41 protein-coding genes and 5 pseudogenes (1 of these 46 cut by a window edge) are annotated in these 47,916 nt (G+C 65.0%); 27 read left to right on the top strand and 19 right to left on the bottom strand.

The features are described 5' to 3' along the window. Nucleotides 1–61: 61 nt before the first annotated feature. Nucleotides 62–1,306, bottom strand: coding sequence for a tyrosine-type recombinase/integrase (locus F6X42_RS16975; RefSeq protein ID WP_187635326.1), 1,245 nt, complete (start codon nucleotides 1,304–1,306; stop codon nucleotides 62–64). Between the two features lie 548 nt (nucleotides 1,307–1,854). Here F6X42_RS16975 and katG point away from each other — a divergent pair. Beyond that, a complete protein-coding gene (gene katG, locus F6X42_RS16970; RefSeq protein WP_187635325.1) occupies nucleotides 1,855–4,119 on the top strand; it encodes a catalase/peroxidase HPI in 2,265 nt (754 codons plus the stop codon). Nucleotides 4,120–4,224: 105 nt separating this feature from the next. On the opposite strand, the gene F6X42_RS16965 is transcribed toward katG, so the two are convergent. Then, the gene (locus F6X42_RS16965) at nucleotides 4,225–5,241 is read right to left on the bottom strand and encodes an alcohol dehydrogenase (RefSeq protein ID WP_187635324.1); all 1,017 of its coding nucleotides are present in this window, start codon (nucleotides 5,239–5,241) and stop codon (nucleotides 4,225–4,227) included. 205 nt (nucleotides 5,242–5,446) lie between these two features. On the opposite strand from F6X42_RS16965, the gene F6X42_RS16960 reads away from it, so the two are divergent. The 8 genes from F6X42_RS16960 to chrA all read left to right on the top strand — a co-directional run bounded on the left by F6X42_RS16960 (nucleotide 5,447) and on the right by chrA (nucleotide 11,875). Continuing rightward, nucleotides 5,447–6,016: a carboxymuconolactone decarboxylase family protein gene (locus F6X42_RS16960; protein WP_187635323.1), complete on the top strand. Its 570-nt coding sequence runs from the start codon at nucleotides 5,447–5,449 to the stop codon at nucleotides 6,014–6,016. Between the two features lie 38 nt (nucleotides 6,017–6,054). Beyond that, complete coding sequence (locus tag F6X42_RS16955; protein ID WP_187635322.1) at nucleotides 6,055–6,912, top strand: helix-turn-helix domain-containing protein; 858 nt, start codon at nucleotides 6,055–6,057, stop codon at nucleotides 6,910–6,912. Nucleotides 6,913–7,006: 94 nt separating this feature from the next. Further along, nucleotides 7,007–8,212, top strand: coding sequence for a succinylglutamate desuccinylase/aspartoacylase family protein (locus F6X42_RS16950; RefSeq protein ID WP_187635321.1), 1,206 nt, complete (start codon nucleotides 7,007–7,009; stop codon nucleotides 8,210–8,212). 145 nt (nucleotides 8,213–8,357) lie between these two features. After that, nucleotides 8,358–8,798, top strand: a complete 441-nt coding sequence (locus F6X42_RS16945; RefSeq protein ID WP_187635333.1) for an MFS transporter — start codon at nucleotides 8,358–8,360, stop codon at nucleotides 8,796–8,798. A 29-nt stretch (nucleotides 8,799–8,827) separates the two neighbouring features. Continuing rightward, nucleotides 8,828–9,316: an Xre family toxin-antitoxin system antitoxin gene (locus F6X42_RS16940; protein WP_187635320.1), complete on the top strand. Its 489-nt coding sequence runs from the start codon at nucleotides 8,828–8,830 to the stop codon at nucleotides 9,314–9,316. Then, nucleotides 9,313–9,804 (top strand): RES family NAD+ phosphorylase, encoded by a 492-nt coding sequence (locus F6X42_RS16935; protein WP_187635319.1) that lies wholly within the window; start codon nucleotides 9,313–9,315, stop codon nucleotides 9,802–9,804. Before F6X42_RS16940 ends, F6X42_RS16935 begins: the two co-directional genes overlap by 4 nt. A 7-nt stretch (nucleotides 9,805–9,811) precedes the next feature. Next, nucleotides 9,812–10,465, top strand: a complete 654-nt coding sequence (locus F6X42_RS16930; RefSeq protein ID WP_187635318.1) for a zinc-binding dehydrogenase — start codon at nucleotides 9,812–9,814, stop codon at nucleotides 10,463–10,465. Nucleotides 10,466–10,633: 168 nt separating this feature from the next. Continuing rightward, nucleotides 10,634–11,875 carry a chromate efflux transporter gene (chrA, locus tag F6X42_RS16925; RefSeq protein WP_187635317.1) on the top strand — a complete coding sequence of 414 codons (1,242 nt, stop codon included), beginning with the start codon at nucleotides 10,634–10,636 and terminating at the stop codon, nucleotides 11,873–11,875. Between the two features lie 82 nt (nucleotides 11,876–11,957). On the opposite strand, the gene F6X42_RS16920 is transcribed toward chrA, so the two are convergent. Both F6X42_RS16920 and F6X42_RS44010 read right to left on the bottom strand, forming a co-directional pair. Next, nucleotides 11,958–12,374, bottom strand: coding sequence for a cytochrome b (locus tag F6X42_RS16920; RefSeq protein ID WP_246530111.1), 417 nt, complete (start codon nucleotides 12,372–12,374; stop codon nucleotides 11,958–11,960). Beyond that, complete coding sequence (locus tag F6X42_RS44010; protein WP_246530110.1) at nucleotides 12,374–12,553, bottom strand: hypothetical protein; 180 nt, start codon at nucleotides 12,551–12,553, stop codon at nucleotides 12,374–12,376. The genes F6X42_RS16920 and F6X42_RS44010 overlap by 1 nt, the downstream gene beginning before the upstream one ends. A gap of 178 nt (nucleotides 12,554–12,731) precedes the next feature. Between F6X42_RS44010 and F6X42_RS16915 the strand changes: the two genes are divergently transcribed. The 6 genes and pseudogenes from F6X42_RS16915 to F6X42_RS16890 all read left to right on the top strand — a co-directional run. After that, nucleotides 12,732–13,658 (top strand): LysR family transcriptional regulator, encoded by a 927-nt coding sequence (locus tag F6X42_RS16915; RefSeq protein ID WP_187635316.1) that lies wholly within the window; start codon nucleotides 12,732–12,734, stop codon nucleotides 13,656–13,658. Nucleotides 13,659–13,784: 126 nt separating this feature from the next. After that, entirely contained in the window at nucleotides 13,785–14,993 is a 1,209-nt protein-coding gene (locus F6X42_RS16910; RefSeq protein WP_187635315.1) for a YbfB/YjiJ family MFS transporter, read from the top strand. A 12-nt stretch (nucleotides 14,994–15,005) separates the two neighbouring features. Then, nucleotides 15,006–15,227: pseudogene (locus F6X42_RS16905) on the top strand (MFS transporter); the annotation flags it as partial. A 106-nt stretch (nucleotides 15,228–15,333) separates the two neighbouring features. After that, the gene (locus F6X42_RS16900; RefSeq protein WP_187635314.1) at nucleotides 15,334–16,449 is read left to right on the top strand and encodes an NAD(P)H-dependent flavin oxidoreductase; all 1,116 of its coding nucleotides are present in this window, start codon (nucleotides 15,334–15,336) and stop codon (nucleotides 16,447–16,449) included. Between the two features lie 12 nt (nucleotides 16,450–16,461). Continuing rightward, on the top strand, nucleotides 16,462–17,424 hold the full coding sequence (locus F6X42_RS16895; RefSeq protein ID WP_187635313.1) for a LysR family transcriptional regulator: 963 nt from the start codon (nucleotides 16,462–16,464) through the stop codon (nucleotides 17,422–17,424). Further along, nucleotides 17,409–17,762: pseudogene (locus tag F6X42_RS16890) on the top strand (TolC family protein); the annotation flags it as partial. The gene F6X42_RS16895 and the pseudogene F6X42_RS16890, both read left to right, overlap by 16 nt. Nucleotides 17,763–17,897: 135 nt before the next feature. On the opposite strand, the gene F6X42_RS16885 reads toward F6X42_RS16890, so the two are convergent. Next, nucleotides 17,898–18,605, bottom strand: coding sequence for an SDR family NAD(P)-dependent oxidoreductase (locus F6X42_RS16885; protein ID WP_187635312.1), 708 nt, complete (start codon nucleotides 18,603–18,605; stop codon nucleotides 17,898–17,900). A gap of 159 nt (nucleotides 18,606–18,764) precedes the next feature. Then, nucleotides 18,765–19,463, bottom strand: a complete 699-nt coding sequence (locus tag F6X42_RS16880) for an NnrU family protein (RefSeq protein WP_187635311.1) — start codon at nucleotides 19,461–19,463, stop codon at nucleotides 18,765–18,767. A gap of 267 nt (nucleotides 19,464–19,730) precedes the next feature. On the opposite strand from F6X42_RS16880, the gene F6X42_RS16875 reads away from it, so the two are divergent. The 4 genes and pseudogenes from F6X42_RS16875 to F6X42_RS16860 all read left to right on the top strand — a co-directional run. Further along, nucleotides 19,731–20,177, top strand: a complete 447-nt coding sequence (locus F6X42_RS16875; protein ID WP_187635310.1) for a dihydroneopterin aldolase — start codon at nucleotides 19,731–19,733, stop codon at nucleotides 20,175–20,177. A 234-nt stretch (nucleotides 20,178–20,411) separates the two neighbouring features. Continuing rightward, a complete protein-coding gene (locus F6X42_RS16870; RefSeq protein ID WP_187635309.1) occupies nucleotides 20,412–21,482 on the top strand; it encodes a DNA-binding protein in 1,071 nt (356 codons plus the stop codon). 134 nt (nucleotides 21,483–21,616) lie between these two features. Beyond that, nucleotides 21,617–21,793 (top strand): annotated as a pseudogene (locus F6X42_RS16865) (NAD(P)H dehydrogenase); the annotation flags it as partial. Between the two features lie 230 nt (nucleotides 21,794–22,023). Continuing rightward, nucleotides 22,024–22,227: pseudogene (locus F6X42_RS16860) on the top strand (cupin domain-containing protein); the annotation flags it as partial. A 71-nt stretch (nucleotides 22,228–22,298) separates the two neighbouring features. Here the strand turns inward: F6X42_RS16860 and F6X42_RS16855 are convergent. Then, complete coding sequence (locus F6X42_RS16855; protein ID WP_187635307.1) at nucleotides 22,299–22,706, bottom strand: hypothetical protein; 408 nt, start codon at nucleotides 22,704–22,706, stop codon at nucleotides 22,299–22,301. Between the two features lie 298 nt (nucleotides 22,707–23,004). On the opposite strand from F6X42_RS16855, the gene F6X42_RS16850 reads away from it, so the two are divergent. Then, nucleotides 23,005–24,357 (top strand): MFS transporter, encoded by a 1,353-nt coding sequence (locus F6X42_RS16850; RefSeq protein WP_187635306.1) that lies wholly within the window; start codon nucleotides 23,005–23,007, stop codon nucleotides 24,355–24,357. 55 nt (nucleotides 24,358–24,412) lie between these two features. On the opposite strand, the gene F6X42_RS16845 is transcribed toward F6X42_RS16850, so the two are convergent. Beyond that, nucleotides 24,413–26,941 carry a penicillin-binding protein 1A gene (locus F6X42_RS16845; protein WP_187635305.1) on the bottom strand — a complete coding sequence of 843 codons (2,529 nt, stop codon included), beginning with the start codon at nucleotides 26,939–26,941 and terminating at the stop codon, nucleotides 24,413–24,415. A 134-nt stretch (nucleotides 26,942–27,075) separates the two neighbouring features. On the opposite strand from F6X42_RS16845, the gene fabV reads away from it, so the two are divergent. Continuing rightward, a complete protein-coding gene (gene fabV, locus F6X42_RS16840) occupies nucleotides 27,076–28,272 on the top strand; it encodes an enoyl-ACP reductase FabV (protein ID WP_187635304.1) in 1,197 nt (398 codons plus the stop codon). Nucleotides 28,273–28,278: 6 nt separating this feature from the next. Here fabV and F6X42_RS16835 read toward each other — a convergent pair whose 3' ends face one another. Together F6X42_RS16835 and F6X42_RS16830 are read right to left on the bottom strand one after the other, a co-directional pair. Beyond that, nucleotides 28,279–28,623 (bottom strand): Rap1a family protein, encoded by a 345-nt coding sequence (locus F6X42_RS16835; protein WP_187635303.1) that lies wholly within the window; start codon nucleotides 28,621–28,623, stop codon nucleotides 28,279–28,281. A gap of 159 nt (nucleotides 28,624–28,782) precedes the next feature. Next, a pseudogene (locus F6X42_RS16830) lies at nucleotides 28,783–29,408 on the bottom strand (glutathione S-transferase family protein). 155 nt (nucleotides 29,409–29,563) lie between these two features. On the opposite strand from F6X42_RS16830, the gene tam reads away from it, so the two are divergent. Both tam and F6X42_RS16820 read left to right on the top strand, forming a co-directional pair. Beyond that, a complete protein-coding gene (gene tam / locus F6X42_RS16825; protein ID WP_187635302.1) occupies nucleotides 29,564–30,361 on the top strand; it encodes a trans-aconitate 2-methyltransferase in 798 nt (265 codons plus the stop codon). A gap of 247 nt (nucleotides 30,362–30,608) precedes the next feature. Next, entirely contained in the window at nucleotides 30,609–30,974 is a 366-nt protein-coding gene (locus F6X42_RS16820) for a hypothetical protein (RefSeq protein WP_187635301.1), read from the top strand. 205 nt (nucleotides 30,975–31,179) lie between these two features. On the opposite strand, the gene F6X42_RS16815 is transcribed toward F6X42_RS16820, so the two are convergent. From F6X42_RS16815 to nirB, 6 genes are all read right to left on the bottom strand, one after another. Beyond that, nucleotides 31,180–31,545, bottom strand: a complete 366-nt coding sequence (locus tag F6X42_RS16815) for an ArsR/SmtB family transcription factor (protein WP_187635300.1) — start codon at nucleotides 31,543–31,545, stop codon at nucleotides 31,180–31,182. Further along, nucleotides 31,529–31,990: an SRPBCC family protein gene (locus F6X42_RS16810; protein WP_187635299.1), complete on the bottom strand. Its 462-nt coding sequence runs from the start codon at nucleotides 31,988–31,990 to the stop codon at nucleotides 31,529–31,531. Before F6X42_RS16810 ends, F6X42_RS16815 begins: the two co-directional genes overlap by 17 nt. Nucleotides 31,991–32,109: 119 nt before the next feature. After that, a complete protein-coding gene (locus tag F6X42_RS16805; protein ID WP_187635298.1) occupies nucleotides 32,110–33,477 on the bottom strand; it encodes an MFS transporter in 1,368 nt (455 codons plus the stop codon). 170 nt (nucleotides 33,478–33,647) lie between these two features. Continuing rightward, nucleotides 33,648–37,832: a bifunctional nitrate reductase/sulfite reductase flavoprotein subunit alpha gene (locus tag F6X42_RS16800; RefSeq protein ID WP_187635297.1), complete on the bottom strand. Its 4,185-nt coding sequence runs from the start codon at nucleotides 37,830–37,832 to the stop codon at nucleotides 33,648–33,650. A gap of 50 nt (nucleotides 37,833–37,882) precedes the next feature. Further along, nucleotides 37,883–38,248: a nitrite reductase small subunit NirD gene (gene nirD / locus F6X42_RS16795; protein WP_187635296.1), complete on the bottom strand. Its 366-nt coding sequence runs from the start codon at nucleotides 38,246–38,248 to the stop codon at nucleotides 37,883–37,885. Nucleotides 38,249–38,297: 49 nt separating this feature from the next. After that, complete coding sequence (nirB, locus tag F6X42_RS16790; RefSeq protein ID WP_187635295.1) at nucleotides 38,298–40,838, bottom strand: nitrite reductase large subunit NirB; 2,541 nt, start codon at nucleotides 40,836–40,838, stop codon at nucleotides 38,298–38,300. Nucleotides 40,839–41,431: 593 nt separating this feature from the next. Here nirB and cobA point away from each other — a divergent pair. Then, nucleotides 41,432–42,232: a uroporphyrinogen-III C-methyltransferase gene (gene cobA, locus F6X42_RS16785; protein WP_187635294.1), complete on the top strand. Its 801-nt coding sequence runs from the start codon at nucleotides 41,432–41,434 to the stop codon at nucleotides 42,230–42,232. Between the two features lie 5 nt (nucleotides 42,233–42,237). Here the strand turns inward: cobA and F6X42_RS16780 are convergent, their stop codons facing one another. Next, complete coding sequence (locus F6X42_RS16780) at nucleotides 42,238–43,119, bottom strand: MOSC domain-containing protein (RefSeq protein WP_187635293.1); 882 nt, start codon at nucleotides 43,117–43,119, stop codon at nucleotides 42,238–42,240. Between the two features lie 238 nt (nucleotides 43,120–43,357). Here F6X42_RS16780 and F6X42_RS16775 point away from each other — a divergent pair, with 238 nt between their 5' ends. Together F6X42_RS16775 and F6X42_RS16770 are read left to right on the top strand one after the other, a co-directional pair. Then, nucleotides 43,358–43,762, top strand: coding sequence for a heme-binding protein (locus F6X42_RS16775; protein WP_187635292.1), 405 nt, complete (start codon nucleotides 43,358–43,360; stop codon nucleotides 43,760–43,762). A gap of 80 nt (nucleotides 43,763–43,842) precedes the next feature. Next, nucleotides 43,843–46,017, top strand: a complete 2,175-nt coding sequence (locus F6X42_RS16770; protein WP_187635291.1) for a malate synthase G — start codon at nucleotides 43,843–43,845, stop codon at nucleotides 46,015–46,017. A 74-nt stretch (nucleotides 46,018–46,091) separates the two neighbouring features. Here the strand turns inward: F6X42_RS16770 and galU are convergent, their stop codons facing one another. Both galU and F6X42_RS16760 read right to left on the bottom strand, forming a co-directional pair. Further along, nucleotides 46,092–47,009 carry a UTP--glucose-1-phosphate uridylyltransferase GalU gene (gene galU / locus F6X42_RS16765; RefSeq protein WP_187635290.1) on the bottom strand — a complete coding sequence of 306 codons (918 nt, stop codon included), beginning with the start codon at nucleotides 47,007–47,009 and terminating at the stop codon, nucleotides 46,092–46,094. A 285-nt stretch (nucleotides 47,010–47,294) separates the two neighbouring features. Then, entirely contained in the window at nucleotides 47,295–47,438 is a 144-nt protein-coding gene (locus tag F6X42_RS16760; RefSeq protein WP_008921966.1) for a hypothetical protein, read from the bottom strand. A 259-nt stretch (nucleotides 47,439–47,697) separates the two neighbouring features. Here F6X42_RS16760 and F6X42_RS16755 point away from each other — a divergent pair, with 259 nt between their 5' ends. Next, nucleotides 47,698–47,916, top strand: the 5' end (the start) of a protein-coding gene (locus tag F6X42_RS16755) for an acyltransferase family protein (RefSeq protein WP_187635289.1). The gene runs 1,029 nt beyond the window's last position; 219 of the gene's 1,248 nt are visible here — the first part of the coding sequence; the start codon lies at nucleotides 47,698–47,700; its stop codon lies off the right edge, out of view.

Below are 47,916 nucleotides of genomic sequence, written 5' to 3'. Positions count from 1 at the left end.
GAGTTGGGGGAGCGGGCGGTGTGGGGAGGCGCTTTGGGCGCTTCACGCGCCCGATCCGTGCTTAATTGCCGCCCGCATTGCCTTCTTCGGACTTCGCGTCGTCCCAGTTCATCCGGTGCCGATTAACGGTCTCGGTATGTCGCGCGTCGTCCTCGGTGTGCAGGTAAAGGCTGGTCGTATTCAGCGAGACGTGGCCGAGATTGTCGCGGATCGTGCGCAGATCGACGCCGCCGTCCGCCTGATGCGAACCGGCCGTATGCCGCAGCCAGTGAGCCGAAGCGCGCTCGAGTTCGTCGGCGCGATCGCCGAATTCCGGACCGCGCGCGCGCAACCACGTGGCCGCGCCCGCGAAGATGCCCTTGATCGCGTCGTGAATCGCCGAGCGCGACAAGCAGCGGTTGCGGCCCTTGAACGGCAGCACGAGCGGCGTCTCTTCGGCGCGGGTCGGTAGCGCGGCCAGCCCGTTCAGCGTCCGGTAGCTGCGCAGTTCCTGAACCAGTTCGGCCGACACCGGCACGATCCGCTCCTTATCGCCCTTGCCGAGCGTTTCGAGCCACCACTGGTCCTGACCATCGGCGCCGAGCCTTCTGAAAAACTGACCCATCTGCCCGCCGGCGACTTCGGAAATGCGCATGCCTTGCAGGTAGAACAGCGTGGTCAGCCAGCGGCAGCGCGCGTAATACGCGCGTTGCGCATCGGTGTCTTGCGGCAGTTGCTCGACGAACAGCTTCACTTCGTCCCATAGCGACGTCGACAGATAGCGCGTGACACGCGGCGCCGAGCGCTTCGCGCGCTGCCGCAGCAGCGCCATCGGATTGCCGCGCAGATAGCCGGCGTTGACGAGCCACGTGAACATCGCGTTCAGGATGATCAGCGCCTGGCGTTGGCTGGCCGGCGACAACGGCCCGTTGAACGGCCGCCAGCGTGCGTCGCCGCGCGCGTACTTGCCGCCGTTCGCCGACACCCAGCGAGCGGCCGGCTGCGGATCGGCGATGAATGACTTGAACCGCAGCAGATCCTCGTGGGTCAGCGACGACAGCGGCTTACCGAGCTGCACGACGGCCCACAGCAGCAGACGCTCCGCTTCCTTGCGGTAGTTGTCGAACGTGGTCTTGGTGTCCGCGTAATTGGAGAGCCACGCGCGCACCGCGTCGAGATCGTTGCGCGCCGATAGCTGCGAGTTCTCCACCGCGCCGCGATTGGTGCCGTCGCGGCCATCGAGCAGTTCCGGCACGACGAGCGATTCGACGGGCTGGACGGTGGCGAGTTCAGCGTTCGGGGCAGCTTTCGGCACGGCTTTGGACACGGTTCGGGACACTCCTCGGGCGCACGCCGGTTGGCGTCATTCTGCTCCGCTCAGACGCCATCAACGACGCTTGCCTGAAAAGAAAGCAGTGCCCACACTGTTGCGGACGAAACGCGAAACCCTAGCACACAGTCGGCGGCGCCTGGCGCAAAATAGGCGAGCGCGCTCAAGCTTCGACGCACAAGACGATCAATCGGCATACAGTAACGCAGCAGGTCGCGCGGGTCGCTGTCCGCTATAGCCGCCCTCTATTACCGGCATTGCCGTAATCGAATTCTATTGAACTTTGCCCTCGCCTATATTCGAATAGCAGTGGCGCGCCGATCGGAGTCATCCGTCAGAGACGCTGGGCAGGTTGGCGTCGACCTTGGATTTCATCAGTGCACTGCCGAGTCATTCGGCTGGCTGGCAGGTTTTCGGATCGTCAAATTGCCACGGAAGCCTGACACCATGACAAACGCATAACAAGTACCTTGCATGGGATTGGAGCCAGTGCCAACGCACCGACTCCGATCGACAACGGAGACATCCTCCAAAGGAGAGAACGCATGTCAAGCGAAGCAAAGTGCCCGTTCATCCATACCGCCGGTGGCGGGACGACCAATCGAGACTGGTGGCCGAAGCAATTGCGCCTCGACCTGCTGAACCAGCATTCGGATCGCTCGAATCCGCTGGACAAGGACTTCAACTATGCCGAGGCATTCAAGAGCCTCGACTACGCCGCGATCAAGCAAGACCTCGCCGCGCTGATGACCGATTCGCAGCCCTGGTGGCCCGCGGACTTCGGCCATTACGGTCCGCTGTTCATACGTATGGCATGGCATAGCGCCGGCACCTATCGCATCGGCGACGGCCGCGGCGGCGCGGGGCGCGGGCAGCAGCGTTTCGCGCCGATCAATAGCTGGCCGGACAACGTGAGCCTCGACAAGGCGCGCCGGCTGCTGTGGCCGATCAAGCAGAAATACGGCCAGAAAATTTCGTGGGCCGACCTGCTGATCCTGACCGGCAACGTCGCGCTCGAAACGATGGGCTTCAAGACTTTCGGTTTCGGCGGCGGCCGCGAGGACACGTGGGAACCGGATCTGGACGTCTACTGGGGCAATGAAAAGACCTGGCTCGGCGGCGACGTGCGCTACGGCAAGGGCGCGGCTGGCAGGGAAGACGACGAGGGCGTGCTCGTCGCCGACGAGGACCTGCACGGCACGGAGAAGAGCCGCACCGATCCGCCCGGGCGCAACCTCGAAAACCCGCTCGGCGCGGTGCAGATGGGCCTGATCTACGTGAACCCGGAAGGCCCGGACGGCAATCCCGATCCGCTCGCCGCGGCGGTCGACATCCGCGAAACGTTCGGGCGCATGGCGATGAACGACGAGGAAACCGTCGCGCTGATCGCCGGCGGCCACACCTTCGGCAAGACGCACGGCGCGGGCCCCTCCGATAACGTCGGTCCGGAGCCGGAAAGTGCCGGCCTCGAAGAGCGGGGGCTTGGCTGGCGCAACAGCTACGGCACGGGCAAGGGCGCCGACACGATCACGAGCGGTCTCGAAGTCACGTGGACCGAGACGCCGACGCAGTGGGACATGAGCTATTTTCAGAACCTGTTCGGTCACGACTGGGAGCTGACGAAGAGCCCGGCGGGCGCCAATCAGTGGGTCGCGAAGAACGCGGATGCCACGATCCCGCACGCGCACGACCCGTCGAAAAAGCTGCCGCCGACGATGCTGACGACCGACCTGTCGCTACGCCTCGATCCGATCTACGAAAAGATCTCGCGGCGCTTCATGGACAATCCCGACGAGTTCGCCGACGCGTTCGCGCGCGCGTGGTTCAAGCTGACGCACCGCGACATGGGTCCGCGCGCCCGTTATCTGGGCCCGGAAGTGCCGTCCGAGGAACTGCTGTGGCAGGACCCGATTCCGGCCGTCGATCATCCGCTCGTCGACGACAAGGATGTCGCGGCGCTGAAGCAGAAGATCCTCGCGTCGGGGCTGTCGGTGTCGCAGCTGGTCACGACCGCGTGGGCGTCGGCCTCGACATTCCGCGGCTCGGACAAGCGCGGCGGTGCCAACGGCGCGCGCATCCGGCTCGCGCCGCAGAAGGATTGGGACGTCAACCAGCCCGCTGAGTTGGCGAAGGTGCTGAAGGTGCTCGAAGGCATCCAGAGCGAGTTCAATGGTGCGCAGTCCGGCGGCAAGAAGATTTCGCTCGCCGATCTGATCGTGCTGGCGGGCAACGCCGGCGTCGAGCAGGCCGCGAAGAACGCCGGGCATCAGGTGAGCGTGCCGTTCTCGCCGGGTCGCATGGATGCGTCGCAGGAGCAGACCGACGTCGTAGCGATCGCGGTGCTCGAACCGGTTCACGACGGCTTCCGCAACTATCTGAAGGGCAAATTCCCGGTGGCGGCCGAGAAGCTGCTGATCGACAAGGCGCAACTGCTGACGTTGACGGCGCCCGAGATGACCGTGCTGATCGGCGGCCTGCGCGTGCTGAAGGTGGGCGCTGGCAGCGAATCGCACGGTGTCTTCACGAACCGGCCGGAAACGCTGACCAACGACTTCTTCCGCAATGTGCTCGACATGGGTACGGAATGGACGCCGCTGTCGTCCGCCGCGGAAACGTTCGAAGGCTGCGACGCGAAGACCGGCGAGGTCAAGTGGACGGGTACGCGCGTCGATCTCGTGTTCGGCTCGAACTCGGTGCTGCGTGCATTGGGTGAGGTGTATGCGAGCGAGGACGGCCAGGACAAGTTCGTGCGCGATTTCGTGGCCGCGTGGGCCAAGATGATGGATCTGGACCGTTTCGATCTGGCTTGATCCAGCCGTTGTGGCAAATGGTTGAAAGTGGTTAGACGAAGTCGTGACGCGCGATTGCCGGGATGCCGGCAATCGCGTTTTTTGTTCGCCTCATCACTGATCGACTCAGCCCATCTTCAGCACCACCCTGAAACGCGCATGTCCGCTCATCATCCGGTCGAAGGCCCGCGCCGCCTCGGCGAGCGGATACTGCTCGATCATCGGCTTGACGCCGCTTAGCGCGCTGAACGCGAGCGTGTCCTGTGAATCGGCCGACGTGCCCGAGGGCCAGCCTTGCACCGAGTTGCGTCCCATGATGAATTGCGCGATCGGCACTTCGACCGGCTCTTCGGAGACGCCGACCATCAACAGCTTGCCGTTCAGACCGAGACCGCCGAGCGCGGCGCTCATCGCCTTGCCGCTCGTCACCGTGGCGAGTATCAGCTTCGCGCCGCCCAGGGCCTGCAGCGCCTCGGCGACGTTCTCCGTTTTGCTGTCGATGTAGTGATGCGCACCCAGTTGCTGCGCGAGCGGGGCCTTGTCCTGACCGCGCGCGATCGCCACGGTGCGAAAGCCCATCTTGCGCGCGAACTGCACGCCGAGATGACCGAGGCCGCCGACGCCGAGAATCGCGACGACGTCACCGGCGCGCGCGCCGCTATTGCGTATCGCGTTGAAGGTCGTGATGCCCGCGCACAGCAGCGGAGCGGCATCGACATCGGACAGGTCGTCGGGAATGCGCGCGAGCGCTTCGACCGGCGCCACCATGTATTCGGCGTAACCGCCGTCGTAGCTGATGCCGGGAATCAGCGCGTACTGGCACAGCACGAAATCGCCCTGGCGGCAGCGTTCGCATGTGCCGCAATGCCCGCCGTGCCAGCCGACCCCGACACGCTGGCCGACCTGCCAGCCCTCGACACTCGCACCGACCGAATCGATCACGCCCGCGATCTCGTGCCCGGGTACGCGCGGATAGCTCAGCCCCGGCCACAGGCCTTCCTTGGTCATCACATCGCTATGACAGATGCCGCAAGCATGAATCCTGATGCGCACGTGACCCGACCCCGGCTCGGGCACATCGCGCTCGACCATTTCGAGCGGGCCGCCGGCCTGTTTCACTTCGACTGCTTTCATCGAGGGCATGATGTTCTTCCTTTCCAGTGACGAACGGGGCAAGAGGGGAACGAACCCAATCATGATAGGCCGCGTCCACACGGCTCGCCACAAAGAAGCCGTCGCCGCATAGCGTATGGCGATGACATGCGATGTAATTGGCGCGCCGCGTGGCTGCCTCTACTCTTCGACTACCGCGCCGTCGATCCGATGGCGCACACGTCAAGGAGATACCATGTCCAGCTATCCCGTTCACACGATCGAGTCCGCTCCCGCGCAGTCGAAACCCGTGCTCCAGAAGCTGCAGCAGGCGTTCGGCCTGATTCCGAACATCGCGGCTACGATGGCGGCTTCGCCGGTGCTGATCAACGGCTTCATCGGCCTGTTCGAGCGCGTGCATGCGAGCAGTCTGACGGAGCCGGAGATCCAGACGGTGCTGCTCACCAACGCCGTCACGAACGCCAGCGAATGGGCGGTCGCGTTTCATACCGCGCTCGGCTTGAATGCGGGACTGCGCCGCGCCGATGTCGAGGCGATCCGCCACGGCGGCTTGCCCGACGACGCGAGGCTCGCGGCGCTGTCGACGCTCGCGCGCTCGCTGATCGACAAGCGCGGCCGCCTCAACGACGAGGACCGGCAACGCTTCATCGCGGCAGGCTTCAGCGCTGAGCAGATTCTCGAGGTGATTGCGGTGGTCGCCGCATCGACGATCACGAACTACACCGGCAGCGTGACCGAGCCGCCGCTCGAAACGCAGTTCGGGGAATTTGCGTGGCATGCGCCCACGCGCACACCGATGCGCTAAAGCAGTCCTGATCGGGCACCAAGAGGAGGGAAAACACGATGAACGTCACGAGTCACGATCCGAAAGTGCAGTCGGGCGATCTCGGCAGTCTGTTGCGCTATTGGCGTGACGTGCGCGGCGTGAGTCAGCTCGATCTGTCGCTCGAGGCTGGTATCTCGCAGCGGCAGATCAGCTTCATCGAAAGCGGGCGCAGCGTGCCGGGCCGCGACACGCTGCTGACGCTCGCACAGACCCTGGACGTGCCGCTGCGCGAGCGCAATGCGCTGCTGCTCGCCGCCGGTTACGCGCCGATCTATTCGGAAACACCCTGGAATGCGCAGGAAATGCACAGCGTGGTTCGCGCGCTCGAACGGGTCGTGCGTCAGCATGAGCCGTATCCGGCGCTCGTGATGGACCGCGACTGGAACGTGCTGATGACCAACGACGCGGCGCCGCGCTTCTTCAACTGTTTCATCGACATGGCCGCGCGTGAAGGCCCGCGCAACATGCTGCATCTGATGTTCGATCCGCGCGGGATGCGTCCGTTCGTCGCCGATTGGGAGGAGGTCGCGCGAAGCCTGCTGCAACGGGTGTATCGCGAGTCGGTCGGTCGTGTGGTCGGCGACAACACGAAGCGCCTGCTCGATGAACTGCTCGCGTATCCCGACGTGCCGCGCGACTGGAAAACGCATCATGGCTCTGCCACGACGCACGCGACGATGCCGATGATTCCACTAGGCTTTGTCAGCGGGGGCGCGGTGCTGCGCTACTTCTCGATGGTCACGACCGTGGGTGCGCCGCAAAACGTGGCCGCCCAGGAGCTGCGCATCGAATGCATGTTCCCCGCCGACGATGCCACCGAAGCGCGTCATCAGCATCTGCTTGCGACGCATGCGTCCCGGGTCGATTTTTCGTGAATGGCGTTGAACCGCGTGTCTCGCATGCTATTTTCGTAGGGTTCGATGCAGTCAGAGCAGGCAATGCAAGCGAACAACATCAGGAGCCCTCATCATGCGCAATCAACCGAAAGACGGTGTCGATCGACGCGACTTCATGAAAACGGCAATGGCGCTGGTCGGGGCATCGACCGCGCTCGTCACGCAGGTCGGCCCTGCCCATGCGCAGGGCGCGAATGCGCCTGCCGCCGGCGCGGCAACCGGCGCGCGTCAGCGAACGCTCTACACGGGCGACGTGATCGACGGCAAGAAGGTGATCAATGCGCTCGACGTCGACGACCTGCCGCGCGGCGCGAAGCACATGTTCTATTTTCAGGGCGTGCAGATGCCGACGGGGCAGCATTGGTACGTGTCGGTGATCGTCGTGCGCGGCGCGAAGCCGGGCAAGCGCGTCGCGCTGATCAGCGGCGTACATGGCGACGAGATCAGCCCCGTGCATACGATACAAACCGTCGTCAGCCAGCTCGATCCGGCCCGGATGTCGGGCACGGTGCTCGCGGTGCTCGACGTATCGCGTCCCGCGCTCGAAGCGATGGAACGCCGATGGCCGAACTCGGGCCGAGGTATCGACCTGATCGACATCAATCGCGAATGGCCGGGCAACGAGAATGGCCCGAGCGCGCCGAGCCGACACGCGGGACTGCTATTCAACCGGCTGCTGCGGCCGAACGCGGACTACGCGATCGACTTCCATACCGGCACGACCGGTATGGACCTGACCTCGTTCAATCTCGCGCGGATGGAATTGCCGGAAGCGCGTGCGATGGCGGAGCTGTATCCGATCGCGCAGATCTTCGACAACCCCGCGTATCCGACGCTGCTCGCGAATGCGCTGATCAACGTCGGGATTCCCGCGATCACGCCGGAGATCGGCGTCGCGCGCGTCCTCGATCTCGAGATGATTCCGCTGTTCGTCGAAGGCACGATGAACGTGCTCAAGCGCTACGGCGTCGTGCCCGGTCCGATGGGGCGCACCGGGCGCGACGTGGGGATCTTCGTCGGCAATAGCGGACACACCATTCTCACCACGCATGGCGGCTTCGTCGAACTGCTGGTCAAGCTGAACGACAAGGTCGCGGCGGGGCAGAAAGTGGCGGTCCAACGCAATACGTTTGGCGAGGTGGTCGCGCAATACACGAGCTCAGTCACGGGCGAAGTGACAGGGCGCCGTACCGATGCGACGGCGGAGCCCGGCATTCCTATCGTGATGATTCTTTATCAGAGTGCCAGCCGGGAGAACCCGGAGGATTACTCCGAGTAGCCACGATCGGTGTCGCGAGCGGCGGGGTTTCAGTCGCGAGGCAGGATTCAGGCACGCTCGATGCTCCGGGGATATAAGCAGCGATCTCTTTGCACGATATCCCGACGCCTGATCGGTTTGATTCGATCGATCGCGACGGTCGACACTGGAAGAACACAACACGAAACCGACCACCCCCTTACTGGCAGTCAGCTTCTTCGCGGCCGATGTGCAGGCAGGCGCGGGTCCCCTTCTTGGCATCTATCTGCAAGCGCACGGATGGAGCCCCGGCTCGATCGGCACCGTGCTGACGCTGGGGGCCATCGTCAGCGTGCTCGGGACGGCTCCGGCCGGTGCACTGGTCGATGCGATTTCTCATCGGCGCGTGGTGGTCGTTGTGGCGAGCGCCATGACGGTCGCTGCCGCGTGTGTGATCGGGCCGTGTGGGTCACCCAGGGCGCGACGATCAGGCGGGCCTGCGATACGCGCCGCGACGAGTTGGAGAAAATGGCCGACATCGACGCGTCGGCGTTGTTTTCGTAGCGTGTCCGGCGGGGCGCGCATTCAGCGAGCGCAGACGCCGCATCGCCATGGTCCATCCATTTGAGGTAATATAGTTCCTCAAGTGGAGGGCTTATGAGTGACACGGTGAAAGTACGGGTTTTTCTAGGTTATGGCGGCAGTGCCCATGTCGATCCGGCTGCGTTTACCAGCATCTTCCGGGTGGATCCGACCTTCCGGATCGCTATCATCAAGTCAGGTGTAAAGCCCGAAACATTCGGTGTCATCGCGAGGCAGATGGACCGTAGCCGCGAGCAGCTCGGCAAGACGCTCGGGTTATCGGTGACGACCATCGACCGCAAGCAGAAGGCCGGCGAAAATCTGTCGTCAGAGCAGAGCGAGCGAGTCGTGGCGATGGCGAGACTCATTGGTCAGGTGCAGGCTATGGTCGAGGAGTCGGGCGATCCCGAGGGGTTCGACGCCGCGCACTGGCTGGGACGTTGGCTCGATGAGCCATTACCGGCGCTGGGCGGTCAGCGGCCGGCGGAATTCATGGACACCGCGGAAGGACGGGAATTGGTTTCGCGGCTTCTCGCCATGGCGCAAAGCGGAGCCTACGCTTGACGGGCGGCGCGACGCTGTGGCGTATTGGAACCGACACACCCGGCTATACGGCCGACGACATGTCAGGGGTGGGGGCGAAGATCACGGGCGGTCGATGGAACCGTCCGGGAACGCCTTTGCTCTATACGGCCGGCAGCATCGCACTTGCCTGCCTCGAGACGCTGGTCCATCTGAAGTTCGGTGATCTGCCGTTGAACCGTTACCTGATCTCGATTGCCGTGCCGCCGGCTGTCTGGCGCAAAACGGTGTCGCTGGTGGACCCGAGCACACACGTGGGCTGGGACGCGTTGCCGGCAGGCATGGTCAGCCTCGATGTTGGGGAGCAGTGGGTTCGATCGAAGGCGAGCGCGCTGGCCGTCGTTCCGTCGGTGATCGTTCCCCGTGAACTGAACGTGCTGGTGAATCCCGGGCATCCGGACATCTCGAAGCTGAAAGTCACGAAGCACGAAAAGTGGTCATACGATCACCGGCTCATGAAAAGAGCCTGATCCGTCGATGTTTGACCCAGATCAAGCCGCCGAACTCACGGCGACCACCGATGCAATCGTCAAAGTCACACGCACGACGATCTGCGGGATCGGTCTTCACATTCTCAAAGGCGACGTGCCGACCTGCGAGCCGGACCGCATTCTCGGCCACGAAGGCGTCGGTGTCGTGCATCAGACCGGCGACGCGGTGAGCGGGCTCGCGGCGCTATTGACCCCGCAGTTCTACTTGCCGGCGCAGATCATCATGATCGACCTCGACGCGAACCGGCTCGAGGTCGCGCAGCGCTTCGGCGCGACCGCGTGCATCGACAACGCGCATGCGGATGCGGTCGCGCAAGTGCTGAAGCTGATGAAATCGGTAGGCGCCGACTGCGTGATCGAAGCGGTCAGCAGTCCGGCGACGTTCGAACTCTGTCAGCAGCTGGTCGCAAGTGCAATCTTCACCTGGACAAGCTGTGGGGACCGCAACATCGCGATCACGACGCCTCTCGTCGATACCGTCAGTACACCGATGCTGATGAAGACGGTCAAGGAGGGCCGGATCGAACCCACGCTTCTGATCACGCATCGATTCCGGCTCGACGATATCCTTTCGGCTTACGAAACATTTTCAAGCGCCGCCAGCACGCGCGCGTTGAAGGTGTTGATCGAGGCGTCATAAAGCTTCGCAGGCGGCCATGCCGTCGATGGCAGTGTCTGCCAGAAGCAGCGGGGCGGCTGCGCGCATGACTCGTATAGGGCTCTGGATGTCACGCGCCGCGGACCTCTATACTGTGCGTCGTCAAACACGAGGCCTGCCGAAGTCGACATCGCTGGAACCCGCGCATCCATGGATACTGATTTGTCGTCGTCGCCCCGCTCACGGCTCGCGCGCGTTATCGAGGTGTTCATCGTATTTCTGAAACTCGGGCTGACCAGCTTCGGCGGCCCGATCGCTCACATCGGCTACTTCCGGCGCGAGTTCGTCGAGCGTCGGCACTGGCTCGACGACGAAGCCTTCACCGATCTGGTCGGCCTGTGCCAATTTCTGCCTGGACCCGCGAGCAGCCAGACGGGATTTTCGATCGGGCTGCTGCGGGCGGGGTGGGCCGGGGGCCTTGCCGCGTGGTGCGGCTTTACGCTGCCGTCGGTACTCGTGATGCTGGCCTTTGCCGCAATCGCCCCCGATCTGCGCGGAGCGCTCGGCACGGGCGTGATTCATGGCCTGAAACTCGTCGCGGTGGCCGTCGTGGCGCAGGCTGTCTGGGACATGGCGCGCCGTCTGTGTCCGGACCGCCGCCGCGCGGCGATCGCGCTCGCGTCGCTCGGATTGCTGAGTCTGCTGGCCACCGCCTACGCGCAACTGATCGCGATCGCCGCCGGCGCCGTGCTCGGTGTCGCGCTGTGCCGGACGACGCCAGCGCAAGCGCCACGCCCCGCTGCGCGACGGGCCGGCGACTTTCAGGTGTCGCGCACGGCCGGCACCGCCGCGCTGATGGTCTTTTGCGCGCTGCTTTTTGCGTTGCCGCTGTGGGCGGCAAGCGGTGCCTCGCAAGGCATCCGCCTGTTCGATGCGTTCTATCGCTCCGGTGCGCTCGTGTTCGGAGGCGGGCATGTGGTGCTGCCGTTGTTGCAACGTGAAACCGTCGCGACAGGATGGGTCGCGCCCAACGACTTCCTCGCCGGCTATGGCGCGGCCCAGGCCGTGCCGGGACCGCTGTTTGCGTTCGCGGCGTTTCTCGGCTGGACGATGGCACTCCCGCCGAGACACTGGAGTGGCGCACTGCTGGCGATACTGGGCATTTTTCTGCCGGGTCTGCTGCTCGTCGTCGCCGCGTTGCCGTGGTGGCAAACGCTGCGCGCGCGTGCGGCGATGTCGGCGGCGCTTGCCGGCGTCAATGCGGCCGTGGTCGGCCTGTTGGCCGCCGCGCTTTATTCCCCGGTGTGGACGAGCGCGGTCTTGTCGCCGACGGATTTCGCCGTAGCGTGCATCGGCTTTTTGCTGTTGATGCGCTGGAAAGCGCCGCCGCTTGCGCTCGTCGTGCTGTGTGTCGCCGCCGGCGTGGCGCAAACGGTGCTGCACCACGTCTGACAGGCGAATCGCGCGCGCCCTTCAAAAGCACCGATGTGCATCGTCTGTCGATCGGCTGAGCGCGGGCCGGCCAATGAGCGGCTTACGCGTCGCCCGGTTTCCCGGGCAGCATGCGCTTGAGCACGTCATCGCCCAGCACGTAGTGATGAAACAGCGCGGCGGCGGCATGTCCCGCCGCGATGACGATGATGGCCCAGCCGACGAAGTCATGAGCCTCGCCAATCGCATGATGGGTCGCCTTACTGGTCGGCGCGAACGGAGAGGGGATCTCCAGGCCGAAAAAGCTCATCGATTCGTTGCCGGACCATCGCAGTGCGAAACCCAGTACCGCTTCGCCGATCAGCAGTGCATACAGAAGATAGTGGACGCCTTTCGCGGCCAGCTCGATCCACCCCGCGCCAACCGCGGGACTTTGACGTCCGGGTACCAGACGCCACGCAATGCGCACGATCAACACCGCCGACAGCAATATTCCAAACGACATGTGGCCGACGATCATCAGTGGCGCGTGGGCTTTGGCGCAAATCCCCAGGTGTGGGCCAGACCGAATTGTGCCAACACCAGAATCACCGTGATCCAATGCAGCAGGATCGAGAAAGAGTCGTATTGCGTGCGGTCATCGCCGGCGGCGATTCGCGTTGCCGTCGCGGTCACGGATGAATGTTTGAGCTTGGTCATCGGGTCGATCGAACAGAATGAGCGCCAATGGAGCGTACCGGGATCTGGTGAATCATTGCCTAAGGGTAGGACAAGCCTGGCGCCATCGCCACGTCAAGTCTCACGATTGCGTGGCCCGGTATCCGCTAAGATCGTCGCGGGATCCACCGACCAGAAAGATTTCAAAACGAAACGCGCAATGGACCGTATCGACGCCATGAAGGTATTCGTCGCCACGCTCGACGAGGGAAGTCTCGCGGGTGCAGGCCGCCGGCTGGGCCGTTCACCGGCGGCGGTGAGCCGGGCCATCGCGTTTCTGGAGACGCACACCGGCACGCCGCTCCTGTACCGCACCACGCGCACGATCCGGCTAAGCGACGCGGGCGAGCGCTACGCGCTGGCGTGCCGGCGCATCCTCGCGGATCTCGAGGAGGCGGACCTGCTCGCAGCCGACGAACGCTCCGCGCCGCGCGGCCTGCTCGGCGTGACGGCGGCGGTGGCGGTGGGCGAGCAGGTGCTGCGCCCGATCGTCGATTCGTTTCTCGATCGCCACCCTCAGGCGTCGATCCGCCTGCATCTGCTTGACCGGCCCGTCAGCCTGATCGACGAGGGCATCGACGTAGCGTTGCGCATCGCCCATCTGCAGGACTCGACGCTCGTCGCCGTTCCGGTGGGCGAGGTGAGGCGGGTGGTGGTCGCTTCGCCCGACTATCTCGCCACGCATCCGCCCATCGTGGCGCCCACCGATCTCGCCAGCCATCCGGTCATTTCGATGACGCATTTCGGGCTCGACTCGTGGAGCTTTCCGGCGGCGCGTCAAACGGCGCTGCCGCAGGTCGTGCGGTTCACGCCGCGCTTCATCGTCAATACGATCCGCGCGGCGCTGGCTTCCGCCGTGGCCGGGCATGGCGTCACGCGGCTTTTCTCTTATCACGTGGCCGAGCAGGTCAAGGCCGGTGCGCTGAAAATCGTGCTGCGCGACAGCGAGCATGCGCCGCTGCCCGTCAACCTGGTGATGCCGCACGGGCGCCTTTCAGTGCCGAAGGTGCGCAGTTTCGTCGATTTCGCCACGCCGCTGCTGCGCGACTATTTCGAGCGAACCCAGCACATCACCGACGCCGACTGACGCTGATTCGTCCGCCGCGCGGAAGAATGACTTACGCAGCGCGGCGATTCTCCCGGGCTGCGACTCGAGCTAGACTGGCTCCCATATTCATCAGGTGCTTAACAGCCTTGGTAGAGGGGAGTCATCATGCAGCAAGCCGTCTCGAATCCGACCGCTCCGGCCGGCTACAACGTCTGGCGGGGCACGCTCGCCGGGGCCAGCGCGAGTCTCATCGGCATCGGTCTCGCGCGTTTTGCCTATACGCCGCTGTTGCCGGCCATCATCGGCGCGCACTGGTTTCCCGCCACGAGCGCGGCTTATCTGGGCGCGGCGAACCTCGGTGGCTATCTGGCCGGCGCGCTGCTGGCGGGCGCGATGGTGCGCGTGGCGAAACCCGCCACCGTGATGCGCGCGATGATGCTGCTCGCGACCGTCGCCTTCGTGGCCTGCGCGGCGCCCGTGTCGTTCCTGTGGTTTTTCGTCTGGCGCCTCGTCTCGGGGATCGCGGGCGGCGCGCTCATGGTGCTCGCCGCGCCCACCATCCTTGCGCACGTGCCGGCGGCGCGCCGGGGCTTCGCGAGCGGCGGCATCTTCACGGGCATCGGGCTCGGCATCGCGGCCTCGGGCACGATCGTGCCGATTCTGTTGCGTCAGGGGCTCGCCTGGACGTGGCTCGGGCTCGCGGCCGTTTCGCTCGCGCTGACCTTGGTGGCGTGGAACGGCTGGCCCGAGCACGCCGCGCCCGCGCATGCCGATGCGCGCTTGCGCTTCGAAACAGCGCCTGCCTATCCGCGCGCTGGCCTGCGCGCGCTGTATGCCGAATATGGCCTGAACGCCGTGGGGCTCGTCCCGCACATGCTCTTTCTCGTCGATTTCGTCGCGCGCGGGCTCGGTCGCGGCGTCGATGCGGGCGCCGAATTCTGGGTGCTGTACGGCCTGGGCGCGATCGTCGGACCGCTCGCGGCGGGCCATCTCGCCGATCGCGCGGGCTTCGGGCGCGCGCTGCGCGTCGCGTATCTGGCGCAGGTCGTTGCGGTCGCGATCCCGGCCGCGGGCTGGTTCGGGCCAGCGGGGCTGATGGTCTCGGCCTTGCTCGTGGGCGCGTTCACGCCGGGCATCGTGCCGCTAGCGCTCGGCCGCGTGAACGAATTGCTTGCGCACCATCCGTCCGCCGTCAAGGATGCGTGGAGCCGCGCAACGACGAGCTTTGCCGTGATGCAGGCGGTAGCGGCCTACGGTCTTTCGTTCGTGTTCTCGTCGAGCGGCGGCAATTATCAGATGCTTTTCGGGATCGGCGCAGTCGCGCTGTTGCTTGCGCTCGTCGTCGATCTTGTGTCCGCGCGCAGAGTGAAATGAACGCCCATGCGCCGCGCCCACTACACGGTGGTGGCCGCGCTGCTCGTGAACGCGATGATGGTGCTGCTCGCCAATATGTCGATCGAGCCGATCATCACCGTGTATATCGGCGGCCGTGGCGTCGGTGCGGCGCATGTTGCGCGCGTGGCGGGGCTGGTTATGGCATGCTCGGCGCTCGGGAGCATGCTGATGGCCGCGTGCCTCGGCGCCGCTTGCGGCGGCTTCGCGCGCTGGGCGCACCGCCGCGCTGGGGCCTGACAGGCTGGCAAGCTGGCAAGCTGGCAAGCTGGCAAGCTGTCGGGCACATTGAACCTTTAACGCATCCGGTGGGGAAGGAAACATGAGCACTCAAGCGGACAATACTCAAGCGGACAATCGCGCGTTGCTGCGCGCGCTCGGCATCCACAAGCCGATCATTCAGGCGCCCATGGCCGGCGTCACCACGCCGGCGCTGGCGGCCGCGGTGTCGAACGCGGGAGGGCTCGGCTCGCTCGGCGTTGCCGCGATGAGCGCGGAGAATGCGCGCCGCGCGATCCACCAGACGCGTGAACTGACAACGCGGCCGTTCAACGTCAACGTGTTCTGCCATCGCCCGGCCACGCCCGATGCCGCCATCGAACGTGCCTGGCTCGATTGGCTCGAACCGGTGTTCCGGCAATACGGCGCGGCGCCGCCGCAAGCGCTGTCCGAGATATACACGAGCTTCGTCGTCGATACGGCGATGCAGGCGATGCTGCTCGCGGAGAAGCCGGCCGTCGTGAGCTTCCATTTCGGCTTGCCGCCCGATGCGGTGATCGCGCAACTCAAGCACGCCGGCATCCGTTTGCTGGCGAGCGCGACCAATCTCGACGAAGCGGCCGCGGCCGTCGAGGCGGGGGTCGATGCGATCGTCGCCCAAGGCATCGAAGCGGGCGGCCATCGCGGCGTGTTCGACACGACCGGGCGCGACGAGCGCCTCGGCACGTTCGTGCTGACGCGCCTGCTGGTGAGTGAGTTCGACGTGCCCGTGATCGCGGCGGGCGGCATCATGGACGGCGCGGGCATCGCGGCCGCGCTCGCGCTGGGCGCACAGGCGGCGCAATTGGGCACGGCGTTCGTCGCGTGTCCGGAAACCTCGATCGACGACGATTATCGCCGCGCGTTGCTCAGCGATGCGGCGCGCTCGACGACGTTGACCTCGGCCATTTCGGGGCGCCTCGCGCGCAGCATCGTCAATCGCTTCACCGCGCTCGGCGAAGACCCGCGGGCCCCGCGCACACCGTCCTATCCGATTGCCTATCACGCGGGCAAGGCGCTCAATGCGGCCGCCAAGGCCAAGGGGGAGTTCGGCTACGACGCGCAATGGGCGGGGCAGGCCGCGCCGCTTGCGCGTTCGTTGCCCGCGGGGGAACTGATCGCGCAGCTGGAACGCGAGACGCGTGGAAGTATCGAGCGGCTGCAATCGGTGTGGAATTGAGCAGCCGAGCTCATGCAACGCAAATTCGACGATCTGCTGCTGGGCAGCATCGAGCTTTTCTGCCTCGCGGCGGAGCTCGGAAGCTTTACGCTGGCGGCCAATGCCGCGAGCGTCATGCCGGCGGCCGTGAGCCGCTCAGTGGCGCGGCTCGAGGAACGGCTCGGCGTGCGCCTGTTCGTGCGCACGACGCGCCAGATCCGTCTGACCGACGCGGGGCGGCGCTACTTCGAGCAGAGCCGTCAGGCCTTGTCGCAACTGATGGACGCCGAGCGCGAAGTGACGGGCGAGCAAACCACACCGGCCGGCGTGCTGCGCATCAGCATGCCGACGCCCTATGGGCACTATCGCGTGTTGCCGCTGCTGCCGGCGTTTCGCGAACGCTATCCGCAAGTCCAGGTCGAGACGCACCTGAGCAACCGCAACATCGACTTCGCGGACGAAGGTTTTGATCTCGCGATACGCGGGCGCGCGCCGGCCGATTCAAACCTCGTCGCGCGTAGGCTCGAAGAGGCGGAAATGGTCGTGGTGGCGGCGCCCGCCTATCTGAAGCGCGCCGGCGTGCCGAAAACGATCGCGGACCTGCAGGCACACGAGTGCATCCAGTTCGAACTGCCGAGCAGTGGGCGCCATCTCGCGTGGACCTTCGAAGGCACCGGTGAAGATGGCGACGTGCTGACGCGGGGAAGTTATGGAACGTCCGGCGACGCGCTTGCCGGCGTGACACTCGCGCGTGCCGGCGCGGGGCTTTTTCAGACGTATCGCTTCGTCGTCGAAGACGACCTGCGCGAAGGTCGGCTCGTGGAGGTGTTGCGCGAAGCGGGCGGGCGCACGCGGCCGTTCATCCTGCTTTATCCGCACGCGCGCTACCTGACTTCACGTGTGCGGGTTTTCGTCGATTTTCTCGTCGAGCGGTTGGCGAAACCGGCGTCGCCCACGACGCCCGCGCCACGCGCGCGCGCCCACGCATCACATTGAACGGCAGCGCGGGCTTGCAGAGTCTTCAATTGTCGAATCTCGGCAACTGGGCGTCCGGGCAGTTCGTCGTTGGGCCTTCGATCACGCTGCCGATATTCGAAGGCGGCCATCTGAAGGGGACGCTTGCGCTGCGTGAGGCACAACAGCAGGAAGCCGCCATCGTCTACAGGCAGACCGTGCTGCGGGCGTGGCGGGAAGTGGACGATGCGCTCGTCACCTACGATGCCGAACAACGTCGCCGCGATCGGCTGACCACTGCCGTCAGCATGAACGAGCGCGCTCTCGCGGTCGCGCGCGAACGCTACGAGGCGGGCGCTCTCGACTATCTCGACGTGCTGCCCAGCGGTTGCGGCGGGGAGGGCAGTTCGAGAGCGAGTTCGGCGAGTTTCTGTTGGACGGACATGGTGGGCTCCTTTGAGCGCGATGTCGAGCGCGCGAAGCTGATCACGCGCTTAATGTGCGGATACCCGCGCTTACTGACCTGCGCTCTGGCCACCGTCCACATGCAGGATCTCACCGGTCACGAACGGTGCCGAGTCGAGATAGAGGATCGCATTGACGATGTCGCTCATCTCGCCCATGCGTCCGACCGGATGCAAGCCGGCGAGCGTCGCGTGCGATTCGACCGGATGCATCGGCGACTTGATCACCCCAGGCGACACCGCGTTGGCACGGATACCGGCGCGCGCGTATTCGATCGCGAGCGAGCGGGTCGCGGCATTCAGACCGCCCTTCGTGAGCGCCGCGAGCACCGACGGCACGTGGCTGCTCGCCTTTTCCGCGAGCGTCGTGGTCACGGTGACCACGTGGCCGCTGCCATGCTTCTGCATCGCCTGGATCGCGTACTGGGTGATGTGGAAGAAGCCGTTCAGGTTGACGTTCAGCAGCGCCGCGTAGTCTTCGGCGGTGTACTGCGTGAACGGCTTCGCGATGAAAATGCCTGCGTTGTTCACGAGCGTATCGACGCGTCCGAAGTGCTCGATGGCAGCGTCGACCACGCGGCGTGCGGTGGCGGCCTCGCCGATGTCGCCGGCCACGGCGACATGGTCGGCCTCAACCGTCGGTGCGATGGAACGAGCGGTGGCGACGACGCGATGACCCTGCGCGCGGAACGCTTTGGCGGTTTCAGCGCCGATGCCTTGCGAAGCGCCGGTGACGATGACGACCTTTGAAGTGCTCATGGTTTGCCTCACGGTATGATGGACTCGGCCTGCTGGCCGTTCGAACCGATGGATCCGATGCAGGCCACTGTAGGCGCATCCGCCTCGGCTTCGAACACACACCGTGGACAAAGAGTCTTGCGTCACGAGAACAAATCACGGCGCCGGCGACGCCGGCGGCTAGAACCACAGCCAGCGCCAGATACCCGCGGGCCAACCGGCGAGCGGGATATGCGCCCAGGTCGCCACGAGCCAGAAAACGAGGCCGCCCGCCAGCGCGTGCATGCCGAACCCGCCGAGCCGCGCGCGGCCGGCGGCGATTGCCGCGAACGGCAGATAGCTGGTCTTCGATTCCCATACGGGCCACAGATCCGGTTGCAGCCGGCGTTTCTTGCGGTCCTGTAACGCGGCACCGACCAGTGCGAGGATGATGATCGCCGCGGCAAGGACGATGTTCCGGGTGACCGGGAACACAGCGACATGGCACAGTCCCCAAAGCGCGAACGACCACATCATCGGGTGACGAGTGACCGCGTACACGCCGCGCGCCGCGTCGGGAAACGCGGCGCCCCGGCCAACGGTGGGCAAGGCGGGGTTGCGGATCAGCGAGCCCATCAGCAGGATCGACGCGATCAGCATCAGCACGGTCACGACCGCCCACAGCGCGTCGCCTGCCGGCCATAGCGGTGCGGAGACGGGCGTCCTGTCGTAAGCCATGACCATCCAGCCGAACGTGAGTATCGCAATCAGCGAATAGACGCCCATCGCGCCCCGTTCGCCGATCGCATGGACCATACCGGCCCGCAACGGATGGGACAGCAGAAAGTGACTGCCGACAAAAGCGAATGCCGCCACGACAAGTATGTCGATGCTTCCCATTGGCCCGGCTCCTCAAGTCAGATGATCGGTCGACCGTGTGCAATGGAGAATACTACGTCGGGTGGGGCGACGAAATGATCACGCCGGATCGCGCAAGTCGAAACAACTGCGTCGAGTCCGCGATCCGGTCAACGGCTTCCCGTCAGCGTCGCATCGCGGTGGCGGCGGCGTCCATCGCTGATGCCGCTTTTATTCTATCGACCGGTGTTGCGCTTTGGTGTACTGGCGGTAGTCCGCGATTATTGACGCGGGGGAGCCGCTGACATCATGAAACCTGTCGAAGAACCGTTTGGCATGGCGCTCGCAGTAGCGCTGGAGTCGCAACGAGGGCGCGGCTGGAGCGTATTCATCGAAGCGCTGGCCGTGCCGGCAAGGGTCGGCATTCATCCACACGAACACGGTGCGCCACAGGCAATCGTGATCGACGCGCGGCTCGGCTACGGTGCTGCGCCGAGCGAAGCGAACGGATGGATCGACTACGACGGGTATTGCACGCGCATCGCAGACTTTCTCGCCCATAAACCGCATACGCGCCTGCTTGAAACGCTGGTCGCGGACATTGCGGAACTCTCGTTTCGGCAATGGCCCGCCCTTGAGACGCTGACGCTTAGCGCACACAAGCCGAAAATCCGGCCCGGCACGCGTTGCGTAGGTGTCACGCTCGATTGGACGCGCGCGGACTATCTGCTGTGGCGCGGCGCCGCGCAACGCTGAATGTGCGCGAGTCGGACCGGCGCGTGGACGGTCTCGGCCGTCCATTTTTTGGGCGCGCATTGGCGTTGCCAGTTTGTTAGCGCAGCAAACGCCGGCAAACCGACGGATCGAGAGACTCAAACTATTAACACGACATTATAGTACTAATGTCGTGTTTGAGGCGGTCGTATGTAGCATATATAGCGTTTTACGTTGTATTATCAACACATCACCACGCATGCAGCCGCGCCGGCCATGACCCTCGAATCCGACATCGAAATCGCCCGCCAAAACGCATCGGACACGCAATCGCTCTATCGCGAGGTTTGCGCGCTGCTGTTTTTCCGCTACGGCGAAACCCCGACCGCGAACCGCCTGTATCAATTGGTGCGCAAAGGCAGCATGAGCGCGCCGGCCAAAGCGTTGCGCGATTTCTGGACCGACGTGCGGGACAAAACGCGTATCGACGTCGGCCGCCCGGATTTGCCGCAGGAGGTCGCAGCGGCCGCCGGCGAGTTCGCGGCGCAAATGTGGCGTCTGTCGAGCGACGCCGCGACCGCCGCGCTCGACGTATTCAGACACGACGCCGACGCGCAAATCGCCGCGGCGCGAGAACAGGCAGCGCAAAGCGACATGCAGCGCCAGCAGGCCGTTGCCCACGCCGAACAGGCGGCCAGCGATGCCGCAACCGCGCGTGCACGGATGGCTGGGCTCGAGGCGCGCATCGTCGAGTTGCAGACCGCCAACGACATGTTGACGGCTCAATTGGCCGCATCGAAGGAAGAAATCGCGGCCGCAGGCGCCGCGCTCGCCGATGCCCGGCGCGATTTCGCCGACGAACTCGCGAAGCTGCGCCGCTCGCACGAGCAAAACGAGCAGCGGCTCGCCGCGGCGGAAAAGCGCGCCTTGCTCGAAATCGACAGTGAGCGGGCCGCGGCACAGCGTCTGCGCAAGGAGCTTCAGGCAAGTCAGGAGCGGGCGGCGGCGCTCGAAGCCAAATCGCGGACCGAGCGCGACGCGTTGCGCGACGAATTGGCCGCATCGAAATCGGAACTGGCCGCCTGCGGTGCACAGCAGGCCTCGACTCGAACGCAGCTCGCGCAAAAGGATGCGGCGCTGGCCGAACGCGTGGCGGCGTCCGACCTGTTGCGCCAGCGTATCGACACGCTGTCACGGCAGCTGGAGGCGGCGCGAACAGAAAAAGCATCCGCGCGCCCTGCCCGCCGCGTCCGCGAAAAATCGTCCGCGCAAGCCCGCGCGACGGCGGGTTTCTCAGGCGCACCGTTCATCAAACGTTCGTCCAACACAAAATCACGCGAAGATTGAGGCACGCGACGTCCTGGCGTGCCACGACACGAATCGCAAAGTGGTTACCTTAAACTCCACGAAACCGGTTCTCCACCAAGCCAGTCGAGCGACTAACCTGATCTCATGTCAAACCCACCGCGAGGACGGATAACATGAAGATCATGCACGTCGACGCCAGCGCAAAGCGCGAGCGATCCAATTCCCGCGCACTCGCCCGCTATTTTCTTGAGCGTCTGCGCGAAGAACGCGTCGACTTCGAGCTCGACTATCTGGACGTGACACTCGACACGCCTGCGCACGTCACCAAGCCGTTGGCGATCGCGACCTTCCGCGTTCAGATAAGTCACGCCGGTCCGCGTAACGCGTGCGCGTGGAGAGTTGGCCGCGCAGTGGGCAAAAGGCGCACGCGTGGCGAACCGCGAAGCCGAGGTGCTGTGTCAGGCTGACGAGGAGTGACGCCATGAGCACGATCCGCACACTGTTCGCGTCGGCGTTGCTGGCCGGCGCCGCGATCGCGGGTACGTTGGAGCCCGCCGATGCCGCCGACACCGGCGAGGCGAGCTATGTGCTGTCGGGCGCGATCCGCAGCCGTGTCGATAACGGCGCCGAGCGCATCTACCATGCGGGCGAATCGTGGACCGAGAAGCCCGGCGCGCATCACAGGGTCAGCGAGAACGCGAGCACGACCGAGCCGGCAAAACTGCTCGCGATTTTCGTCGCGGATACGAACGACCCACAGCTCGTGACGTTCGATAAAAAGTAATCGTGAGGGAACGGCGGCACTCGCCGCCCGCCCGCATCGATGCAACTGCAACGATCCGCGCGAACGCTGCATCAGAACCGCGGATGACACTCGAAACTGACCGACGACTCGTGCTCGGTCATCACGCTGACGCCGCTGACGGTTTCCGTACTCACGCTGCTTTGCATGCCGCGGCGCTCGCAGTAGTCGCGTGCTTCGTTCATCGCGAGTTCGTGCGCGCGCGCCCACGCCATGCGTCCGCCGGTCGCGCTGGCGGCCACCGTGTAGGTGCCGGGCTTGCCGCTCGCGACCACGTCCGTGCTCGACGCGCATCCGACCACACTCGCGCACGCAAGCGCCACCGCGGCCACCGCGCGCATGCGCGCGAGCAGCGCCGCCCTCTTCCTTTCTGTGCTTTCTGCCTGCGCAACGCACGCAGCTTCAAGTAGCCGCACCGTTTTGCGCGCCTCGGCAACACTGTCCAAACCTTGACTCGACATCGTGGAACACCTGCATTTTTAACCGGATAGTCAGGCAGTAATTATCCGGAATCGTTCGCGCAAGATCAGCCGATACAACCGAAAACACTGTTGCGTGCCTCTTAACAATGGATGGCAGCGCGACGCCCTGCCAACGTCGGCGATGAGCGGACCATATGGTTCATAAAGGGACTTCCCGAATCGCTTTTCAGCGCCTAGTCTGTAACGATGCCTTTTGCGCTCACAGGCATAGCGAACCGCAAGCAGCCCCCACAACATAGCGGCATACACCGGTCGCCGAACCGGAGGAGATATATATATGGATCTCGAAGTACGCACCATGCGTCGCGTCACGGTCCGGCTCGTGCCGTTCCTGATGCTGTGCTATTTCATCGCCTATCTCGATCGCGTGAACGTCGGCTTCGCGGCCCTGCAGATGAATCAGGCGCTCGATCTGTCCGCGAGCGCGTTCGGCTTCGGCGCGGGCGTGTTCTTCCTCGCGTACTTCTTTTTCGAAGTGCCGTCGAACCTGCTGCTGGAACGATTCGGCGCGCGCCGCTGGATCGCGCGGATCATGTTCACGTGGGGCATTCTCGCGGGCGCGATGGCGTTCATCCCGGACATCGCGCGCTTCACCGGGCTCTCGTCCGCGCACGTATTTTTCGGCCTGCGCATTCTGCTTGGCGTCGCCGAGGCCGGCTTTTTCCCCGGCATCATCTTTCTGCTGACCTTGTGGTTTCCGGCCGCGTATCGCGGACGCGTGGTCGGCTACTTCATGGCGGCGATTCCTCTGTCGACGGTGATCGGCGGACCGATCTCCGGCGCGCTGCTGTCGCTCGATGGCCGCGGCGGACTCGGCGGCTGGCAGTGGCTGTATCTGATCGAGGCGCTGCCAGCGGTACTGCTGTCGCTCGCGGTGCTGTTGTATCTGACCGACAAGCCCGCCGACGCCAGCTGGCTCAGCACCGACGAGCGCGACTGGCTGATCGCGCGCCAGAAGCAGGAGCGTGAGCATCGCGAGGCGGTGCGCCACTTCAGCGTGAAGGAGGCGCTGATCAATCCGCGCGTGCTCGCGATCGCGCTGATCTATTTCGGGGCGAACGCAACCAACTATGGCCTGAGCTTCTTCTTGCCGCAGATCGTGAAAGCGTTCGGCCTCACCAATCTGCAGACCGGTTTCGTGACGTCGCTGCCGTACGTGGTCGGCCTCGTCAGCATGATTGTGTGGGGACGGCATTCGGATCGCCATCTGGAACGCCGCTGGCACGTCGCGATTGCGCTGTTCATCGCGGCGGCGGGCATCGCGGCCGCGGCCGGGCTCGATGATCCGGTGCAGAAGATGATCGCGCTATCGATTGCCGGCTTCGGCATCTTCGGTTGCCTGCCGGTGATCTGGGCCCTGCCGGCCGCGTTCCTGTCGGGCGCGGCGGCCGCGGGCGGCATCGCCGCGATCAATTCGCTCGGCAATCTGGCGGGCTTCTTCGGGCCGTTCGCGATGGGCTGGATCAAGGACAGCACCGGCGGCTTCGGCGCCGGGCTGCTATGCCTCTCGGGCGCGGGGCTCATCGGGATGGCGGCGGTGTTGCTGCTGCATCACGACACGTCGCTCGAGACGGTGCATGGCAATCCGCATCAGCGCCCAACGGGTGAAGCGGGCATCGCGAAGTCTTAGCGCTTTCGGCTCATCCTCGTTCAAGATGCACCCGGGCAACGCGCCCGGGTCGCGTTCAGTTCGCCCCGCTCCCGTTATTCGACTCTTCGCCGCCCGCAGCGCCAGCATCGGGCGGCACGACGTCGTCTGGCGTCGGAGTCGGCGCGAGCGCTGCCGCACCGCCGCCATGCGTTTCACCGTCGACGGCATGACCGGGCGCCGGCGTGGGAGCCGATTCCGACCCGGGCGCCGGCAGCAACGGCGGTAACGCGCGTGCTTCGCCCTGCACCACTGACGCGCCCGCTGCCTCCGGCACCGCCGCCGGTGCGGCCACGGCAGACGTCGCCGGCTGTGTCGACGCCACCGGCGCGCGCCGCGCCGGAGCACGCGCGACGACCTGCCTGTCCGGCTGCGCCGGCGCGCGCGTGAACAGGTGCTCGATCCAGTCGCGCAAGCGTTCCGCGCGCTGCGCGAACCAGCCCGGCTGCTGGGCGGTGTCGAACTTCACGTGGCTGTCGACGAGCCGCGAGCGCTGGGCGCGCTGGAAGAAGTCGCCGACGATCGGCAGCGCGCTATGCGCCCCCTGCCCCCAGTAGTCGCTGCGCAGTGTCACGCGGCTGTCGTTGAAGCCGACCCAGGCCCCCGCCACCAGTTGCGGCTGCATCAGGATGAACCAGCCATCCGCGTTGCCCTGGGTCGTGCCGGTCTTGCCCGCGACATCGCCGCGCACGCCGAAGCGCGTGCGGATGCTCGCGCCGGTGCCGCGGCTGACCACGTCGCGCATCACGTCGACGAGCGTGCGCGCCGTGTCGGCGGGCAGTTCGCGTTTCGGCGCGGCCGGCTTGAATTCGGCGAGCACGTTGCCGTTGCGGTCCTCGATGCGCGTGACCATCAGCGGCTCGACGTAGCTGCCGAGGTTAGCGATGGTGCCGTATGCCGACACCATTTCCTTCAGCGTCACCGGGCTCGTGCCGAGCGCGAGCGACGGCACCGGGTCGAGCTGGCTGTCGCGCACACCCATCGCGCGGGCGAGCTTCGCGACCTTGTTCGGACCGACCGACTCCATCACCTGCGCGGTAATGCGGTTGCGCGAATAGGCGAGCGCGTCGCGCAGGCTGATCATGCGACCGCTCGGCTCGTCCTCGTCGTTCGGCTTCCAGATTTCGCCGCCGGCCAGTTCGATCTGGACCGGATTGTCGGGCAATGTGTCGTCCGGCTTCGCACCGGCCTCGAAGGCCGCCGCGTAGACGAACGGCTTGAAGGTCGAACCCGGCTGACGCCGCGCCTGCTGCACATGATCGAACGGATCAACGCCAAAGTCGCGGCTGCCGACCCACGCCTTGATTTCGCCGGTGCGCGGGTCCATCGCGAGGAAGTCGGCCTGCACGCGCGTCTTCGTATCGCAGACGCTCTGCACGAGCTTGCGGTCGGCGAGCAGGCGTTGCAGCGCGTCGTCGTCGGCGAGGCCCGTGTCTTTCGCCGCGCGGAACTCAGGCGTTTCGCGCAGGAACGTGCGCAGCAGGTCCTTGTCCGCCGGGCAGCCCGCGCGCGTGCCCCACGCCGAATTCGCGATGTTCTGCAACTGGTTGCCCTGCAGCGTGACCGCCTGGGTCGCCATCGTTTGCAGACGCGAGTCGATCGTCGTGCGCACGACGAGCCCATCGGAATAGATGTTGTAGTCGTTGCGATCGGCCCACGCGACGAGCCATTTGCGCAGCTGCTGCGTGAAATGCGGCGCGGGTCCGGGCGGCTCGATCTGACGCTCGAAGTCGAGGCGCAACGGCTTGCGCGAGAGTGTGTCGTACTGGGCGGGCGTCAGCTTGCCGTACTTGACCATCTGCGCGAGCACCGTATTGCGCCGCTGCAATGCGCGCTCGGGATTCAGCACCGGGTTGTAGTACGCGTTGCCCTTCAGCATGCCGGTCAGCGTCGCCGCTTCGAGCACATTCAGGTCGGATGCGGACTTGTCGAAATAGGTACGCGCGGCCATCTCGATGCCGTACGCGTTGTACAGGAACGGCACCGTATTCAGGTAGGTTTCGAGGATCTCGTCCTTCGTGTAGAACGCCTCGATCTTTAGCGCGGTGATCGCTTCCTTCAGCTTGCGCGTCAACGTCGGCGCGCGGCCGATTTCGTCGGGATACAGATTGCGCGCGAGTTGCTGCGTGATCGTCGAGCCGCCCTGGCGGTCGCCGGAGAACGTGTGCAGCGCGGCCGATGCGGTGCGCCGCCAGTCGAGTCCGAAATGCTGATAGAAGCGGTGATCCTCGGTCGCGATCAGCGCGTTCACGACGTTCGGCGAGATGTCCGCGAGCTTGACCCACTCGCGGTTCGACGGCTTGAACTCGGCGAGCAGCTTGCCGTCCGCCGACAGGATCTGCGCGGGCTGCTCGATCTTCGCCTTGCGGATGTCGACGATGCTCGGCGTGAACGGAATCAGCAGCAGCACGTACAGCACGAATAGCACCGGCAGCGCGGCAAGCCCCGCCGCGAACGTGCGGCGGGTCGGATGGCGCAGATGCCACGCGGCCTTCGCGAACAGCGGATTCGCGAGGGTCAGCCCTTTGTCGAGGGCCGCCAGAAAGGAAGAAAAGAGGCGCTTCACGTGCTGTCGTCGGCTGGGAAAGGCGCAATCGTACCAAGACGTGGGCGGCGCGCCGATTTTTGCATCGTTCGCGGGATGGAGTGCGGCTCCAGCGGGGCCACTATAATGTCGCCAATTCCGACAAGAGGTGCTTCATGATCATCAAACCGCGTGTGCGTGGCTTCATCTGTGTATCGACCCATCCGACCGGCTGCGAAGCCAACGTCAAGGAACAGATCGAGTATGTGAAGGCACGCGGCCCCATCGCCAATGGCCCGAAAAAGGTGCTCGTGATCGGCGCGTCGACCGGTTACGGCCTCGCTGCCCGCATCAGCGCCGCGTTCGGCTCGGGCGCGTCGACGCTCGGCGTGTTCTTCGAGCGCGCCGGCAGCGAAACCAAATCGGGCACGGCCGGCTGGTACAACACCGCGGCGTTGGAAAAATTCGCCACCGCCGAAGGCCTGTATGCGACCAGCATCAACGGCGATGCGTTTTCCGACGAAGTGAAAGCGCGCACGATCGAAGTCATCAAGCGCGATCTCGGCCAGGTCGATCTGGTCGTCTATAGCCTCGCGGCGCCGAAGCGCCAGCACCCGAAGACCGGTGAAGTGTTCAGCTCGGTGCTCAAGCCGATCGGCAAGGCGGTCAATCTGCGCGGCATCGACACCGACAAGGAAGTGATCAAGGAAACCGTGCTCGAACCGGCGACGCCGGAAGAAATCGCGCACACGGTCGCGGTCATGGGCGGCGAGGACTGGCAGATGTGGATGGACGCGCTCGGCGAAGCCGGCGTGCTCGCCGACGGCGCGAAGACCACCGCGTTCACCTATCTCGGCGAGAAGATCACGCACGACATCTACTGGAACGGCTCGATCGGCGCGGCCAAGAAGGATCTCGATCAAAAAGTGCTCGGCATCCGCTCAAAGCTCGCGGCCAAGGGCGGCGATGCGCGCGTCGCGGTGCTGAAGGCGGTCGTCACGCAGGCGAGTTCGGCGATTCCGATGATGCCGCTTTATCTGTCGCTGCTCTTCAAGGTGATGAAGGAAAAAGGCACGCACGAAGGCTGCATCGAGCAGGTCTACGGCCTATACAAGGACAGCCTCTATGGCAGCCAGCCGCATCTGGACGACGAAGGCCGCCTGCGCGCGGACTACAAGGAACTCGATCCGCAGGTGCAAGGCCGCGTGCAGCAGTTGTGGAACCTGGTGAGCAACGACAACCTCTACGAACTCACCGATTTCGCCGGCTACAAGACCGATTTCCTGCGTCTGTTCGGCTTTGAAATGAAAGGCGTCGATTACGAGGCGGACGTCAACCCGGACGTGCGGATTCCGAATCTCGTGCAGGTTTGATTTGCGTCAGCACGGATACGCACCCTGCAACGCGCGCAGGATCGCGAGCCCGATCGGGAAATCGTCGGAAACGCCCGGATGGTTCGCGAAGAACGCATCGAGCAACGGATAAACCGTCTGGTTGCCGATCGCGAGCGTTTGCGGCGGACAGAACAGCGGCGGCCGCTTCTTCGAGATCAGATCACCGTTCGCCCAGCCGAACGCGTTGATCGTGCCGGTGATGTACGCCGCGTAGATCGAGCTGTTGTCGGCGTGCGCCCATTGCTTGTATTGGGCGGCCGTCATCTCGGCGCTCGCGTTCAGGGTGAAGCATGCCGTCAGCAAAGCCAGCGCGAATTTCGTTACCCGCATCGTTGGACCTTCAATATCGCTAAATGGCCGCCATTGTAGGCGACGCGGAGTGCTCCGCGCACAAGCGGTTGAGCGCGGAAATTCACAAGCCGCGCGTAAGCATTGAAGGCGGTTGTCTGTCAGCCGCGGCGGGTTGCCCGAACGCGCGCGAATCCACGCTCACGGCGTGCCGTTACGGCAATACCTGCGATACCCGTCGCGCTCGGCGAGGCGCGCCATACACGCGGCCAGCGCCGGAAAATCGTCGTGCTGCTGCGGCGTTTCGAGCCAGCGGTTGGCGGACAGCGCGATCGGAATATCGGCGAGCGAGAACACCTCGCCCGCGATATACGCGCCGGTGCGCCCGAGCTGCTGCTCGACGATCGCCATATGCTTCGACCAGTTCGCGCACGACGCCGCGATCTGCCGCGGATCCTGATGCTCGGGCGAGCGCCGCACCAGCGCGAGAAACGCGTAGCTCCACGAGCGGTTCAATTCACTCGCCTGCCAGTCGATCCATTGGTCGCAGCGCGCGCGCTCGACCGGATCGGCCGGAGATATAGCGCGTCACCGCGATAACGGTTGGCGAGGTATCGAATGATCGAGTTCGATTCCCACAGCACGAAGTCGCCATCGCGAATCACAGGGACCATCGCGTTCGGGTTCAGCGCGCGGAATTCGGCGGCCTCGGTCGAGCGAAAGCCCGAGCCCCAATCTTCCTGTTCGAACCAAAGCCCAAGTTCCGCGCAGGTCCACAGCACCTTGCGCACGTCGATCGAAGTGGTCTTGCCGAGTATCTGCAGCATCAGTGGTGGTGTGGTGTGTCGTGCGGGTTGAGCGGGTTGAAGGAATGAAACGCGGAAGCTGGCCAGTTTGCATCAAGCAATCGGAATCGTAAATTCGTTTTATTCTGGCAGCCAGCGACCGAGAATCGCCGCACTGAGCCCCGAAGGAGCAACCAATGAGCGCGACCCCCACCCCCGCCCACGACGATTGGCACGCGAAGCAGTACGCGATGTTCGAAAACGAGCGCACCCGCCCGGTCCGCGATCTGCTTGCGGCGGTGCCGTTGGACGGCGCGCGGCTCGCAGTCGACATCGGCTGCGGGCCGGGCAATTCGACCGAGGTGCTGGCCGGACGTGTGCCGGGTGCGTCGGTCAGCGGCATCGACAGCTCCGCCGACATGATCGCGGCGGCCCGTCAGCGTCTGCCGCAACTGCGCTTCGACGTCAGCGACGTTTCGACGTGGGACGCGCGCGGCCCCTACGACGTGATCCTCGCGAACGCGGTGCTGCAATGGGTGCCGGACCACGAGCGGCTGTTCCCCGCGCTGGTGGCGAAACTTGCCGCGGGCGGCAGCCTCGCCGTGCAAATGCCCGTCAATCTCGACGAACCGGCGCACCGGCTGCTGCGCGAAATCGCCGTCGACGGACCTTGGGCCGCCAGGCTGAAGGGTGTCGAGCGCACCATCCGCCACGACGCGAACTGGTATTACGCGCTGCTCAAGCCGCTGTGCGCGCGCGTCGACGTGTGGCGCACGGTCTACCACCACCCGCTCGCGGGCGCCGACGCGGTGGTCGAATGGTTCAAGGGCAGCGCGCTGCGGCCGTTTCTCGCCGCGCTCGACGACGCCGAACGCAGCGCTTTTCTGCAGCGCTATCGCGACGAAATCGCCAAAGCCTACCCGGCGCTCGCCGACGGCACGGTGCTGCTGCCGTTTCCGCGACTTTTCATCGTCGCGACGCGCGGCGAACACTGAAGCCGCGCCGGGAATCGCTGTGAGCCGCTAAATGCCGGCGCGGCGGCTCCGGCGGGCCATTCGCGGGTCGATCGGGTCGCCCGCGCACCTTGCTGACGGGCCGCCCGAAACCCCACCTGTGGCGGCGCCGCACGCTAGGGTTGGTCGGGAATTGCCGCCCGGGAATTGCGCATGCTAATGTTCATAAAAGCGGAGGACGGCGCCCGCCGGCCTCACCGGGAAGCCATTTACTGCAGCGAGCGTCGCCATGAGTGATGTACGCCAACACCTGAGTCCCCGTGACCGCCTGGAGCTGTTGTGCTGGCTCACATGCGGAAGCCTCGGCGCTTATTATCTGAACGAAGACTGGCCCGACGCGGCGTTTCACGTGCAGTCCGCGCACAAGTGGCTCGACCGCCGCGCGCGCGAAGCCGACTGGCTCTGCATCGCGAAACTGTCGGCCACCGCGGTCGAAATCGCGCGGCGCCACGCGTACTTCGTCGACACCGACTGGGCGCGCGACGCGGTCGAGGAAATTCTCGATACCGACGAACTCGACCCGCAAGCGCGGCTCGTCCGGCAGGTGCTGGCCGACTGCCAGAGCGCGCTGGCCGACAAGCGGATCGCCGATTAGCCGCGGCCTGGTTTTTTCTGTTTTGCAGCGCTTTAGGGGCCAATTGTTGGCCCCTTTTTCGTCGTTTCGCGTTTCCGTGCGCGGGGCGCCGCTTGCAGTCGGTAAAAAATGCGGCACTTGCCGTCGCGGCTTGACGCGGCTCACCGCCAGGCGAACCGTCAGCGTGCGGGCCCGGTTGGCGCGCTCACCGCGAACACCGCGTTCCTCATTCCTCGACCATCGTCTTCAGCTTCAGCAGCGCCTGATCCCACTGCCACGAAATCGCGTCGAGCGCGCGGCGCGCCGCGTCCAGATGCGTGGGCTCGAATGCCCACAGGCGCTCGCGTCCGACCTTCACGTCATGCACGAGGCCCGCGTCGGCAAGCACCTGCAAATGCTGCGTGACCGACTGCCGCGTGATGTCGGTGCCGGCCGTCAGTTGGGCGATCGACATCGCGCTGCCCGCGCACAACGCCGCGACGAGACGCAGGCGCGTCTCGTCACCGAGCGCCGCGAACACCGCAGCCGAACTGCGCAGTGTCGCCGCCTTGAAACCCACCTTCGCGCAGGCGGCCTTAGCTCGCGCCGACATATCGTTCGATGTTGCCCATCTGCTGCGCCCAGCCGCCCTCGTTCAGCCGGAACGCCTGCTCGCGGCGCCCGACCGGTAACTGGTCGAAGCCCGATTCGACGACGCGCAGCAGCGTGCCGGACTCGACCTCGCTCAGATCGAACGCGACGAGCGTGGTCGGCTCCGGCGTGTAGTCGATCGTGATATCGATCGCGGCCGGATGCCAGCGCCACGACAGATGATGCTCAGGCTCGACACGCTCGACCAGCACTTCCATCACCAGATGCTCGTAACCCGGATAGGTGATGTGCCCCTGTGCGGATTGTCCCGCGACGAACTGCTGGCCGGTCAGGTTCACGCCGAACCATTTGCCGAATTCCTCGGCGTTGGACAGCGCGCGCCATACGCGCGAGCGCGGCGCCTTCAACAGAATCTGCTTTTCGATGCGATCAGTCGATGAGTTCATATGCAGCCTCCTGCCTGCATATTAGAAACATCGTCGCCGATATGCAAGCATGCGACCGCGCTTTGTGTCAGAGCATCCCGCGTGCGTCGCCGGCACGGCCGAACGCCGCACGCCGGGCCTTACTCCGTCGCATGCGCGTGCATGACGCCGGTTTGCACCGACCACGCCATCCACGGCCGGCGCAGCGCGACGATCGCAACGAATGCGCAAGCCGACAGCGTGCCGAACGTCGCAAAGCCCATCTGATAGCTGCCGGTGCTCTCTTTCGCGATGCCCATCACGACCGGCAGATAGAAGCCGCCGATGCCGCCCGCCGCGCCGACGATGCCGGACATCAGACCGGTGCGACCGGCCCAGCGATGCGGCACCAGCTGGAACGTCGCGCCGTTGCCGAGTCCGAACGCGACATACAGGCACAGCAGCAACGCGATGCCGCCTGTGAGCGACGGCATCGCCACGGCGAACAGGAAGTCGCCAACGGCGATGATCGCGAGCAGCACGGTCAGCGCGCGCACACCCGACACCCGGTCGGCAATCAGGCCGCCGAGCGGGCGCACCATCGCGCCGGTCGCCGCGAGCAGCGCCATGAACAGACCCGCGTCGATTTTGGACAGTTGATACAGGTTGGTCAGCAGCAGCGACACATACGAGGACATGCCGACGAAACCGCCGAACGTGATGCTATAGACCAGCATGATGACCCACGTATCGCGCTCGGCTAGCACCGAGCGATAACGTTGCGGCAGCACCGCGATCGCGAGCAGCGCGCCGACCACCGGCAACAGCAGCACGCCGGTCTTGCCCGCGCCGAACAGCCCCGCTTCGACGAGCAGCACGAGCACGATCAAACCGACGAGCGTCGTCGCAAAGCTGCCGAACGCGCGCAGCACGCTGCCGGTTTTGATGCCCGCGTCGTTGGCCCAGAAGTACAGCGTGATCGCGGCGATCGCAAGCAGCGGCAACGCGCCGCCTGCCGCCAGTTGCCAGCCGTAACGCGTCGCCAGTTGCGGGAACAGAAAGCCGTCGAGCACCGCGCCGATGTTGCCGGCCGCGGCTAGCCCCAGCACGAGGCCCTGCACTTTCGGCGGATAGTTGCTGCCGGCCATCGGCAGCGCGACGGCGAAGCTGGCGCCGCCGACGCCGAGGAACACGCCGAGCACCAGCAGCATTTCGTACGACGGCACCGCTTGCAGCAGCGGCAGCACGATCGTCGGCACCGCCGACAGCAATACACCCATCAACGCAATGCGTTTGCCATGCGCGGACTGATACAGATTGCCGAGCGTCACGCGCAGAATCGCCGCGGACAACACCGGCACCGCGACGAGCAGACCCTGCTGCGCGGGCGTCATCGCGATGCTCTTGCTGATGAACGGCGCGAGCGGTCCGTACAGCACCCAAACGGTGAAGCCCGTGTCGAAATACAGAAAGCAGGCGACGAGTGCGCGCCAATCACCGCTTCGCAGAGAGTGCATCACGTTTTTCATCAGAGATCCTCAGTAAATAAAATGCCTGGTAGTCCGGTTGCTGCGTTACTTATCTTTTGCACCGGCATGTCGTCCGGAGTTTTCACCGGGACTAGACATGCAAGCGTCATGCCATCGTGCTGTCTGTTACGAGGCTTTTTTAAAGGCATCTTCTGAAACGCATCGGCGACTCAATACACGTCGCGTGCATAGCGCTTTTCGCGCGTCAGACGGCTCACGTATTCGAGTGCTTTCTCTTCGCTCATGCCACCGTGCGTCGCGATCACGTCCTTCAGCGCCGCGTCGACGTCGCGCGCCATCCGGTTCGCGTCGCCGCACACATAGAAATGCGCACCGTCTTCGAGCCATGCCCACAGTTGCGCACCGTGTTCGCGCATGCGGTCCTGCACATAGATCTTGTCGGCCTGGTCGCGCGAAAACGCGACGTCGAGCCGGCTCAGCAGACCGCTCGCGCGCATCGCTTCGAGTTCGTCGCGATAGTAGAAGTCGGTCGCGGCATGCTGCTCGCCGAAGAACAGCCAGTTGCGTCCGCGCTCGCCGCGCGCCTGCCGTTCGTGCAGAAAGCCGCGAAACGGTGCGATGCCCGTGCCGGGCCCGACCATGATCATCGGCGTGTCCGATTGATGAGGAGGACGAAAGTGCGCGGACTTCTGCACGAACACGGGGACGTCGGCGTCATTTGCGCGATCCGCGAGGAATGTCGACGACACGCCCTTGCGATGCCGCCGCCCATTGCTGTAACGCACCGCCGACACCGTCAGATGCACCTCGCCCGGATGCGCCTTCGGGCTCGACGCGATCGAATACAGGCGCGGCTGCACGCGCTTGAGCATGCCGGTCAGCTCGGTGGGCGTCAGGCTCACCGGAAACTCGTGCAAGACATCGGCGAGTTGCTGTCCCCAGAGCCATTGCTTCAGATCGGCCTTGCGTTCGGGCGCGAGCAGATCGCGCAGCGCGCCGTTGCCGCTGCGCGCGGCGACGAACGCGAGCGCTTCGGCGCTCGGCCGCGCGATCTCGTAGTGTTTGCCGAGCGCATCGGCGAGCCGCATGTCGCCGATCCCCGCGACCTGCACCGATGCCTCCGCGTCCAGACCGCTCAGCGTGATCAGTTCGTCGACGAGTTCGGGGCAGTTGCTCGGCCATACGCCGAGCGCATCGCCGGCTTCGTATTCGAGGTTCGTCCCGTCCGTTTGTAGCGACACGTAGCGCGTATCCTTCGCCGCGCCCTGCCGGTTCAGGCGCAGATTGCCGAGCACGCGCGACGCAGCCGGCCGCGCCTTCGTCGGCACCGCGCCCACCACCGCGTTGATCATGCCGCCCGGCGGCACCGCGTACAACGCGGCATCCGCTTGCTTGATGCAGACGATCACGCGTTCGAGCCATGCATCGGCGCTTTGCTGATATTCAATATCGCAATCGACGCGCTCGGTCAGACGCAGCGCACCCTGCGCGGCGAGCCGCTCGTCCAGACGGCGGCCGTGACCGCAAAACTGATCGTAGTTGCGATCGCCGAGCGCGAGCACCGCGAAACGCACAGCGTCGAGGCGCGGCGCCGTCGCGGCGTTCAGGTGCGTCCAGAAGTCCTGCGCGTTGTCGGGCGCATCGCCGTCGCCGAACGTGCTCGTCATCAGCAGCACGTATTGCGCCTTCGCGAGCGTCGCGAACGAGTAGTCGGCCATGCACGCGGTGCGGATTTCGAAGCCCGATTCCATCAGACGCGTCGCGTAACGCTCGGTCAGCGATTCGGTGTTGCCGGTTTGCGAGGCCCACAACAGCGTGACCTTCGGCCGCGCGCGCACGATGCGCACGCCCGATTCGCGTGGCTCTTCCTGTGCGAGATTCGGCCTCGATGCAGCGGCCGACGGTTGGGCCGTCGTCGCGCTGCGGCTATACAGCCCCGCCAGCAGACCATCGACATAGAGCCGTTTCACCGCATCGAACGGCGCGCTGTGCGGCAGCACCGGCACGGTGTCGAGGCCTTGCGCTTCGGCCGAACGCAGGCCACTGACGAAACCCGTCAGATACGCGCGCTCCGCATCGCAGAGCGACGGCATCGGCGCGGGCTCGGGCGGCAATTGCAGCAAAGTCGTGAGGGCTTCGATACGGGGCATGGGTTGATCCTTGGCGCTGGGCGTTAACACCGCTGCGCCGGCGAAGGTAGAGAGCGCGTCGTCGTCATCGCGTGTGTGCGCGACGCGATCGGTCGTCACCGGACTCAGCGCGACCGCGCAGACTTTCAGTTCGGGCTGCAGAGAAACCGGATCGATCGCGTCGTTGGTCACCGCGTTGATGCAAAGTTCGTCGCCGAACACGTCGTTCCAGTGCATCGGCGCGAAGCACTGGCCCGCGTTGACACGATCGGTGACGACCGCGGGCAGGACCGCGCGGCCACGGCGCGAGCGGATCTCGACCGCGTCTTTCGCGCGAATGCCGAGTTCGGCCGCGTCGTCCGGATGAATCTCGACGAACGGTCCCGGGTTCAGCTTGTTCAGCATCGCGACCTTGCCGGTCTTGCTCATCGTGTGCCATTGATGCTGCAGGCGGCCCGTGTTCAACACGATCGGGAACTCGCGATCGGGCAACTCGGCCGCGGGCGCGTACGCACGCGCGAAAAACTTCGCCTTGCCGCTGGCGGTCGGAAAAGCAATGCGCGGCCGGCTGCCATCGTCGGATTCCCTGAGCGTCTGGCTCACGCCGTCGTTCAGATAGCGAAGCGGATTGCGCTCCGACGAATCGGCTGACGCGATCGGCCACTGCAGCGGCGAGTCCTTCAAACGGCGATGGCTCGCGCCGCGCAGGTCGTAGCCGGTCACCGGGTTCGCCGCGCGCGTGAGTTCGGCGAACACTTCGTCGGCGCTTGCATAGCTGAACGCGTCGGCAAAGCCCATTTCACACGCGATGCGCGCGATGATCCGCCAGTCGGGCAACGCCGCGCCGGGCGGTTCGATGGCCTGCTGCATCAGCGTCAGATTGCGCTCCGAGTTGACCATCACGCCTTCGGCTTCCGCCCACAGCGCGCCGGGCAGCAGCACGTCGGCGTAGCGGTTCGTTTCGGTATCGAGGAACGCGTCCTGCGCGATCACGAGTTCGGCCGCGCGCAAACCGGCGATCGCGGTCTGCCGGTTCGGGACGGTCGCCACCGGATTCGTGCAGATGATCCAGCACGCCTTGATGTCGCCCGAGGCCATCCGCGCGAACAGGTCGATCGTGCCGTTGCCCGGGTCCGCCTTGAGCGTGCCTGGCGCGATGCCCCACAGTGCTTCGACGAACGCACGGTCTTCGGCGACCAGCGCTGAACGCTGCCCCGGCAAACCCGGGCCCATGTAGCCCATTTCGCGGCCGCCCATCGCGTTCGGTTGGCCGGTCAGCGAGAACGGTCCACTGCCGCGCCGGCAGATGCGGCCCGTCGCCAGATGCAGATTGCACAGCGCATTGGTGTGCCACGTGCCGTGCGTGCTCTGGTTCAGGCCCATCGTCCAGCAGCTCATCCAGTCATTGGCCGACGCGATCATTTGCGCGGCGCGGCGGATGTCGTCGGCGGCGAGGCCCGTGATGCGCGCGACGTTCTCCGGCGTGTACTGCGCGAGGAACGCCGGCATCGCATCCCAGCCTTCGGTGTGTTCGGCGATAAAAGCCGCATCCGTTGCGCCGTTTTCGTGCAGCAGATGCAGCAGACCGTTCAGCAGCGCGAGGTCGGTGCCGGGTTTGATCTGCAGGAACAGATCGGCTTTCTCGGCGGTCGCGTTACGGCGCGGATCGACGACGATCAGCTTCGCGCCCGCCTTCACGCGATCCATCATGCGCAGGAACAGGATCGGATGACAGTCGGCCATATTCGCGCCGCTGACGAAAAACAGATCCGCGTGATCGAAGTCTTCGTACGAGCCGGGCGGGCCGTCCGCGCCGAGCGACAGCTTGTAGCCGCTAGCCGCGCTCGCCATGCACAGGCGCGAATTCGCTTCGATATTGTTCGTGCCGATAAAGCCCTTCGCGAGCTTGTTGACCAGATACTGCGCTTCGAGCGACATCTGCCCCGACACGTAAAACGACAGCGCATCGGGACCATGCTCGTCGAGCACACGCCGCAGACGCGCGGCGGTACTGCTCAACGCCTGCGCCATCGGCAGCGGCACCGGGTCTTCGTCGCGCGCACGACGCACGAACGCGCCTTCGAGACGACCCGACTTGCGCAGCGCGACGTGGGCCGACTGCCCTTTGGTGCAGAGCCGGCCCAGGTTGGCCGGATGCTCCTTGTCGCCAGCGATCTTCACGACCTGGCCGTCCTCGACGTGCAGCACCATGCCGCAGCCGACGCCGCAATACGGACACACGCTCTTTACGCTGGTAGCAGACATGCGCGAATGATCTGGTTGAAAAATCGGAACGATGAACAAAGGCCGCTACATCAAACCGCGACCCACACCTGGCCGTGTTCGACGCGCGTGGCAAACGCGCTGACCGAATACGACGGCGTTTCGAGGCATTCGCCGGTGCGCAGATCGAAGTGGTGCTTGTAGATCGGCGACGCGACCACGATGCGTTCGCCGAGACTGCCGACGAGTCCGCGCGACAGTACCGCCGCGTGCGAACCCGGATCGAAATTGTCGATCGCATAGATCGTGGGCGTGGCCGGCGACTCGGCTTCGCCGCCATCCACGTAAAACACGGCCACCTGTTCGCCGTTCACGAGCGCACAAACGCCGGTGTTCGGCACGATGTCGTCGAGCGCGCAGATTGCGGTCCAGGCGCGAGGCAATGGTTCGTTCTTCATGACTGGGCTCCTTGATGAACAAGCTGGGATCGGATCGGATCGGATCGGATCAAACCGTCTCGACGACGACTGGAATATCGATGCGCCGCACCTGCCGCTCGTCAGCCGTGGCCGGCCGGATCTGTCCACGCTCCTCGACGAACGCGACGTTGCTGTCCGACTCGCCGCTGTTGACGAAATGGCGGAAACGCTTGCGCGTCTCGGGATCGGTGACGGCCTTCTTCCATTCGCACTCGTAGGTGTCGACCACGTGCTGCATCTCCGCTTCGAGTTCCACGGCGACGTCAAGGCGATCGTTGACGATCACATCGATCAGATAATCGAGCCCGCCTTCGAGGTTGTCGCGCCACACGCTGGTGCGTTGCAGGCGATCGGCGGTGCGTACGTAGAACATCAGGAAGCGGTCGATGTAGCGCACCAGCGTCGCCTTATCGAGGTCCGCGGCGAGCAGTTCCGCGTGACGCGGCTTCATGCCGCCATTGCCGCACACGTACAGATTCCAGCCCTTCTCGGTCGCGATCACGCCGACGTCCTTGCCCTGCGCTTCCGCGCATTCGCGGGTGCAGCCCGACACACCGAACTTGATCTTGTGCGGAGTGCGCAGCCCCTTGTAGCGATTCTCGAGTTCGACCGCGAGACCGACCGAATCGCCGACGCCGTAGCGGCACCACGTCGAACCGACGCACGACTTCACGGTGCGCAGCGATTTGCCATACGCGTGGCCCGATTCGAAGCCGGCCGCGATCAGCTCTTCCCAGATCGACGGCAATTGTTCGACCCGCGCGCCAAACAGATCGACACGCTGACCGCCGGTGATCTTCGTGTAGAGACCGTATTTCTTCGCGACCTGCGCGACCGCGATCAGACCGTCGGGCGTCACTTCGCCGCCCGGCATGCGTGGCACGACCGAATAGGTGCCGTCGCGCTGGATGTTGGCGAGGTAGTAGTCGTTGGTGTCCTGCAGCGACGCGTGCTCCTTCTTCAGCACGAATTCGTTCCAGCACGACGCGAGGATGCTCGCGATCGCCGGCTTGCAGATATCGCAGCCGAGCCCGCGGCCATGCTTCGCGAGCAGCGCGCCGAAACTGCGCAGTCCCTCGACGCGCACGAGGTGGTACAGCTCCTGGCGCGAATACGGGAAGTGCTCGCAGACGTGGTTGTTCACCGCGAGACCCTGCTTCTTCATCTCGGCCTTCATCACCTGCGTGACGAGCGGCACGCAGCCGCCGCACGAAGTGCCCGCGCCGGTCGCGCTCTTCAATGCGCCGATGTCGGTCGCGCCCGCGCAGACCGCCGCGCACAGCGCGCCCTTCGACACGTTGTTGCACGAACAGATCTGCGCGGCAGCGGGCAATGCCTCGACGCCGAGCGCCGGTTTCGCGTTGCCGTCCGCTTGCGGCAGGATCAGGAATTCGGGGGACTCGGGCAACTCGATGCGGTTCAGCATCATCTGCAGCAGCGTGCCGTATTCGCTCGCGTCGCCGACCATCACGCCGCCGAGCAGGTATTTGCCGCAGTCGGAGACGACGAGCTTCTTGTAGATCTGCTTGCGTTCGTCGCTGAACCGATAGGTGCGGCTGCCCGGCGTACTGCCGTGCGCGTCGCCGATGCTGGCGACGTCGACGCCCATCAGCTTGAGCTTGGTGCTCATGTCGGCGCCCGCGAATTCGGCCGTGTCGCCGAGCAACTGTTTCGCGACGGCGCGCGCCATCTCGTAGCCGGGCGCGACGAGGCCGAACAGCTGGCCCTGCCACAGCGCGCATTCGCCGATCGCGTAGATGTGCGGATCGCTGGTGCGGCACGCGTCGTCGATTGCGATGCCGCCGCGTGCGCCGAGTTCGAGGCCGCAGGCGCGCGCGAGATCGTCGCGCGGACGGATGCCCGCGGAGAACACGATCATGTCGGTGTCGAGATGGCTGCCGTCGGCGAACTGCATGCGGTGCGTGCCCGCTTCGCCGTCGACGATCGCCGTCGTATTCTTCTGCGTGTGCACCGTGACGCCGAGTTCTTCGATCCGGCTGCGCAATACGCGGCCGCCACCGTCGTCGACCTGCACCGCCATCAGGCGCGGAGCGAATTCGACCACGTGCGTTTGCAGGCCCATGTCGCGCAGCGCCTTCGCGCATTCAAGGCCGAGCAGGCCACCGCCGACGACGGTGCCCGTTTTCGAGCGGGCGCCGCATTCGCGCATCGCTTCGAGATCGTCGATGGTTCGATACACGAAGCAGTCGCCGCGCTCGCGGCCCGCCACCGGCGGCACGAACGGATAGGAGCCGGTCGCGAACACGAGGCGGTCGTACGGCAGCGTTTCGCCGTTCGAGACCGTCACCGTGCGCGCGTCGCGGTCGACCGAGACGGCTCGCGCGTTCAGCTTCAGTTGCACGCCGTGGCGCTCGAAAAAGCCGGGCTCGACCAGCGACAGGTCATCGGCGGTCTTGCCCGCGAAGAACTCGGACAGATGCACGCGATCGTAGGCCGGTCGCGATTCTTCGCACAGCACCGTGATGTCGAGATCGGCCGCGGCCTGTTGCGCCAGGCATTCGACCAGCTTGTGGCCGACCATCCCGTGGCCGATAACGATGATTTTCATGAGCGCGCTGTCCTCTGGTGTCTGGCGAAAGCGGTTGCGGAAATAAAAACGGCGTCCCGCGAACCCAGCCGAGGGCTGAATCCGGGGGACGCCGTTGTCCTGTTCGGTGCTGCGGAGCGCGTGCGGTTGTGCTGCATGCGCGACGAACCCACGTTGGTCCGATGGCAACGCTTATCGCAAAGGCTGTGCCAATTCGGATAAATGCGCGGCAAAGCGCCGTGTGGCGGGCGTTTGCGGCATCTCGCGCGGCCTCGGACCGCACCTCCCGCGCGACGCGTTTTGATGCGGCAAAGCACAGGGATGGTGCGACGCAGCACTGTCGACGTGCGAAATGAACGCGCACGGGCGTGCGATCGCCGTCATGTTTTCCGCGTGAATCGCAACGTGTGGCAACGGCTTGCGCGCCTTGATCGGACCGATGGCGTGGTCCTTGCATGGCTCTTGCGCAACGTCATCGCGGCAACGTCGTCGCGACGCGCGGACTCAACCGTCGACAGGCAATGCAATGGACAACGGCGTCCCCTCGTGATCTTCACGGGCGGGCGCCGTTTTCGTTTCGGGCCAACAGAAACCAACGGCATAAGGACACCAACATGAATACCGACACCGGCAAGGTCACGCTGCTGAGCGCGGGCCCGGGCGACCTCGACTTGCTGACCCTGAAGGCCGTCAAGGCGCTTGCCGCCGCCGACGTCGTGCTGCTCGACGACCTCGCGAATCCCGACATCGTGACGCTCGCGCCGCAGGCCCGCGTGATTCGGGTCGGCAAACGCGGCGGCTGCCGCTCGACGCCGCAGGCGTTCATCGAGCGACTGATGCGGCGCTATGCGCTGAAGGGTTTGCACGTGGTGCGCGTCAAAGGCGGCGAAGCGCTGCTGTTCGGGCGCGCGGGCGAGGAGCTCGCGATGCTGCGCGACGCAGGCCTCGCGGTCGAGATCGTCAACGGCATCTCGTCGGGCTTCGCCGCTGCGGCGGGGCTTGGCATGTCGCTCACGCATCGGCGGCATTGCCACGGCGTGAGCTTCGTCACCGCGCACACCGAAGATCACGGCGAGCCGGACTGGGCCGCGCTCGCCGCGACGCGCACGACGCTCGCGATCTACATGGGAATGCGGCGTATCGACAGCATCGCCGCCGCGTTGCTCGCGCACCTGCCGGCCGAAACGCCGGCCGCGGTCGTGCAATGGGCCGGCGGCATCGACGAGCGGCGCCTGTTGACGCGGCTCGATCGGCTTGCCGCCGATGCGCTCGGCGCGGGCTTCGGCAGTCCGGCGGTGATTCTGGTGGGAAACGCAGTCGGCGAGAGCGCCGAGGCGCCCTGCTGGGAACGCGAACGTCGCGGCGAAGGCGGTGGGCAAACGCTGCCCGCGTCAGTCATCGTGCGGGCGGCCTGACAGGCTTAGTCGCCGAACCCCAACTCCGCATCGACCTGCTGCCCGACCCGCAGCCATGCCCCCGCCCCGCTCGCGACCAGCGCGTTGTTGCCGAACGTGACCGCGCCGTCGAAGCGCTCGCTCACGCGGTAACCGAGCATCGTGTCGGTCGGCTCGTTCGGCCAATCGGGATCGGGTGCGCCGCGCGCCTGATCGATGGTCGGCATCGGGCAGCGCGAGCATAGCTTGACGAGACGCAACTCGACGCGCGCGCTCGAGTCCGCATTCGCGTCGACCGCGAGCGTCTCGACATAGTCCTCTTCATAGGCATCGAGGCCGCTGAGCACGATATTGGGCCGAAAGCGATCGATTCCGATCGACGGCGCGCCTTTACCGTTCAGGCGCGCGTTCAGATCGTCGAGCGACGCCTGGCCGACCACCAGCAGCGGAAAGCCATCCGCAAAAAAGGTCGTGGCGCCGCCGGTGCTGTCCGTATAGTCGGGATCGACGATGCGTTCGCGCTCGGGATCGAAGCGCAGCAAGCGCGCGGGCAGACCGAGGAACTCCGTGAACCAGGCCGCCGTTTGTTCGCCGGTGTCGAGCCCGTAGGCCGCGTCGCGCCACACCGCGGTATCGACCCTTGGGGCGGCCGCGAGCCGCGCGGCATCGAGCGGCGTGCGCAGCTCGCGCATGCCCGGCGCGCGCACGATCAGATCCTGCTCGCCGAGTTCGACCTTGATCAAGGCCATGCGCGGATACGCGCGCTGCGTGAACATCGCGCCTTCAGGATCGACGATCATCCAGTTGCGGTCATATTCGACGCCCGTCGCCAGCAGGCGAGCCTCGCCCAGCGTGATGCCCGCGCAGGATTTGATCGGATAGACGAACAGTTCGCTGATGATTGGCATGGTCCGAGGTCTCGTGGGAACGCAGTTTTGGTGAAGATGCGATTGTAAAGCGCTCCGCGTGCGCGCTTCCAGCACTGGCTTCGCGTGCACCGGTGATGGCCGACCAGGGAAGCCGCCGTTTCGCGTTGGGACGCCTGGAAGTAAAATCGTCGGATCAGACAGGCGCCGGCGCGCCGCATCAACCGGTCACTGAAAGAAGCTGTAGAACCCCTCCCATCACCGAGACAGGATATTCATTATGCTGAGCAAACCCGTGTTGACCGTCACCGAGACGACCCGCATCGTCGATGCCGCCCGCGCGGAAGCCGACAAGAACAAGTGGCCTGTCGCGATCGTGGTCGCGGACGATGGCGGCCATCCGCTCGCGGTATTGCGTCTGGATGGCGCGGCGCCGTCCACCTCGTATATCGCGACCGAGAAAGCCCGCACCGCGGCGCTCGGCCGCCGCGAAACCAAGGTCTATGAAGACATGATCAACAACGGCCGCACCGCGTTCCTCAGCGCGCCGTTGCAGGGCACGCTCGAAGGCGGCGTGCCGGTGATCGTCGACGGCCAGGTGGTTGGCGCGGTCGGCGTGTCGGGCGTCAAGTCGGAGCAGGATGCGCAGATCGCGAAGGCCGGCATTCAGGCGCTCGGCGTCTAGAGCGTCGAGCGCCAAAGCAATCCCATGGCACAACGCGGACCGATGCCCCCTCATCGGTCCCATAACAGATGGAGCAGTCGATGACTCAGATGAACCCGCGCGGCGGACTGCAGGTCGCCGCCAACCTCGACCAGTTCGTTGAAACCGAAGCCCTGCCCGGCAGCGGAATCGACAGCGCTGCCTTCTGGTCGGGTTTCGACGCCCTCGTGCACGAGCTGGCGCCGAAAAATCGTGCGTTGCTCGCCGAGCGCGACCGCCTGCAAAGCGAACTCGACAACTGGCATCGGGCTAACCCCGGCCCGGTGCGCGACCTGCGCGCGTACCGCGCGTTCCTCGAAGGTATCGGCTACATCGTGCCGGTGCCCGCCAGCGTCAAAGCCACGACCGACCACGTGGACAGCGAAATCTCCGGGCAGGCCGGCCCGCAGCTCGTCGTGCCGCTATCGAATCAGCGCTATGCGCTGAACGCCGCGAACGCGCGCTGGGGCAGCCTGTACGACGCGCTGTACGGCACCGACGCGATCCCCGAAACGGACGGCGCGGAAAAGCAGAAGGCTTTCAACCCGGTGCGCGGCGCCGCGGTGATCGCGTATGCACGCAAGTTCCTCGATCAGGCCGCGCCGCTCGCGAACGGCTCGCATGTGGACGCGTCACGCTATAGCGTCGAAAACGGCCAGCTCGTCGTCACGCTGAAGAGCGGCACCAGCGCCCTCGCGACCCCCGCGCAGTTCGTCGGCTATCAGGGCGACGCGAGCGCGCCGTCGGCGGTGCTGATCAAGCACAACGGCCTGCATGTCGAGATTCAGATCGATGCGAACGATTCGATCGGCAAGACCGATGCCGCCCATGTCAAGGACATCGTCGTCGAAGCGGCGGTCACCACGATCATCGATTGCGAGGACTCGGTCGCGGCCGTCGACGCCGACGACAAGGTGCAGCTCTATCGCAACTGGCTCGGCCTGATGAACGGCGACCTGACCGAACAGGTCACCAAGAACGGCAAGACCTTCACGCGCCGGCTCAACGCCGATCGCGAGTACACCAGCGCGGACGGCAAGTCGCAGGTCAAGCTGCATGGCCGCTCGCTGCTGTTCATCCGCAACGTCGGCCACCTGATGACGAACCCAGCCGTGCTGACGAAAGACGGCCACGAGATTCCGGAAGGCATTCTGGATGCGGTGATCACCACGCTGTGCGCGCTGCGCGACCGCCACAACAAGCTGAACTCGCGCACCGGCTCGATCTATATCGTGAAGCCGAAGATGCACGGGCCGGCCGAAGTCGCGTTCGCGAGCGAGTTGTTCGCGCGCGTCGAAGACCTGCTGAAGCTGCCGCGCAACACGATCAAGATGGGCATCATGGACGAGGAGCGCCGCACCAGCGTGAACCTGCTCGCCTGTATCGCCGAAGCGTCGGCGCGCGTCGCGTTCATCAACACGGGCTTCCTCGACCGCACCGGCGACGAGATGCACTCGGCGATGGAGGCGGGGCCGATGATGCGCAAGGGCGACATGAAGTCGAGCAAGTGGATCACGTCGTACGAGCGCAGCAACGTGCTGGTCGGTTTGAGCGCGGGCCTGCGCGGCCGCGCGCAGATCGGCAAGGGCATGTGGGCGATGCCCGACCTGATGCACGCGATGCTCGAGCAGAAGATCGGCCATCCGAAGGCCGGCGCGAACACCGCGTGGGTGCCCTCGCCGACTGCCGCGACGCTGCACGCGCTGCACTATCACCAGATCGACGTGCAAGCGGTCCAGCAGGAGCTCGAACGCACCGACTACGCGAAGGTGCGCGACGAACTGCTCGACGGCCTGCTGACGATTCCGGTCGTCGACATGGCGCAGTGGAACGACGACGAAATCCGCGCCGAGGTCGACAACAACGCGCAGGGCATCCTCGGCTACGTGGTGCGCTGGATCGATCAGGGCGTCGGCTGCTCCAAGGTGCCGGACATTCACGACGTCGGGCTGATGGAAGACCGCGCAACGCTGCGTATTTCGAGCCAGCACATCGCCAACTGGCTGTATCACGGCGTGATCAAACGCGAGCTCGTCGAGCAGACGTTCAAGCGCATGGCCAAGGTCGTAGACGCGCAGAACGCGGGTGATCCGCTGTATCAGCCGATGGCGCCGGGCTTCGACACGATCGCCTTCAAGGCCGCGCAGGCGCTGGTCTTCGAGGGCCGCCAGCAGCCGAGCGGATATACCGAGCCGTTGCTGCACAAGTTCCGGCTTGAAGTGAAGAACGAGCGTTAACGCCGTCCGGCCGAAACGACAACGGGCGCCGCACAACAATGCGGCGCCCGTTTTTCCTTCCAGGACACGTCACGTCACGCGGCTTCGGCCGTCAATTGCGCCGCCTCGCCACCTGACGCTTCGTTCTGCATATAGGCCTGCAGATACGCTTCGAATTCAGCCTTCACCTCGGGATGGCGCAGCGCGAATTCGACGGTCGCCTTCAGATAGCCGAGCTTGCTGCCGCAATCGAAGCGCGTGCCGAAGTAGCGGTACGCGAGCACCTGCTCTTCGGTCAGCAGCGACTGCACCGCGTCGGTCAGTTGCAGCTCGCCGCCCGCGCCCGGCTTCAGCGCGCGGATGTGCTTGAAGATCGTAGGCATCAGCACGTAGCGGCCCACCACGCCGAGGTTCGACGGCGCCTGGTCCGGCGCGGGCTTCTCGACGATGCCCGACAGCTTGATCACGTTGTCTTCCCACTCGCGACCGTCGACGACGCCGTATGAGCGGCTGTCCTCGCGCGCGATCGTTTCGACGCCGATCACCGAGCTGTGATAGTGATTGAACGTATCGACGAGCTGGCTCATCACGGGCTTCGTGCTATGCAGCAGGTCGTCGGCGAGAATCACCGCGAACGGGCTGTCGCCCACGAGTTTTTCGGCGCACAGCACCGCATGACCGAGCCCGAGCGCTTCGGCCTGGCGCACATAAAAGCAGTCGACATTGGCCGGCTTGATGCTGCGCACGAGATCGAGCAGCTTCTGCTTGTTGCGAGCCTCGAGTTCGGACTCGATCTCATAGGATTTGTCGAAGTGATCTTCGATTGCGCGCTTGCTGCGGCCCGTCACGAAGATCATCTCGGTGATGCCGGCGGCGATCGCTTCTTCGACCGCGTACTGGATCAGCGGCTTGTCGACGATCGGCAGCATTTCCTTCGGACTTGCTTTGGTAGCCGGCAGGAATCGTGTCCCGAGGCCCGCTACGGGAAACACGGCTTTGGTGACTTTCAGCATGGTAGGCATTCCCACATCGGTTAGAAGTTAGTGTGTTCGCGGACCTGGCGGCCAATCGATGTCGGCGCAAGGCTAGCAGAAAAACTGCGAGATTCACGGAAGCGGGTTTTCTCCGATTTAATTCGGATAATTCGCACATTAATCGCAATGCGCTATTGCGAAAAAATTGAGGAAATTATTACGTATTTATCGCCAAACGATGATGGGCCAATCCGAAAGTCTTACCTTTCGGACAGCCGTTGGCATTCCCCGCCCGACGATTCGGCGAGCGGGTCCGGCCGCGCGTCATTCCTGTTCGTCGACCGGCGGCAGCTTGCCCGGGTTCATGCGATAACGACGGATCGGCTCGTTGCGCAACGCATCGCGGTACGCGGAGGCGGCAACCAGGATCAGCAGGACGGCCACGCCGGCCAGTAAGTGCAGGTTCATGACTTCACCTCGGGTCAGAAAATCCTTGCCTTAAATTAGCACGACAAAAACGGCAAATAATTCGGCGCTGCATACGCAGATGCGTAATTACAATTCGTCACAAAATCCATGTCGCATTTAATCCGAAATGCAATTTTTTTATCCATTTTTCGGGATTGCGATGCTCTAGCATGGATGCGTCGCGGGGTGCGCAAGACGCCCGGTCGACTGCCTGTTGCACTTCCATCTCTCTTTTTCCCGATTCAGATAAGGACCGCGTATGAGCGACCCAGCACTGGATGCCGCCGGCTCATCCCTGCCCCTCTCTGCGCTGCCGCGCGTGGAGACCAGCCCGCCCGCGGCGCAGGCGCGCGCCGATGCACGCATCGGTAGCGCCAGCAAGGAGCACGTGATCGACGCGATGCGAGGCTTCGCCGCGCTGCTGGTCGCCTACTTTCATTGCCGCCAGATCGTGTGGGTCGGTATGCAGGCGTTTCAT

The organism is Paraburkholderia podalyriae (genome assembly GCF_014397785.1).
Taxonomy (GTDB): domain Bacteria; phylum Pseudomonadota; class Gammaproteobacteria; order Burkholderiales; family Burkholderiaceae; genus Paraburkholderia; species Paraburkholderia podalyriae.
This window is presented reverse-complemented; position numbering and strand designations above follow the sequence as displayed.

Bases quoted from the DNA above. Each gene is read 5' to 3' on its own strand.
- katG (WP_187635325.1), top strand. From the start codon at position 1,855: ATGTCAAGCGAAGCAAAGTGCCCGTTCATCCATACCGCCGGTGGCGGG.
- F6X42_RS16965 (WP_187635324.1), bottom strand. From the start codon at position 5,241: ATGCCCTCGATGAAAGCAGTCGAAGTGAAACAGGCCGGCGGCCCGCTC.
- F6X42_RS16960 (WP_187635323.1), top strand. From the start codon at position 5,447: ATGTCCAGCTATCCCGTTCACACGATCGAGTCCGCTCCCGCGCAGTCG.
- F6X42_RS16955 (WP_187635322.1), top strand. From the start codon at position 6,055: ATGAACGTCACGAGTCACGATCCGAAAGTGCAGTCGGGCGATCTCGGC.
- F6X42_RS16950 (WP_187635321.1), top strand. From the start codon at position 7,007: ATGCGCAATCAACCGAAAGACGGTGTCGATCGACGCGACTTCATGAAA.
- F6X42_RS16940 (WP_187635320.1), top strand. From the start codon at position 8,828: ATGAGTGACACGGTGAAAGTACGGGTTTTTCTAGGTTATGGCGGCAGT.
- F6X42_RS16930 (WP_187635318.1), top strand. From the start codon at position 9,812: ATGTTTGACCCAGATCAAGCCGCCGAACTCACGGCGACCACCGATGCA.
- chrA (WP_187635317.1), top strand. From the start codon at position 10,634: ATGGATACTGATTTGTCGTCGTCGCCCCGCTCACGGCTCGCGCGCGTT.
- F6X42_RS16920 (WP_246530111.1), bottom strand. From the start codon at position 12,374: ATGATCGTCGGCCACATGTCGTTTGGAATATTGCTGTCGGCGGTGTTG.
- F6X42_RS44010 (WP_246530110.1), bottom strand. From the start codon at position 12,553: ATGACCAAGCTCAAACATTCATCCGTGACCGCGACGGCAACGCGAATC.
- F6X42_RS16915 (WP_187635316.1), top strand. From the start codon at position 12,732: ATGGACCGTATCGACGCCATGAAGGTATTCGTCGCCACGCTCGACGAG.
- F6X42_RS16910 (WP_187635315.1), top strand. From the start codon at position 13,785: ATGCAGCAAGCCGTCTCGAATCCGACCGCTCCGGCCGGCTACAACGTC.
- F6X42_RS16900 (WP_187635314.1), top strand. From the start codon at position 15,334: ATGAGCACTCAAGCGGACAATACTCAAGCGGACAATCGCGCGTTGCTG.
- F6X42_RS16895 (WP_187635313.1), top strand. From the start codon at position 16,462: ATGCAACGCAAATTCGACGATCTGCTGCTGGGCAGCATCGAGCTTTTC.
- F6X42_RS16885 (WP_187635312.1), bottom strand. From the start codon at position 18,605: ATGAGCACTTCAAAGGTCGTCATCGTCACCGGCGCTTCGCAAGGCATC.
- F6X42_RS16880 (WP_187635311.1), bottom strand. From the start codon at position 19,463: ATGGGAAGCATCGACATACTTGTCGTGGCGGCATTCGCTTTTGTCGGC.
- F6X42_RS16875 (WP_187635310.1), top strand. From the start codon at position 19,731: ATGAAACCTGTCGAAGAACCGTTTGGCATGGCGCTCGCAGTAGCGCTG.
- F6X42_RS16870 (WP_187635309.1), top strand. From the start codon at position 20,412: ATGACCCTCGAATCCGACATCGAAATCGCCCGCCAAAACGCATCGGAC.
- F6X42_RS16855 (WP_187635307.1), bottom strand. From the start codon at position 22,706: ATGTCGAGTCAAGGTTTGGACAGTGTTGCCGAGGCGCGCAAAACGGTG.
- F6X42_RS16850 (WP_187635306.1), top strand. From the start codon at position 23,005: ATGGATCTCGAAGTACGCACCATGCGTCGCGTCACGGTCCGGCTCGTG.
- fabV (WP_187635304.1), top strand. From the start codon at position 27,076: ATGATCATCAAACCGCGTGTGCGTGGCTTCATCTGTGTATCGACCCAT.
- F6X42_RS16835 (WP_187635303.1), bottom strand. From the start codon at position 28,623: ATGCGGGTAACGAAATTCGCGCTGGCTTTGCTGACGGCATGCTTCACC.
- tam (WP_187635302.1), top strand. From the start codon at position 29,564: ATGAGCGCGACCCCCACCCCCGCCCACGACGATTGGCACGCGAAGCAG.
- F6X42_RS16820 (WP_187635301.1), top strand. From the start codon at position 30,609: ATGAGTGATGTACGCCAACACCTGAGTCCCCGTGACCGCCTGGAGCTG.
- F6X42_RS16815 (WP_187635300.1), bottom strand. From the start codon at position 31,545: ATGTCGGCGCGAGCTAAGGCCGCCTGCGCGAAGGTGGGTTTCAAGGCG.
- F6X42_RS16810 (WP_187635299.1), bottom strand. From the start codon at position 31,990: ATGAACTCATCGACTGATCGCATCGAAAAGCAGATTCTGTTGAAGGCG.
- F6X42_RS16805 (WP_187635298.1), bottom strand. From the start codon at position 33,477: ATGAAAAACGTGATGCACTCTCTGCGAAGCGGTGATTGGCGCGCACTC.
- F6X42_RS16800 (WP_187635297.1), bottom strand. From the start codon at position 37,832: ATGTCTGCTACCAGCGTAAAGAGCGTGTGTCCGTATTGCGGCGTCGGC.
- nirD (WP_187635296.1), bottom strand. From the start codon at position 38,248: ATGAAGAACGAACCATTGCCTCGCGCCTGGACCGCAATCTGCGCGCTC.
- nirB (WP_187635295.1), bottom strand. From the start codon at position 40,838: ATGAAAATCATCGTTATCGGCCACGGGATGGTCGGCCACAAGCTGGTC.
- cobA (WP_187635294.1), top strand. From the start codon at position 41,432: ATGAATACCGACACCGGCAAGGTCACGCTGCTGAGCGCGGGCCCGGGC.
- F6X42_RS16780 (WP_187635293.1), bottom strand. From the start codon at position 43,119: ATGCCAATCATCAGCGAACTGTTCGTCTATCCGATCAAATCCTGCGCG.
- F6X42_RS16775 (WP_187635292.1), top strand. From the start codon at position 43,358: ATGCTGAGCAAACCCGTGTTGACCGTCACCGAGACGACCCGCATCGTC.
- F6X42_RS16770 (WP_187635291.1), top strand. From the start codon at position 43,843: ATGACTCAGATGAACCCGCGCGGCGGACTGCAGGTCGCCGCCAACCTC.
- galU (WP_187635290.1), bottom strand. From the start codon at position 47,009: ATGCTGAAAGTCACCAAAGCCGTGTTTCCCGTAGCGGGCCTCGGGACA.
- F6X42_RS16760 (WP_008921966.1), bottom strand. From the start codon at position 47,438: ATGAACCTGCACTTACTGGCCGGCGTGGCCGTCCTGCTGATCCTGGTT.